The 47,419-nt window shown below is 46.6% G+C and carries 37 protein-coding genes and 1 pseudogene; 18 read left to right on the forward strand and 20 right to left on the reverse strand.

The genetic code is table 11. The annotated features are described in order from the left end of the window. Positions 1 to 242: 242 nt before the first annotated feature. Entirely contained in the window at positions 243 to 2,306 is a 2,064-nt protein-coding gene (locus RIM23_RS16005; protein WP_446368195.1) for an ABC1 kinase family protein, read from the reverse strand. A gap of 315 nt (positions 2,307 to 2,621) precedes the next feature. Here RIM23_RS16005 and recN point away from each other — a divergent pair, with 315 nt between their 5' ends. From recN to RIM23_RS16025, 4 genes are all read left to right on the forward strand, one after another. After that, entirely contained in the window at positions 2,622 to 4,391 is a 1,770-nt protein-coding gene (gene recN, locus RIM23_RS16010) for a DNA repair protein RecN (protein WP_446368196.1), read from the forward strand. A 323-nt stretch (positions 4,392 to 4,714) separates the two neighbouring features. Further along, positions 4,715 to 7,342, forward strand: a complete 2,628-nt coding sequence (locus RIM23_RS16015) for a GAF domain-containing protein (RefSeq protein ID WP_446368197.1) — start codon at positions 4,715 to 4,717, stop codon at positions 7,340 to 7,342. Between the two features lie 225 nt (positions 7,343 to 7,567). Beyond that, positions 7,568 to 10,003, forward strand: coding sequence for a CHASE2 domain-containing protein (locus RIM23_RS16020; RefSeq protein ID WP_446368198.1), 2,436 nt, complete (start codon positions 7,568 to 7,570; stop codon positions 10,001 to 10,003). Between the two features lie 454 nt (positions 10,004 to 10,457). Continuing rightward, positions 10,458 to 10,988 (forward strand): hypothetical protein, encoded by a 531-nt coding sequence (locus RIM23_RS16025; protein ID WP_446368199.1) that lies wholly within the window; start codon positions 10,458 to 10,460, stop codon positions 10,986 to 10,988. Between the two features lie 309 nt (positions 10,989 to 11,297). On the opposite strand, the gene glgP is transcribed toward RIM23_RS16025, so the two are convergent. Next, on the reverse strand, positions 11,298 to 13,862 hold the full coding sequence (glgP, locus tag RIM23_RS16030; RefSeq protein ID WP_446368200.1) for an alpha-glucan family phosphorylase: 2,565 nt from the start codon (positions 13,860 to 13,862) through the stop codon (positions 11,298 to 11,300). 399 nt (positions 13,863 to 14,261) lie between these two features. Here glgP and RIM23_RS16035 point away from each other — a divergent pair, with 399 nt between their 5' ends. Together RIM23_RS16035 and RIM23_RS16040 are read left to right on the forward strand one after the other, a co-directional pair. Continuing rightward, positions 14,262 to 14,378, forward strand: coding sequence for a photosystem II reaction center protein I (locus RIM23_RS16035; protein WP_006099131.1), 117 nt, complete (start codon positions 14,262 to 14,264; stop codon positions 14,376 to 14,378). 119 nt (positions 14,379 to 14,497) lie between these two features. Then, entirely contained in the window at positions 14,498 to 17,215 is a 2,718-nt protein-coding gene (locus RIM23_RS16040) for a DUF3769 domain-containing protein (RefSeq protein WP_446368201.1), read from the forward strand. Positions 17,216 to 17,238: 23 nt separating this feature from the next. Here the strand turns inward: RIM23_RS16040 and RIM23_RS16045 are convergent, their stop codons facing one another. Then, complete coding sequence (locus RIM23_RS16045) at positions 17,239 to 17,319, reverse strand: zinc ribbon domain-containing protein (RefSeq protein WP_446368225.1); 81 nt, start codon at positions 17,317 to 17,319, stop codon at positions 17,239 to 17,241. 344 nt (positions 17,320 to 17,663) lie between these two features. On the opposite strand from RIM23_RS16045, the gene RIM23_RS16050 reads away from it, so the two are divergent. From RIM23_RS16050 to RIM23_RS16060, 3 genes are all read left to right on the forward strand, one after another. Further along, positions 17,664 to 19,367 (forward strand): SpoIIE family protein phosphatase, encoded by a 1,704-nt coding sequence (locus tag RIM23_RS16050; RefSeq protein ID WP_446368202.1) that lies wholly within the window; start codon positions 17,664 to 17,666, stop codon positions 19,365 to 19,367. Between the two features lie 3 nt (positions 19,368 to 19,370). Beyond that, positions 19,371 to 19,796: an ATP-binding protein gene (locus RIM23_RS16055; protein WP_446368203.1), complete on the forward strand. Its 426-nt coding sequence runs from the start codon at positions 19,371 to 19,373 to the stop codon at positions 19,794 to 19,796. A 284-nt stretch (positions 19,797 to 20,080) separates the two neighbouring features. Further along, positions 20,081 to 20,512: a hypothetical protein gene (locus tag RIM23_RS16060; RefSeq protein WP_446368226.1), complete on the forward strand. Its 432-nt coding sequence runs from the start codon at positions 20,081 to 20,083 to the stop codon at positions 20,510 to 20,512. A 4-nt stretch (positions 20,513 to 20,516) separates the two neighbouring features. Here the strand turns inward: RIM23_RS16060 and RIM23_RS16065 are convergent, their stop codons facing one another. Continuing rightward, positions 20,517 to 20,912 (reverse strand): ketosteroid isomerase family protein, encoded by a 396-nt coding sequence (locus RIM23_RS16065; RefSeq protein WP_446368204.1) that lies wholly within the window; start codon positions 20,910 to 20,912, stop codon positions 20,517 to 20,519. Positions 20,913 to 20,981: 69 nt separating this feature from the next. On the opposite strand from RIM23_RS16065, the gene queG reads away from it, so the two are divergent. Together queG and RIM23_RS16075 are read left to right on the forward strand one after the other, a co-directional pair. Then, on the forward strand, positions 20,982 to 21,935 hold the full coding sequence (gene queG / locus RIM23_RS16070) for a tRNA epoxyqueuosine(34) reductase QueG (RefSeq protein ID WP_446368205.1): 954 nt from the start codon (positions 20,982 to 20,984) through the stop codon (positions 21,933 to 21,935). Positions 21,936 to 22,190: 255 nt separating this feature from the next. Further along, positions 22,191 to 23,339 carry a hypothetical protein gene (locus RIM23_RS16075; protein ID WP_446368206.1) on the forward strand — a complete coding sequence of 383 codons (1,149 nt, stop codon included), beginning with the start codon at positions 22,191 to 22,193 and terminating at the stop codon, positions 23,337 to 23,339. A gap of 57 nt (positions 23,340 to 23,396) precedes the next feature. Here RIM23_RS16075 and RIM23_RS16080 read toward each other — a convergent pair whose 3' ends face one another. The 12 genes from RIM23_RS16080 to RIM23_RS16135 all read right to left on the reverse strand — a co-directional run bounded on the left by RIM23_RS16080 (position 23,397) and on the right by RIM23_RS16135 (position 30,139). Beyond that, positions 23,397 to 23,735 (reverse strand): hypothetical protein, encoded by a 339-nt coding sequence (locus RIM23_RS16080; protein ID WP_446368207.1) that lies wholly within the window; start codon positions 23,733 to 23,735, stop codon positions 23,397 to 23,399. Positions 23,736 to 23,743: 8 nt separating this feature from the next. Then, a complete protein-coding gene (locus RIM23_RS16085; protein ID WP_446368208.1) occupies positions 23,744 to 23,998 on the reverse strand; it encodes a sensor histidine kinase in 255 nt (84 codons plus the stop codon). 35 nt (positions 23,999 to 24,033) lie between these two features. Then, a complete protein-coding gene (locus RIM23_RS16090) occupies positions 24,034 to 24,285 on the reverse strand; it encodes a GAF domain-containing protein (protein WP_446368209.1) in 252 nt (83 codons plus the stop codon). A gap of 786 nt (positions 24,286 to 25,071) precedes the next feature. Then, the gene (locus RIM23_RS16095) at positions 25,072 to 25,476 is read right to left on the reverse strand and encodes a NifB/NifX family molybdenum-iron cluster-binding protein (RefSeq protein ID WP_446368210.1); all 405 of its coding nucleotides are present in this window, start codon (positions 25,474 to 25,476) and stop codon (positions 25,072 to 25,074) included. A gap of 46 nt (positions 25,477 to 25,522) precedes the next feature. Further along, entirely contained in the window at positions 25,523 to 25,741 is a 219-nt protein-coding gene (locus tag RIM23_RS16100) for a YgaP-like transmembrane domain (protein WP_446357527.1), read from the reverse strand. A 10-nt stretch (positions 25,742 to 25,751) separates the two neighbouring features. Further along, a complete protein-coding gene (locus RIM23_RS16105; protein ID WP_446368211.1) occupies positions 25,752 to 25,880 on the reverse strand; it encodes a hypothetical protein in 129 nt (42 codons plus the stop codon). A gap of 475 nt (positions 25,881 to 26,355) precedes the next feature. Continuing rightward, entirely contained in the window at positions 26,356 to 27,222 is an 867-nt protein-coding gene (locus RIM23_RS16110) for a CoB--CoM heterodisulfide reductase iron-sulfur subunit B family protein (RefSeq protein ID WP_446368212.1), read from the reverse strand. Beyond that, complete coding sequence (locus RIM23_RS16115; protein ID WP_446368213.1) at positions 27,219 to 27,803, reverse strand: 4Fe-4S dicluster domain-containing protein; 585 nt, start codon at positions 27,801 to 27,803, stop codon at positions 27,219 to 27,221. The genes RIM23_RS16110 and RIM23_RS16115 overlap by 4 nt, the downstream gene beginning before the upstream one ends. A gap of 11 nt (positions 27,804 to 27,814) precedes the next feature. Beyond that, entirely contained in the window at positions 27,815 to 28,513 is a 699-nt protein-coding gene (locus RIM23_RS16120; RefSeq protein ID WP_446368214.1) for an FAD-dependent oxidoreductase, read from the reverse strand. A 278-nt stretch (positions 28,514 to 28,791) separates the two neighbouring features. Continuing rightward, positions 28,792 to 29,214 (reverse strand): heterodisulfide reductase-related iron-sulfur binding cluster, encoded by a 423-nt coding sequence (locus RIM23_RS16125; RefSeq protein ID WP_446368215.1) that lies wholly within the window; start codon positions 29,212 to 29,214, stop codon positions 28,792 to 28,794. After that, entirely contained in the window at positions 29,177 to 29,425 is a 249-nt protein-coding gene (locus tag RIM23_RS16130) for a hypothetical protein (protein WP_446368216.1), read from the reverse strand. Before RIM23_RS16130 ends, RIM23_RS16125 begins: the two co-directional genes overlap by 38 nt. A 15-nt stretch (positions 29,426 to 29,440) precedes the next feature. Continuing rightward, positions 29,441 to 30,139, reverse strand: a complete 699-nt coding sequence (locus RIM23_RS16135) for a 4Fe-4S dicluster domain-containing protein (RefSeq protein ID WP_446368217.1) — start codon at positions 30,137 to 30,139, stop codon at positions 29,441 to 29,443. Between the two features lie 58 nt (positions 30,140 to 30,197). On the opposite strand from RIM23_RS16135, the gene RIM23_RS16140 reads away from it, so the two are divergent. The 6 genes from RIM23_RS16140 (at position 30,198) to RIM23_RS16165 (ending at position 37,696) form a co-directional block, all read left to right on the forward strand. Next, complete coding sequence (locus tag RIM23_RS16140; protein WP_446368218.1) at positions 30,198 to 30,320, forward strand: hypothetical protein; 123 nt, start codon at positions 30,198 to 30,200, stop codon at positions 30,318 to 30,320. Positions 30,321 to 30,443: 123 nt separating this feature from the next. Next, a complete protein-coding gene (locus RIM23_RS16145) occupies positions 30,444 to 30,857 on the forward strand; it encodes an ArsR/SmtB family transcription factor (protein WP_446368219.1) in 414 nt (137 codons plus the stop codon). Between the two features lie 119 nt (positions 30,858 to 30,976). Further along, positions 30,977 to 33,982, forward strand: a complete 3,006-nt coding sequence (locus tag RIM23_RS16150) for a two-partner secretion domain-containing protein (protein ID WP_446368220.1) — start codon at positions 30,977 to 30,979, stop codon at positions 33,980 to 33,982. 286 nt (positions 33,983 to 34,268) lie between these two features. Further along, positions 34,269 to 34,592 carry a hypothetical protein gene (locus RIM23_RS16155; RefSeq protein WP_446357541.1) on the forward strand — a complete coding sequence of 108 codons (324 nt, stop codon included), beginning with the start codon at positions 34,269 to 34,271 and terminating at the stop codon, positions 34,590 to 34,592. Then, a complete protein-coding gene (locus RIM23_RS16160; protein WP_446357543.1) occupies positions 34,589 to 34,972 on the forward strand; it encodes an aspartyl protease in 384 nt (127 codons plus the stop codon). The genes RIM23_RS16155 and RIM23_RS16160 overlap by 4 nt, the downstream gene beginning before the upstream one ends. Positions 34,973 to 34,978: 6 nt before the next feature. Next, entirely contained in the window at positions 34,979 to 37,696 is a 2,718-nt protein-coding gene (locus RIM23_RS16165; protein WP_446368221.1) for a CHAT domain-containing protein, read from the forward strand. Positions 37,697 to 37,719: 23 nt separating this feature from the next. On the opposite strand, the gene RIM23_RS16170 is transcribed toward RIM23_RS16165, so the two are convergent. The 4 genes and pseudogenes from RIM23_RS16170 to RIM23_RS16185 form a co-directional block, all read right to left on the reverse strand. Next, on the reverse strand, positions 37,720 to 38,424 hold the full coding sequence (locus RIM23_RS16170; protein WP_446368222.1) for a zinc ribbon domain-containing protein: 705 nt from the start codon (positions 38,422 to 38,424) through the stop codon (positions 37,720 to 37,722). Next, positions 38,421 to 39,416, reverse strand: a complete 996-nt coding sequence (locus tag RIM23_RS16175; protein WP_446368227.1) for a diguanylate cyclase domain-containing protein — start codon at positions 39,414 to 39,416, stop codon at positions 38,421 to 38,423. The genes RIM23_RS16170 and RIM23_RS16175 overlap by 4 nt, the downstream gene beginning before the upstream one ends. Then, positions 39,416 to 45,445, reverse strand: a complete 6,030-nt coding sequence (locus RIM23_RS16180; protein ID WP_446368223.1) for a PAS domain S-box protein — start codon at positions 45,443 to 45,445, stop codon at positions 39,416 to 39,418. The genes RIM23_RS16175 and RIM23_RS16180 overlap by 1 nt, the downstream gene beginning before the upstream one ends. 804 nt (positions 45,446 to 46,249) lie before the next feature. After that, positions 46,250 to 46,801: pseudogene (locus RIM23_RS16185) on the reverse strand (IS200/IS605 family accessory protein TnpB-related protein); the annotation flags it as partial. A gap of 117 nt (positions 46,802 to 46,918) precedes the next feature. On the opposite strand from RIM23_RS16185, the gene RIM23_RS16190 reads away from it, so the two are divergent. Next, complete coding sequence (locus RIM23_RS16190) at positions 46,919 to 47,230, forward strand: acyl-CoA thioesterase (RefSeq protein ID WP_446368224.1); 312 nt, start codon at positions 46,919 to 46,921, stop codon at positions 47,228 to 47,230. Positions 47,231 to 47,419 lie beyond the last annotated feature (189 nt).

Genomic DNA, 47,419 nt, shown 5'->3' on the forward strand with positions numbered 1-47,419 from the left:
CCCAGCCCTGAATCGACAGGGTGTTAGGAGATAACACGATGCCCTAGATGGCGAATATCGTGTGCCTGGGAACCCGTTTACCGGGATATATGGAACGAAATTTCCATAGAATCTCCCTTCTTCTAGGAGGGAGAGCGTCAATCAATTGACTCAATTCTTGCGGCACAACTAGTGCATCGGGTAAGGATTAGTTATTAAACAAGAGCCGGGAAATTAATTTCCCGGCTCTAAGCTTAATGAACTTAGCGAATCGCCGCTGCTGGTGGCAAGACGAGCTTAGGCACAGGCTTGACGCTAGAACCATTAGAGGGCTTTGTACCTTGAGCTTGAGTCTCCTGCAGTAAAACTTCCCGAATTAACCGTGCCATCACCCGTTGAGCTAAACCGCCAGCAATTTTTTGTCCCATTTGCTGAGTTTCCTGCTTCATCAAGAGTTGGGGAACCAGGGGGGCAAGTTGGAAGGGATCGAAACCGGGCGTATCTTGCAAAATTTGCCAAATTCGTTTGATATGTTCTGCACTTTGCGGTAGTTCTACAACTTTGCTAGTAGATGTCGTTGTCTGCTGTAATCCCACTCGTTGGCGCAGAGACTCCGTAACATTATCAAAAGTTCGACGCCCAAACATATCCACAGCTTTGATAATCTCCTCGATCAACTGTTCCCGAATCAAAGAACCACGTTCTGAGAATAAAAATTCTAAGGTTTGATTCAAAACCTTATTCAAATCGTAGTCTTGGGAATTAGCTGCATTCCGCAATAAATTTTCCAGGCGATTCCAGCGGAAATTACCATCTTTGACGAGTAAGTCTTTTAGAGAAGCGCGTAATTGGGGGGAAGAGTCAGTTAACAAACGCTTCGCCACATAAGGATAGGCTTTACTGAGAACCTTGAAGTTCGGATCAACATTAATCGCAATCCCTTCTAAAGTGACCAAGGAACGAATAATCAGGGCGTAGTAGGCGGGAACTCGAAATGGATATTCATACATCACTTCCGAGAGTTGATCTGTGATGCTCTTGAAATTGAGTTCGGCAACACTAGCGCCTAAAGCATTGCTAAATACATTAGCCAGCGCTGGAATAATCGGGGTTAAATCTGTATCCGGCGTGAGAAACTCTAAATTTACATAGTCATGAGCCAAACCCGCGAAGTCCCGGTTAACTAAATGAACAACCGCCTCAATCAACCCATAGCGTTGATAGGGTTTGACTTCACTCATCATCCCAAAATCCAGATAAGCCAGTTTACCTTCCGGTGTAGCTAATAAATTTCCAGGATGGGGGTCAGCATGGAAAAATCCATGTTCCAACAACTGGCGTAGCGAACATTGTACGCCAACTTCAATCAAATACTTGGCGTCAATTCCTTGAGCTTTAATCGCTTCCAGATTAGTCAGTTTAGTACCACTGATCCACTCCATTGTCAAGACACGCCGTCCTGTATATTCCCAGTAAATTTTGGGTACATAAATATCCTGAAGGTGTCCGTAAAGATTGGCAAAGCGTTCTGCATTACACCCTTCTTGGGTATAATCCATTTCTTCAAAGATGCGGGTGCCAAACTCATCCATAATCGCAACCAAGTCACTCCGCACCCGCTTGATATTGCTTTGTACCCACTGAGCCAAGCGGCGTAAAATATAAACGTCTAGGGCAATGCGCCGTGCTAAGCCAGGTCGCTGCACTTTTACGGCGACGGTTTCTCCAGTTTTGAGTTTCCCTTTGTAAACCTGTCCTAAAGAGGCGGCGGCTACTGGTGATGGGGTAAGTTCGGCATAAATTTCTTCAGGGCGAGCGCCTAATTCTTCCTCAATGAATTGAAAAGCGACTTCATTGGCAAAGGGAGGGAGTTGATCTTGTAGCAACGCCAACTCTTCCAGGTAAATGGGTGGCACTAAGTCAGGTCGCGTCGAAAGTGCCTGCCCTACCTTAATATACGCAGGTCCTAGTTGGGTTAAGAGTTCCCGCAACTGAATCGCTCGTCGCCGTTCTTTGATCGGTCGGCGCCCCCACTTGCGATCCCACCATAGATTGATGGCAAAGGCGGCTGTCGGTAAAGTAATCCTGAGTAGCCGCCCTAGGACTTGTAGCGGCGCTCGTCCATATTGGGCTTCAATCGCCACTGGATCATAGCGCAGCGCTTCTGTTTTGTTTTCGGAGTACTCCTGTGGTAGCGCTGATGGAGAAGACGGCGTCTGTTCATACTCAACCACAATTGGCTCAGGGGGTAAGGGCACAACTGAGGGATTGAGTTCGGTGATTGAATCTCGGTGGGGAGTTGATGGGGGAATTGTTTTAAGATTCATATTGATTCAGGATTTTACCAGCAGGAGCGACTCTGTAAAGAATTGTAACAAAAAATGATTAAGATACCACGCCACTCAGTTTATCCTGATTAGGACGTAGGCTTAAGCAACAAGGTTGGCTGGCTCGACAAGGTAGTATTTTGTGAAAGGGTCACCATATCGGTGACGAGACGGGGTACGCTCGCAGCAGTTGGGTAGATCTACTACATCCCAGTATCTCTGTGGATTAGCTCTTGTCGCCTCTTCCTTCCCGGTGAATTTTTTTCCGGACGGGTGATTATGACTTATTACTTATGACTTATTACTTTAAATATTATGTTGCTATCATTACGGATTCAAAACTTTGCCTTAGTTGACCACTTGGAACTGGAATTTGCGGCGGGTCTGAATGTCTTGACAGGCGAAACGGGTGCTGGTAAGTCAATTATTCTGGATGCCATTGATGTGGCGTTGGGAGGAAAAGTCACCCATCGTCTGATTCGCACGGGGGAAAAACGGGCGCTGGTTGAGGCGACGTTTCGCATCGATGCGACGTTGATGGCTTGGTTGAGTGAACAGGAAATTGATTTGTTCGATGAAGCGGATTTGGTCTGTAGTCGAGAGATTACGGCAAAACAGAACTCGCTGCGATCGCGATCGCGAATTAATGGTATTTTGGTAAACCGTCGCTTAATGGAACAATTGCGCGATCGCTTGGTGGAAATTACCGCCCAAGGTCAAACGGTGCAGCTTTTCGCCTCAACCCGCCAGCGGCGACTTCTGGATCTGTACGGTGGTTTTCCCCTCAACAAACAACTTGATCTTGTCGCTACTGCTTATCTGGTGTCCCAGGAAACCTACCAAGCCCTGCAAAAACGGCGTCAGTCAGAACAGCAGCGCTTACAACGCCTTGACTGGCTAGATTATCAAATTCAAGAACTGAGCGCCGCTAATCTTACTGATTCTGAAGAACTCAGCGAACTCGAACAAGAATCTCAGCGGTTAACTCATGTCGTGGAACTCCAACAACACAGTTATCAGATCTATCAGTCACTTTACCAAAATGATAGCGGTGCATTTGCCTGTGCCGATTTACTAGGGGAAGCTGAAACCACGTTGAGTGATATGGCGCAATATGACACCCAGTTACAACCGATCCTGGAGTTAGTCAGTGGCGCCTTGGCGCAGGTGGTGCAAGCAAGTCACCAAATTAATGCCTATGGGGATGGACTCGAAACTGATCCCGAACGCCTAGAAGAAGTCGAAGAACGTATCCGCGCCCTTAAACAAATTTGCCGTAAATATGGACCGACTCTAGCTGATGCGATCGCGCACTACGAAAAACTTAACTCAGAATTGGCTGAACTCAGGGGTAACGGTCAATCCTTGGATGAATTGGAAAAAACTTACCGCCAATGTCAGGAAACCTTAACAGAAGCTTGTACTCAGCTAACCCAGTTGCGTCGAGTCGCGGCGGAGGAACTGGAACATCGCCTAGTGGAGCAACTGAAGCCCCTAGCCATGTCCAAGGTACAATTTCAGGTGGCAATCACGCCCATCGCGCCGACAGCGACGGGTGCGGATCAAGTCACCTTCTATTTATCTCCAAATCCGGGCGAACCCCTGCAACCGTTGGCAGCAACGGCATCGGGTGGGGAAATGAGCCGTTTTTTACTAGCGTTGAAAGCCTGTTTTTCCAGCAGTGGGGATCAAGGAGTCAGCTTAATTTTTGATGAAATTGACGCCGGGGTATCAGGGCGAGTAGCGAGTGCGATCGCAGAACGACTTCATCACCTGAGTCAGCAAAATCAAGTGTTGTGTGTAACGCACCAACCCATCATCGCCGCCATGGCAGATCGACATTTCCGCGTCGATAAACAGGTGATCGATCAAACCCCCTTAATCAAAAACAGCCAGACGAATACTCTAGCCGAAGAAGAAATGCCTGAAATTGACCTGCGTACAGTCATTCGCGTCAGTCTCCTGGATCATCATGCTCACCGCCAGGAAGAAATCGCCCAGCTAGCTGGTGGGCAATCCGGTCAGGAAGCCATGACTTTTGCCGATTCGCTCCTGACTCAAGCCCGTCATTGGCGTCAGAATTAGTTTTGAGGATTGAGTGTTGATCCTGCGTTTCGCGAGTAGAAACGGGTTTGTAGGGGCGGGTTTGACGATTATCGTTTTTTCCCCTCACCAGGGATGCGACTCGCGCCCGCCCCAAGCCAGTTTTAAATGCTCTCCCTCTGCTCCCCCCGCTCCCTCTGCTTCCGAGTCCCCAACTTGCTGAGAGAACGAATCAAACGTTAAGCTCAACAGCAGAGTAGTCTAAATCGTAGCTCACTGATTAAATTAACCTGAGTGGTAAAACTTTAACTGATAGAGTAATCTTATTCGTATGCCAGGAACGTTCTCTGACCCTAACAAGAGATATGACAGCTACATCGCCCACCGGGTCTGCGGCTAACAATGGAAACACCATTGAAGTACAGCCGATCTATACCGAAGACCAAGTCGTGCATGAACATCAACCCGCGTCTGATGGTGCCCTAGCGACCACCAATGGAACGTTTACGGCGTTTCTTGCTCCCCTAACCCAAGACAGTTTTAAAGAAGTTGTTACGGGGGTGGAAAAGAAGCTCGAAGTGGTTCATCAAACCCTGTCCATGCTCCTCGACAGCCAAGGGTTTGAGACAATTCTCCAGGAGATGCTCAATGCTATCACCCTGAAGACCGCAGAGCTTTTGGGTGCAGACCGGACAACGATATTTTTACTGGATGAAAACAAGAATGAATTATTTTCGATTGTCGCCGAGGGCGAGAATGGCAAAACCATAGAACTGCGGATTCCCGCTGATCAGGGAATCGCTGGGGAAGTGGCAACATTTAAAAAAGTGGTCAATAATCCCTACGATTTCTTCGATGATCCGCGTTCGGAAGGGTCGAAAAAGCTCTATAAAACAACCGGCTACCGAACTTATACGATGCTGACGCTCCCCTTACTCAATGACAAGGGAGACTTGGTGGCTGTGGTTCAGCTGTTGAATAAACTTAAGCCCTCTCATGATCCAGAGGATTCTTTACCCTTAGAAGAAAAAATCGATAAACAGGGTTTTAGCGAAACCGACCAGAAACTTTTTGAAGAATTTGCCCCCTCTATTCGCCTGATTCTGGAGTCGTCTAAATCATTTTACTTGGCAACTCAGCAACAGCGAGCAGCGAATGCTCTGATGAAGGCGACTGAATCCCTGAGTAAGAGCAGTTTAGACTTGGAAGAAACGCTCAAACGGGTGATGGAGGAAGCCAAGGAGCTGATGAATGCGGATCGCTCGACCTTGTGGTTGATTGATCACGAACGCGATGATTTATGGACGAAGATTCCTCAGGCTGGGGGAGCGATGAAAGAACTGCGGGTTCCCATCGGAGCGGGTTTTGCGGGTCGAGTCGGACTAACCGGTGAAATTCTCAATATCCCCTTTGACCTGTACAATCATCCCGATTCAGAGAAAGCTAGGGAAACCGATCGCAATACCGGGTATCGCACCTGTAGCTTACTGTGTATGCCAGTCTATAACGCCGATGGCGAGTTAATTGGCGTCACCCAATTGGTGAACAAGAAAAAGAAAGGAGATTTTCCCACTTACAATCCCGATCCCAATAAGGAAGAACAAGACGCACCCGAATGCTGGAAGGCGAGTTTCGATCAAAGCGATATCGCCTTTATGGAAGCATTTAATATCCAAGCGGGTGTGGCGCTGCAAAACGCCAAACTGTTTGCCACGGTGAAGCAGCAGGAGCAAATGCAGCGGGATATCCTTCGCAGTCTGACCAATGGTGTAATTTCGACAGACAAAGCTGGTAAAGTGATCGCGGCGAATGAAAGTGCCAAGAAACTGTTGGGGTTTAGTAAGGGAGATAGTATCGAAGGGCAATCGGTATCAGAGTTGGTCAAAATTAAAGAAAAAGAGGGCAGTTTTGCCAGCTTTGCCCAATTGCTACAGAATGCCTTAGACGCGAAAAATGAGAAAGACCGCAATCAGTACTACCCTGATCAGGTATTGTTGACGCCGAGCAATGAAGAACATAGCGTGCATCTTTCTATTAACTCCATTGCCGATACAAGTGATTTGACCAATGTGTATGGGGCACTGGTGGTCATGGACGACATCAGTGATGAAAAGCGGCTCAAGAGTACAATGTATCGGTACATGACTCAGGAGTTGGCAGAAGAACTGCTGAAACTGGGCGATGCTAAGATGGGAGGCGATCGCAAAGAAGTTTCGGTGCTGTTTTCCGATATTCGCAGCTACACCTCTTTGACCGAAAAACTCCAAGCCGAAGAAGTGGTGGGTATGCTTAATGACTATTTTGAATCGATGGTCGAGGCTATTTTTAAGCACAAAGGCACCCTCGACAAATATATCGGTGATGCGATTATGGCGGTGTTTGGTTCGCCTTTACCCCTACCGGATCATGCCTGGAAAGCGGTACAAACGGCAGTGGAAATGCGTCATCGGCTGGTAGATTTTAATGCCCGTCGTTTAGCACAGAAAAAAGAAGAAATCCGCATTGGGATTGGGATTAACTCTGACAGCGTGATTAGTGGCAATATTGGTTCGAGTAAGCGGATGGAGTTCACTGCTATTGGCGATGGTGTGAACTTAGGCTCTCGACTCGAAGGTGCCACCAAGCAATACGGCTGTGACATTATCATTAGCGAATATACCTTTGCTCCCTGCCAGGATAAGATTTGGTATCGGGAACTAGACTGCATTCGTGTCAAAGGTAAGAATAAGCCTGTGAGAATTTACGAATTGGTGGGACTGCGTTCTGATCCCATTTCCGCCGAAAAAGAGGAAATTATCGAACATTACCACAAAGGACGGGAGTATTATCTCAGTCGGAAGTTTACCCGGGCAATGGGTGAATTTGGCACTATTCTGGAAGAATTTGACAACAATGACAAAGCCGCTGCATTACACCTGAATCGGTGTCAACATTTTCTCCAAGACCCACCTCCTCCTGAGTGGGATGGGGCTTACACGATGACCGAAAAGTAAGTCAAACAGCTAGCACCTCAAGGATGAGGAGTAAAAACAAGTTGAACGTTTGGATAGGATGGGCAATGCCCATCCTATTAATTTATCGTTCTTCAGAGAATTATTGCTCAACCAAGCTTGAGTCATAATGGATACCAGCGTCTGCGTCAATTCTGTGTTGATGTCAGTTACAGTTCAGGGAAATTCTTGCTAGCGTTAAGGTGTTAGTTGTGAGTAATCAGATACGTGAAAGAGACTAGTGGGGAGTTAGCTCAAAACCATGCCCTTAAGCGAAGCGAAGGGTCAAAGCTCTCTGCCTTGTGGTCGCGCTGTAAGCGCATTGGTAGTTTTGCGTTGAAATATCCAGAATGGCTAGCCAGTTTAGCCATTACTGGTTTGTTTGTGGGGATTCAGCTAGGATCTCAGATAAATGTTGGCGTACTCAAGGATGTACTTAAGGTTCTACTCGATCAGTTGGAACAGGCGGAGCTAAGTGCCTATGATGGGTTGATGCAGTTGCGACCCTCATTACCGCCAGACCCACGTCTGTTGGTGGTCGAGGTGACTGAGAAAGATATTCAATCCCTAAAGCAGTGGCCCATGAGCGATGCAGTGATGACGCAGCTACTGCAAACCCTACAGCAGTATGAGCCTGCGGTGATTGGTCTGGATATTTATCGGGATATTGCCATACCCCCCGGTCATGCTGAGTTATCCCAGCTCCTGCAAACGAGTGAGAATATTATCCCCATCTGTCAAATTAGTGAAAGTGAGAATCGAGGCACTCTCCCACCCCCAGGCATTCCCGATTCACGGGTTGGCTTTGCCGATTTAGCCATTGATAAAGGCGGTGTCGTGCGCCGAGCGCTGTTGTTTCACACTCTAGACATTCCCGCAGGTTGTACAACCCAACTTTCCTTTAGCTTTCAGCTAGCCAAGCACTATCTGGAACAAAAAGGAATCGAACCAACTATTACGCCAGACGAGCAAGAGTACCTGAAATGGGGTGATGTGGTTTTCAAACCCCTAAAGCCAACATCAGGGGGTTATCAACAGGCTGATACTGGTGGCTATCAAATTTTATTGAATTATCGCTCTCCGGACAAGCTAGCCGATACCGTGACCTTAACTGAGGTTCTCGAAGGTCGCCTTGATCCCAGCTTGGTTCGAGACCGCATTGTCTTAATTGGAATCGCCGCCCCCAGTGAAAAAGATAGATTTTCTACTCCTTATAGTTCACAAGGGCTAATTATAGAGACAATGCCGGGAGTTGTCATACATGGTCAAATCATTAGTCAACTGCTCAGTACTGTTCTGAATGGACGCCAGCTTTTTTGGTTTTGGCCCAATTGGGTCGAAGTGATCTGGATTTGGGGTTGGTCCTTCACCGGTGCACTAGGAGTGCGAATCACCCGCAATATCTGGCAACTGCTCCTGGCTGAGACGCTAGCGGTGGGTCTTTTGGGCGGCGTATCCTTTATCGTTTTTCTGGAGGCGGGTTGGATACCCGTAATGACACCAGCCTTGGGATTGGTGATGGCATCTACGGCTGTCTTGGCTTACAACGCCTACCAAAATCAGCAAGAACGCGCCCATTTTGCCCGTCTACTCCAAGAACAAGAAAATAACCTCATCGCCCTTCAGGGTATGTTACAGGATAGTAGAACCAGCGCTCCTATAACCATTCAGGAAGATGAGGATAAGACTCTGATTGCACAACAGCAAGAGGTAACCCTCAGCGAAGAAACGGCTATTGCCCCATCGCAGCAGGAAGGGGATTCAACGGCAATTTGGACACCTGAGTCAGTTCCGAGCCAACCCGCGCCAACGGTTAAACCCTCAGACAATCCCAACCTCTTAGCCGGACGCTATAAGATTAATCGAGTTCTCGGTTCTGGAGGATTTGGTCTGACCTATTTAGCTGAAGATACCCAAAGACCAGGTAAACCCAAATGTGTGGTTAAGCATTTAAAACCAGCCCGTCGCGATGAACGATTTCTTGCGATTGCCAGACGCCTCTTTCATACAGAAGCAGAAATCTTAGAAAAGTTGGGCAGACATCCTCACATTCCCCAATTACTGGCATATTTTGAAGAAAGTCGGGAATTCTACCTTGTCGAAGAATACATTAAAGGAGAATCACTCAGCGACGAGCTACCTGTGGATAAGCGTATGCCAGAAGGGCAAGTCGTCGAGTTACTCAAAGGACTCTTAGAAATTCTGGTGTTTATCCATGAGCATCATGTTATTCACCGGGATATCAAACCCAGTAACATTATTCGTCGCCAAGCCGATGAACAATTGGTGCTAATTGATTTCGGGGCAGTCAAACAGATTCAACCCCAACAAAAGCTTGATCAGGAACACGATACACAAGAACATAATACGGTGGCGGTTGGTACTCGTGGCTATGCACCGTCAGAACAATACGCTGGACACCCCACTCTGAGTAGCGATATTTATGCTGTTGGGGTGATTGGGATTCAAGCGCTGACAGGCATTCCTCCTCACCAGTTAGTGCTGGATTCAGAGACAGGCGAAATTAGCTGGCGTCATTTGGCAAATGTGAGTGATGAACTAGCTGAGATATTAGAAAAGATGGTGCGCTACTACTTCATGGATAGATATCAGTCTGTGACAAAGGTGTTAGAGGATTTACGCACCTTGTCACCTCAATCTTAGAGTCCACATTCAGCACTTCATATTGGAGTCAGTCGGTTGGTGGAAATAAACTCAACTATGTTAAATTATGTAAATATTCTTCAAACCCTGACAAATGACAAATGACGGATGACAATCTTCACCGTTAACTTTAATGGACGAAATGAAGAAATACTGGCAAATTTTGACCAGGCAATCTCCCTCCAATATTAAAAATTAGGTTAGGTTCGTAGTTCATCGTCTTTTGTAGTAAAGGCTTTAGCCTTTTTAAATATTCTTTAACACCCCAAAAATACTTCAATAATATAATTTTTAATTATTTACCCAATCTCTCAAAAAAACATATAAAATTTTCACAAAAATCCATTAACTCCTCTGCGTACCTCTGCGTAAACCTCTGCGTCCTCTGCGTTAAAAAAATATAATTCCACTAACAGATATTATCGCCAAATGGCAACGGGACTTAGCCTATGCTTTGTGGATATCCCACGACTACGAAAGCGGTTTAGGTTATCTGCAAGAACAAGCCTTGAACATTGAAGAAAATACTCAGAACTATATCAAGCGAGTAGAAGCGATCGCACAACTTGACCCCACCAGTGATCTCGGCTTCCTGCAAGCATTTGGTGAGATGGCGACGGAGAAATTTCTCCGCCACATCCACAGCGATTACCAAACCCTGAAAGCCGGATTAAATCCCCTAGAAACCTGTATAAAAACCATTGCTGGAATCATCGAAATTGAGAAAACCAAGAACGAACGCACTCTCAACCAAACCGTCGCGATCGCGAGTGTGGGAATTAGCACTGCAGCGCTGGCTGCGTCTGCACTGACCGAACAAGCAGAAGGGATTGTCAATAGTATTTTACCAGTCCCTGCTAATCAACCTACACCCGCACTAAACCATTGGGCAAGTTTTAGTTTAATCTTTGGCTTGAGCGTATTGATTGGCATCGTCAGTGCTGTAATGACTTGGAGAGTTTTAGATATTGGCAGGAAAAGTTAATGCCCCTGTTTACTTTTAACCTGAAGTTCTCCTCGTACAGCAACAGAAGAGAGAACTTGCTAACTTTTTACGGTATCTGACGCCTCTGTAGGGGCGGGTTTAACTACTATCTTTTCGGTTGCACCCATAAGTGACTAAACCCGCCCCGACCATCCGTGTCAACTTAAGCCATAACCCTTACCCATTCTAATTTTCAGCTATTGGAGAAGGGCGGGTTTAGTCAAGTTATCAGTTGGGTGCTCTCATGTTATCTGTAAAACCCGCCCCTACATCCCTACACCTGTCAGCCGACTCCCCCCATCTCTAATACTAGGAAGCCCAGAGAACTAAGCCAGGTTCATAGAGACTAGAAAGGTTTTGGTGTTTGGGAAATACCCGGAGAGACAAACCCTGTAATCCACTGGCACTATAACTGATATCAGCCGTATAAATACTGACATTATGTGCGTCAGTTCCCTGGTAATCCATCACTACTGGTACGCCATTAACAATTTGCCCATTGGCATTGACTGAACCTTGATAGAGTTCTATCTGTACATCATCAGCCGTTAATCCAGCTAGGTTGATGCGGCTTTTCACAGCAACCGATTGATTGACCATGAGATCGCTGGGAGCAGCAATGTCAATGTCTTCAACTTTAATACTGTACCAGTGTTCAAATAAATGTTGCTTCCACTGAGCGAGTTCTTTCACCGGTTGATATCCCTCGCTAGTCATCGCCTTGTAGCGTTCGCTCGCTGGGAAATAACCACGCATCGCATAATCTCGGAGCATACGAGCGGTATTAAACACAGGACAGTTGAGCCGAATTGCATCTTTCATCTTGGCAATCCACCCACGGGGTAATCCTTCATTGTCGCGATTATAGAACAGGGGGACGATTTCCTGTTCTAGTAGGTCGTAAAGGGCGTTAGCTTCTACCTCATCTTCGTACTCAGGATTATCATATTCTTCCCCATGACCGATGGGCCAACCTGTTCGCACGTAATCTGCTTCGTCCCACCATCCATCAAGGATACTGACATTCATTAGACCATTCATCGAACCCTTCATCCCAGAGGTTCCAGACGCCTCACGGGGACGACGAGGGGTGTTTAACCAGATATCACACCCCGATACCATCAATCGGGCAATGTGGATGTCATAGTTGGGAACAAAAACGACCGAGTTCTCCAATCCCGCTTCGCGAATTGTATGGATAATGTCGCGGATTAAATCTTTCCCAGGCATATCTTTGGGGTGAGCTTTACCCGAAATGACAAACTGAATTTTGCGTTCTTTATTGCCTTGGATAATTTTTTTAATCCGATCGAGATCCCGCAGGAATAAGTTTGCCCGCTTGTATGTGGCAAACCGACGGGCAAAGCCAATGGTCAAAATGCTGGGATCTAAAACCTCACGCGCCCGATCAATTTCGGCAGGTGTAGCGCCGCGATCGCGCAAATGGTATTGTAAGCGTTCCCGTACAGACATGACCATTTCAGAACGACAGGCTTGGTGATTGCGCCACAACTCCTCATCCGGAATCGAAGCCACCCGATCCCATAAGGGATCTTCTGCTTTGCGGCTTGACCAGTTCGGACCTAAGTAGCGGTCATACAGTTCCTGATTTGCCTTTGCCACTACGCTGCGAGCATGAACCCCATTGGTAATCGAGGTGATGGGGACTTCATCAAGAGGCAGATTGGGCCACAGTCCATGGAACATCTGGCGTGACACATCCCCATGCAACCGACTAACGCCATTAATAAAGCTAGAGGTTTTAATTGCCAAAGCTGCCATACTGAAGGGGGATTCCAAATCCCCCGTATCTTCTCGTCCCAACCCCAGAAATTCTTCCCGCGATAAACCAAAGATATTCGCATAATGACCCACATAGTACATCGCCTTATCGGGAGGAAATAGGTCAAATCCCGCCGAGACAGGGGTATGGGTGGTGAACAGTTGGGTTGACTGAGCCAATTGTTTCGCTTCGGCAAAGCTTAACCCTTCTTCCTCAATATACCGACGGATGCGTTCCAGAATTAAGAAAGCGGAGTGACCTTCGTTGAGATGATAAACATTGACCTTGTATCCCAAGGCTTTTAAGGCTCTCATCCCACCAATCCCCAACATCATCTCTTGGTGAATCCGCATATCCAGATCACCCCCATAGAGTCTGTCGGTGATGTCATGATCGTAGGGATTATTTGGTTCAATGTTGGTATCAAGCAGGTACAGGGGAACCGTTCCCACTTGCACGCGCCAAACGCGAGCATAAACAGTACGACCTGGATACTCTACGGCAATCCGCACTTCTGAACCATCACCATTGCGCTCTAAGTGCACCGGCATATTGTAAAAGTCATTAATGGGATAGCGCTCTTGTTGCCAACCATCCGCATTCAGGTATTGGGCGCAGTATCCTTCTTGATAGAGTAAACCGACCGCCACTAAAGGCAAACCGAGGTCAGAGGCTGATTTGAGATGATCGCCAGCCAAGACACCCAAGCCCCCGGAATAAATGGGCAGGCAATCGACTAATCCATACTCGGCACAGAAGTAGGCATAGCATTCCTTTTCATCGCTGTTGCCACGATGTTTACGATACCAGGTTCGTTCCTTGAGGTAGTCGTCTAACTGTCGAGATGCCCGTTCCATTTGTGCCAGAAACCCATCATCTTCAGCCACTTCTTCCAGACGGGCTTGGCTAATCATCCCCAACATCAAAACAGGATTATGACGGGTGGATTCCCAAAGTTTACGGTCTAGGCGTCGGAACAAATCTTTTGTTTCTACATTCCAATCCCAATGCAGGTTGTATGCCAGATTACGTAATGGTTCCAAGGCTTCTGGCAAAGCGGGAGAAACGTTAAAAGTGCGAATAGGCTGCATAGAGCGACAAAATTTCAAGTCTTACACGGATAACATTGTGTACATACTTTTACACAAAGGATGAGACTTTTAATACTGTTTTAGTGACAGACTTCGGTTTATCGGTGTCAGCTTAAGGCTAAAATCCCATCAGCAAAAGGTTTAGGCTCATTTTTCGATGACGGCAAAAACGCTATAGGTAAGGGAACTCACTTGCTTACTAAACAAGTCTTGACTAAAAAAGTCTGATGTGTATTAGGACGTAGGATAAAACCCGGTTGGGTATCGTACCTTTATCCTGAGCGTGAGTAGACTTTGCCTATCAACAAGGAGACCACCATTGGGTATGATTAAAAAAGTTGTTGCAAAACGCAACACAACCGCCAATTCGATGATTCATACCTCTGGGAGATATTCAAGATGCTGACACTCAAGATTGTGGTCTATATCGTTGTTAGTATTTTCGTTGCTTTATTTGTGTTTGGCTTCCTGTCAAACGATCCGGCTCGTAACCCCAAGCGACGGGATCTGGAGTAAATTGTACTTGCTTCATCCCTGAATTTTTCAAAGGGGCGAGGCGTACCTCGCCCCGCTTTGATTAGGCGCGGTAAGGGGGTACGCTTCGGATTTGTTCCTTCGACCGTTATTGTTGAAAAATGCCCCAACCCGTTCAGCCGCCTGAAACACCTGCCATTATTCAATCGTTAACGACTGAGGACGCTGTTGTTCACCTTTCGTCCTCACCTGTGAGTTCAGTATCGACTCACCTTCCCCAGGAAATTCCCAAGGGATTGGCGACACCAACTTCACCAGAAACGTTAGCACCGGAGTTTTCTTATGATATAACCTCCTCACAGGCTGCCTTGCTCAGACCACCGATTTCTGTCCGTTATGCCCCCACACAGAGCCAGGGAGCCGAGGTGTCGGGGAGTACAGATGTCAGGAAGGGTTTAGCGGGTGAGGATTTGCCGCAGCATGTCACAAGTCTAAATGAACATGCCCAGTTTAGCCCTACTTCAACTACGCCAGCTCCGTCATTGACTATTAGTCAAACACCAAGGATAAATGACCAAACAAAGGCTTTAACGCGAGAACAGATGGCAAAAGGGATTGCTCCTGATACCTTGAGTCCTCTTGTTAGCGCGACTGATCAGGAACAAGGGTTTCAATCCTCCACTGAAGAAACTTCAGTCAGCTTAGCCTCAAAGACAACGAATGGAAACCCAATAGATTCTTCCGCCGTAACCCTGGAACTCTCAAACGTTGAACGTATCATCACTCAAGAGCGGGGAGGAGAGATGAGAGAGTTTGAATTTACTATCCCCCAACCCGATACTCCATCGATACCTAACCCAGAGCTAGTCCCTGTACCAGATGTCCATGAGCGACAGCCGCGATCGCTTCCCTCCGAGCCAACCCCCAATCCTTCCTCACAAACTCCTGAATCGGCGGCTCCAGGTCCAATCACGGGGGTGCTGGAACTGACTGCTGATCAACAAGAATATGATCAACAGCGACAGGTGATTACCGCTCAGGGAAATGTCATGTTGCAGTTTCGCGGTGCTTTGCTGGAAGCAGATCGCGTCCAGGTGAACCTACCGAATCGGATTTTGGTGGCTGAGGATAATGTAGCCTTGACGCGAGGGAATCAGGTTTTACGGGGTCAACGCTTTGAGTATTCCTTTGTTCAGGATAGCGGCGTGATTTTTGATGCCAGTGGTGAATTATACGTCCCGACATCAGGTACTGATTTAACTATCTTACCCTCCCCGGCTGATCCAAATGCTCCAGAAGAACAACGACCGATCAGCGATCGCATTATCAGCAATCAACCCCTTCAAGGCGTAACCAATCCAGGCTTTTATTCCTTCTTTATTGGAGGAGGTTTTGGCACAACAACTACCGGAAATCTCTCAAATGTAGTTTCGGGTGCGCCTCAGGCTACAGGGACAATCAACCGATTCCGCTATGAAGCTGATCGCATTGATTTTGAGGGTTCAGAAGCGATCGCCCAAAATGTACGGATCACCAATGATCCCTTTTCCCCACCTGAACTAGAATTACAAGCTCAAACGGCTCGATTTCGCCGGATTTCACCCTTAGTGGATGAAATCGTTGCCACTCGTCCACGGTTGGTATTTGATCAAGGTTTATCGGTACCAACATTTCGCGATCGCGTGATTATTGATCGTCGCGAACGGGAACCTGGTTTAATCCAGTTTGGCTTCGATGATGATGATCGCGGCGGTTTATTTATCGAGCGACCCTTTAATATTGTCAACACTCCAGGGGTACGATTTCAAGTCACCCCCCAATACTTTCTCCAGAGAGCCGTCTTGGGTGAAAATAACCCCAATACCCCAGGAAAAGATAATAGTGGTAGTCTTTTAGACCCCTCGTCTTTCGGTCTCAAAGCCCGACTGGATGCCACCTTTACCCCTCGGACAAGCCTACGGGCTTCAGCCGTCTTCACCAGTCTTGAACCCGATGAGTTTGAAGAAGAACTCAGAGCCAGTGTACGACTTCAACAGGTTATCGGTACAGGTTTACCCCATAACTTGAATCTGGAATATAGCTTTCGCGATCGCCTCTTTAACGGGTCTTTGGGCTTTCAAACCGTGCAACAGAGTCTGGGAGCGGTAGTCACCTCCCCAGTGATTCCCTTAGGCGACACGGGTATCAATCTCTTCTATCAAGCAGGTATTCAGGCTATCAACGCCGATACAGACCGACCAGACTTGCTACCCCCCCCTCCACGAGATAATAATCGGATCGACTTGACACGCTATCAAGCCAGTGCATCGTTAAGCCGAAGTTTTACCCTCTGGCGAGGTGAAGCGTTACCCTTAACCCCCACCGAAGGATTACGATATACACCAACACCTGTAGTTCCTTTCTTGGCACTACAGGGAGTGGCAACAGGGGTTGCTAGTGCCTATAGTAGTGGCGATACCCAGGAATCCCTCAGTGGTACGATTGGGCTTGTGGGTCAGCTAGGGCATTTTTCTCGACCCTATCTCGACTACACTCGATTTAACCTCAGCTACACTCAGGTCGCACGCGGTAACTTATCCCCATTTCCTTTTGACCGAGTTGCTGATCGAATTGTTCTTTCTGCTGGCATCACCCAACAAATCTATGGTCCGTTTCTTGCTGGTTTTCAGACATCTTACAATTTGGACACGGGTGAGGAAATCAGTACGGATTTATTTTTGGAATATAGCCGTCGTACTTACAGTATTCTCCTGCGCTACAACCCAGTTCAGGAGTTAGGGTCGATTAGCTTACGAATTAATGATTTTAATTGGGCAGGGAATCCGGGACTTTTTGATGGTTCTGCCATTCGCCCAGTCGTGCAGGGAGTAACTCGGTGACATCTCCTACACCATACCTGTACTCAGGTTGGTGTAGGCTTCACGTTAATTGCTGCATTATGGTCGCGGTCAAGACTACACCCGCAATGAGGGCACTCCTGCACTCCTGCACCCCTGCCTTAAACGAGAAAGTATAATCTGAGTAGCAACCACGTTGCCCCAGAAGAAGGTTAAGCTAGAGAAAAAAGGGTAATCTAGATAGCTGGCTTCGTGCAGACCGCCTGCTCTTGGAAAACAAACCGCTAATTAATTTCCGCCAAATATATATATGGTATGATTATAATTTTTGTCAGCATAAATAAATTAATAGATTGGGGAATTTATGACAAAGCGAAAGAAAAAAGGATAACTGAAAACTATCCTCAGCCAGTTTTGAGTTCAAAAGGTAATAACTTTTAATCCCCTTAACTTATTGTTTCTAACTAAAGCAGAAACCGGAGTAAACAGAATGAGTCAGGCAGATAAACTCAAATTATTGATAGTGGACGATGAGCCTGACAATTTAGATTTATTATATAGAACGTTTCGGCGAGAGTTCCGGGTTTATAAAGCCGATGGAGCAATGAGCGCTCTAAGCATTTTGGATGAACAGGGAGAAATGGCAATCATTATCTCTGATCAGCGGATGCCCCTGATGAATGGTACAGAATTCTTGGGGAAAACAGTTAATCGCTTCCCCGATACAATTCGTATTCTCTTAACGGGGTATACAGACGTTGAAGATTTAGTAGAAGCAATTAACTCGGGCAAAGTATTTAAGTATATTACCAAACCCTGGAATCCGGAAAGCCTAAAAGTCATCGTTCAACAGGCAGCGGATACCTACCGAGTCCTCAAACAAAGAACCAATGAACTGAGCCGCGCTTTACGTCGCGAAGAACTCTTTAATGTCGTGACAACAGCCATTCGCGAATCCCTAGACTATAGCAGTATGTTGCAAACTGTTGTCACCACGATTGGTCAAACGTTCGAGGCAACGAGTTGTATCCTGCAACCTGTCGATGGTAATCACCTGATTTCAGAATCATTCTCTTACCAAGCTGAGCCAACAAAAGACTCTAAATCTTTACCTGATGTTGAACCGATTGTTCAAAATGTTCTGGAGTTCCGGAAAACCCAGCTTGTTCAACAACTCAGTGATGGTAATCATTCGGTACATCTGGTTGTTCCTCTGATCTGGCAACAACAGCTATTGGGAGTGCTATCTCTTTATAAGCAACAGTGTGATCATCCCTGGATGTCAGAGGACATTCAACTCATTGAAGCTGTCGCTGAACAGGCAGCTTTAGCAATTTCTCAGGCAAAACTTTACCAACGCACCCAGTTACAAGCCGAACAGATGCGGGCTGAATTGGAGGTGGCTCGCCAGATTCAAAATAATTTGTTACGCCAAAGTTTACCCGATGTGGAAGGGGTTAGAGTACAAGCCCACTGCTACCCAGCAAGAGAAGTTGGCGGTGATTTTTTTGAAGTATACGTGCATCCCCAGGGAGATGTTTGGTTAGCCGTTGGTGATGTGTCGGGAAAGGGAGTCCCCGCTGCTTTATTTATGGCAAGTGCGATTTCTATTTTGCGCCGAGAATTGGCTCAAGAAATCTCTCCAGAACCTGAGGTGGTAATGGGAAACCTTAACAGCATTATGTCAGATGATCTATTCAGTACCAACTGTTTTATCACGATGGTTTTAGCACGATATACGCCAACCTCGCGGCAGCTTGTCTATGCTAACGCGGGTCACATTTATCCTTTGGTTTGGGCTCATCGTTTAGTTGCCCAACAGCAATCTGCACCGGAATCATCTGTAACAGTAGAACCGGATTACCTACAAGCTAGGGGGATTCCTTTGGGTATTCTACCTGAATGGCAGGCAAAAGCTGGAACTTTGACGTTACATACAGGTGATGTTTTGCTGCTGATCAGTGATGGTATTACAGAAGCAACGGTGAAGCAGGTTAAGCATTGCTCCGATTCTCAAAACCATAAATCTAGTAAATCCCTGACGAATTCAATGCTGGGAACATTAGGTCTTTGGCAACTTCTGCTTCAGGAGCCAGCTCCCTTTAATCTACCCCATTTATTAGTTCGCATCCGCGAGGAGACTAACAATGTTCAGGAAGATGATCAAACGATTCTCTCAATGGAGGTTTTATAGTTGATGAAAACGGAGCTGCATGTACCAAGTGACTTGAAGTTTTTGACCATTGTCGAAAGCTGGTTACTGGGAAGTTTGGAGGTAGCATTAGGAGATTCAGTGGATTGGCAACGTCAATCGAGTCGGTTAAGACTGGCGTTAGTGGAAGCCTATTCCAATGTTGTGCGTCATGCTCATCGCGATCAACCCAATTTACCCATCTTGATTCGCTTGGAACTCAAAGAGCGAGACATTGCTTTGGAAATTTGGGATCACGGCAAAGGGTATGACATCACTAACTATAATCAACCCTCTCCAGAAGCTAAACAAGAAAGCGGATATGGTTGGCTGATTATGCAAAAGCTTATGGATAGAGTCGAGTATCGCTTGCAGATCAACGGTCGCAACTGTCTCAAGATGGAAACGAGCTTGCCTAAAGCTGACGAATGATTGCTGATTGCCCCTATTTTTAAAAACATATAATTATAACACATTATCGAATGTGGGGCAGTAATTGTTACAAGATTTTATAAAAAAGCCGATATTTCTAATGAAATCTATAAGGTTTGTTAAATTTGCTTGATTTAGATATCTTAATCTATAGGATTTTAAATAGTTAAGTCTCAAGAGCGACTTGAGATATCTGTTTAAGGATGCCCCTTGTTCTCTTGCTGGTGAGCATTTTTAAACAAGAGTTAGCCGTTAAGTTTAGTGCAATCAAAAATTTTGTTCCTATGACACAGCCGTTTATCTTGTCTCCCCGCTACCGACTAGATGACGATTCCCCATGGTTGGAAGGAATTGATCCATCACGCCACTACTGGATTGCCATCAATGGTGATCCGGATATCCAGGTAGCGATTCCAGGATTAACGGTGTCATCACTTAAGGAATGGAAGCAAAGCATTCGGCGGTTCCGAAGTCTTCAACCGGGCGCTCGCATGGAAGTAGTGCGAATTGCCAATACCTTGACCATTGAGTGTATCAGCGCCAACTGCTACGCGATCGCGACTGAAATTGACGGCGCGGTGGTCTGGCATTTATTTGACCAAGAAGCATTAGAGAGTTTATTGATGACAGCTCATCCCGATTGGCTTTGTGCACCCAGAGATATTGAGTTGGGGCGTCAAAGGCTAGCTCGTTCCTGGGAGCAAGTGGCGGCTTAATTAGTCATTCGTCATTGGTTGAGCGTCTGAAGCTGAGGAGTTCTTGAGGTGACGCTAACAGCTTAATTCTGACGAAACTAATCGTTTGTTCGGGAGTGAGAATAAATATCCAGCCCACATTGACACTAAAGAGCGGTGTCTTTACTTTGCCCTTGACTTGAATTTGAGTATCCCCGCTTTCTTGGGGTTCCACAACTCCCGTTTTGGGCAACAGCTGCATATCAATGGCTTCAGCCTTTAGATAGGTTGCGATCGCGGCTTTTCCTTCAATGGGTTCCTCAAACGGCGGCTGCATCACACCGTTATCCGTAAACAAGGCGGCTGTTGCTTCATAATCGCCAGCATTCATCGTTTCAACGTAACGCAAAATCACGGACTGGGTAATGCCCTCTATAGTCATTTCTTTTCTGATTGTTGGTAGGAATGGCTTTCATTCATAATAGAAAAACTTGCAAAAGTATGCCCTGTGATGACCAAGGACAAAGGAAAAAGGACAAATGACCAAAGCAATCAAATTAAGCAAAAAGCGCGATCGCTAGGATTTCATCGCTGTGGTATTGCAGGGGTAGAGGGGAATGCTGACGAACAAGCCACTCAACACCTAAAAACCTGGTTGGCTCAGGGTTATCATGCTGACATGGACTGGATGCAGAATCCTCGCCGCTTGGATATCCATACCTGTATACCAGGGGTTAAATCAGTTATTTCAGTTGCCCTAAACTACTACACACCTCACCAACGTCCTCAGGGAAACGACTACGCGAAGATATCCCGTTACGCTTGGGGACGAGATTACCATAAGGTAATGCTCAAAAAACTCAAAGCATTGACCCACTGGCTACAAGCCCAAGGGGAAGGAATCCAAGCTCGTTACTATGTAGACACAGGTCCAGTACAAGATAAAGTGTGGGCAGAACGTGCCGGAATTGGTTGGATCGCTAAAAATGGTAATGTAATTACGCGAGAGTATGGCAGTTGGGTGTTTTTAGGAGAAGTTTTAACCAACTTATCTTTGACACCCGATACTCCCCATACCCAACATTGCGGAACCTGTACCCGTTGCTTGGAGGCTTGTCCGACCGGAGCAATTGTTAAACCCTTTGTCGTAGATGCCAATCGTTGTATCGCTTATCATACAATTGAAAATCGAGCGGAGGAACTCCCCCCATCCATCACCCCTCATTTAGAGGGTTGGGTAGCTGGGTGTGATATCTGTCAGGATGTTTGTCCTTGGAACCAACGCTTTGCTCAAGGGACGGATTTAGCCGACTTTGAACCCTATCCAGGGAATGTAGCGCCCAAGTTAGCGGAACTGGCGACACTTTCAGATCACCAATGGCATCAACGATTTCCGGCATCAGCCTTGCGACGCATCAAACCCCAGATGTGGCGACGTAACGCTAAAGCCAATCAACAGAAGTAGACCAACAATATCGCCATTGGACTTAAGATCGTACAGAATTTTGCTAAAAAGGTAAGCAACCCCGGTCTAAAGACACGGAGCTTTAGCCAAATAAGTTAAAGCTGTGCTTACCAGCCTAAGTGCTAAGCGCACTACGTTATCGGCAAGTATGAGAATTTTTTCTCAGATCGGTAATTTGATTGCTAATCTAAGCGATAGGAAATGCTTTAGAGCATCTTAATATAGAGAATTCTATAGCCACAAGGGCGAGCCATTATGTCTCACGACGTCAGTACTCACGAAAAGGCAAACAAGCCATCAACCACCTCCACTACTATCCCGGCTTGGTCAGCCGAAGCCGATGCGGATAAGTTAATGGATGATTTATTTGCAGATCTTGACCGTATCTTGGAAGGGAGTAGCAAATTACCGACGGAACCGACTAAGCCAGACTATGTATCTTTACAGTCGATTGTGATTCCCCCCATCACCGCGCCTCCCGCCGTGATACCTGCTCAAGACTTGGTGGAACAGCCATCTGGAGAGAAAAAGGAAACGTCCCAAACCCAGTCTGCACAGACGAAAGGGACAAAGAGTACCCGTTCCCATGGCAAAGGAGCAGGTTGGTCTATTGATAAATTTTTATTGGTAATGGCTCTGATTTCAGTGGGTCTAACCGCACTGTTGCTACTGATTACCCAGAAACAACGGTTTGCACCCTGGTTGCCCAACTTTATCACCTCACCGTCTACTGAAACCCAACTCCCCTCAGCAGCGGATTCCGAGTTTGGAGATTATGCTTTGGATGCGCTAAAAAAAATTGACAGTAAAGCTAAAGACAGACAACAAGCCGCGATCGCAGGTGGTGGAAATCCTCCAGTTTCGACCAACTTAGGTGCGAATCCACCGGGTACAATTTTGGAAAGAATCTACTATCCGGTTTATCCACCCCAAAATTCCTGGATACCGCCTGTACCCCCCGCCAACTCCTCGGTAGCCTCTCCGCCAGCCCCAGCCCCTTCACCTGCTGCCAATCCGCCATTACCCACCCCACCACCACCTCAAGTCACTATCCAAACACCGCCACTACCCCCTCCAACGGTTGCTCCATCAGCACCGCCAACAACCTCAGCACCGCCAACAGCCTCAGCACCGCCAACAGCCTCAGCACCGCCAACGCCACCAGCACCGCCAACGCCACCAGCACCGCCACCGCCGCCTCCGGTCAAACATACTCTAGTGGGAGTGCTAGAGTTAGGCGAACGTTCTGCTGCCTTATTTGAAATTGATGGGATCACTCAGCGAATTAACATGGGTGAAGCCATTGGCACAAGTGGCTGGATGTTAGTGGATATCAACAACGGAGAAGCCATTATTCGACGTAATGGAGAAGTTCGCTCGGTTTACACTGGGCAGACGTTCTAAATTAGAGGTGATTACGAGGCGATCGCATCACACACTCGGCAAAAAAAGTGCCAACGTTCAAATGCCAAACCCTAAGCGAGTACCAACATGGCAGCTTATACAGTTGCCTAGAAAATGATGCCACAAAAACACGATCGCGGCTGTTCCGGTACAGTGATTTGCCCCTAATACCTGAACCTGATAGTTCGCCAAGGTTTCCACCGTTGCGTGAGCGCGATCGCGACTCGCCCGGTTCAGGTGCATTCCCCCAATTACGGCGTAAAACTTATCAGTTCCGGTGATTTGGGCAATATAATTGAGGGTATTAATCACACCTGAATGAGCGCAGCCTAAAATCACCACCATTCCTGCGGGTGTATCCAGAAACAAGGCTTGATCATCGACAATCAAATCCACTTTCTAAATTATGATTTTTTATGCGATCGCGGAAGTTTCACGACAAACTCAGTGCCTTTTCCGGGTTGTGAACGATAGTCGAGAGTGCCGCGATGTTTCTCCACAATTTTATAACTAATTGATAATCCTAATCCCGTTCCCTTGCCAACAGGTTTGGTGGTGAAAAACGGTTCAAACACTCGTGACTTGAGTTTGGCTGGTATTCCCACTCCATTATCCTGAACGCGAATCGCTACAGTTTCATCGTCTACTGTTTGAGTCAAAATATCAATCCTTGGCTGCTTCACACAAGCGGATTCTAAAGCATCAATCGCATTAATTTGGCTTTCTGGGCTTCTGATTCAGCAATTGAGCGAGTTTGGGCGTAGAGTTCAGCTTGCGTAAGCGCGATCGCCAGTTTATCGGCTACCCGTTCTAACAAGTCTACTTCGCTATCACTCCAATGTCGCGTTTTCCCACTATGACTGCAACAGATAGCGCCAATTTTTTTTTTAGCTACGGGATTAAAATCGGTATAACGGTAATGTCCTTGTTCATCGATATCGATCACGAAAATGGGATGATCGACCTTTTCGTAGATACTGCGTAAGCCGAAGCAACTCTGTTGAGTGGAGAGAATAGACCTGGCTGCAAGTTCTAGAACGATTTGAGCGAGCCAACTCTAAGTAATTAATTAGATTGGCTCTTGGTCTATTCTACCACTGTTTAAAATTCCTCTCCCGTGGCTACTGGACTGACACAGCTAAAATTGTGGGATAGGTTGTAGGTTGGGTTGACGACAGGAAACCCAACAAAAGATAGGGCTCGCATCCCTTACTACAAGCCGAATCTAATTCATCAAATAAGGTGTGCCACGCCACGACTGGACTGACACAGCTAAAATTGTGGATTAGATGTGACCATTGAATCGGGCGCACGTCTATGCGCCCCTACGGTTTCCGGGCTAATGCTTAATTCATCAAATAAGGTGTGCCACGCCACTACAGCGGTTGCATACTCGATGTAATACACCCAAAGAAGAGTAAAATAGGACTTTTTTCTGACTACTGTAATACACCATTTTAACAATACTGTGCAGATCAGTCGATGGGCATCAATTTGCTTTCCCAGCGGGAAATCGGCAGTTTTTTCGTTAACTCCAGCCGCTGGTTCTTGCCATAACTGCTGCTAGCAGGGGCAACAGAGTAAATCCGATTAATTCACCTTTGATTAGCCAGGATAATCGATTTATTTGACCAATGTCTAAACACTGATTAATGATGGTGGGCGTTGCCCACCCTACGGTATATTAATGGTTTCGGCGATCGCCAAAAACAAATTTTCAGTGCCATTGGTTCTAAGTCTCACTTACAGTCTCACATCCGTGACGGTGTTGATGACGGTGTTGATGCTCATGTTCATGATCATGACATTCACTATCTTCTGTCACCAAAGAACCATTAAGATAGGCGTCAACCGCTTTATCTAGATCCGTTTCTTTCGTAATCACCGGTTCAATTCCCTTCTGTTCCAGACGGTGTACCAAATTTTTTCCCATTCCCCCAGCAATCAAAACCTGCACATCATCTAACGGATGAGAGTCATTGGGTTTGCTATTGTGAAATGACTGTTCGGGGGACAATTCCAAAATAGTTTTAGCGATGATTTCATTGTCTTTAATGTCGTAAATCCAAAACTTATGGCAATGTCCAGCATGTTCGGTTATGCTTGTTTTATTTTGACTGGCGACAGCAATTTTCATGATTTCTCCTACTTTTAATGAATGGTTGCTCGAACGGGCATGAAGGTTACGCGGGTGGATGCTCGTGAGGCTGGCGAGTGTTGATGCCCAGTAAGCGATAAATGCCGCAAAAGCCAATCGCCGCACTGAAAGCAAGCACAGCGGCGGCGATATCCAATCCAACCACTAAGCCCGTATCTTGATAAACACTCAACCCTGCATAAAGCAAAAGCTCTGCTAATAGTAAGCGAACAATCTGATCTAAGCGTCCGACATTGTTGAACATGATACTTAATCTAAACTAACAGTAGATTTTTCGGCGTTCTGACACTCTGCACCGATTGCCCAATGGTTACGGCAATCCTAGGTTCAATGGCACTGAAATAAGCTGTTTGAGTTCGCTTGATATATCGTAGGGTGGGCATTGCCCACCAGCATACCAGTCAGTACCATTCATCCTAGGTTATTGGCTGAGAGTGTTTCCCGCCTTGCCTGGGAAACTTGTAGTTATTTAATTAAAAATATCACTAGATAGTTAATTAAGCAACTACAAGGATGCAAGGTAGTAGAGACATTGCCGATAATACCTCTACAGAGGCGCTGGGAAAGTCTGCTTAATATCAAGTTGTGGTTCATAGTGGTGTGACACGCCTAAATTGATGGTAATAATTGGGTTTATAGGAAGATCTGCGAGCCTAATATTTTGTTGGGTTTCCTGTCGTCAACCCAACCTACTTGTATAGCAGACCTAATCTAATGGATTAGAACTGTAGGGGCGCACAGACGTGCGCCCTTTTACCACACAGACGTGCGCCCACAAACTTTGCCCCCAGAAAACCCGTAAAATATATTCCACGATTTTCACTGTGTCACACCAGGAATTGTGGTATATTTATCAGCTCATAATCCCAATTTATCCAAAACAGGTTTAGGTGAAACAACGTGCTTGTTAATCCCCAGTTTCCCCGGTTTAATCCCTAACGCCAAGCCAATAATTTCCGTGATATAAAGAATGGGCAACTTATAGGAAACATTGTACGCCTTCTCGATATCCGGCTGTCTCAGTTCTAAATTATTGGCACACAACGGACAAGCCAAAACCATACAATCTGCCCCCAAGGATTTTGCCTCATCTAAAAGGCGCTTAGTCAGTTCAAACGCCACCTTTTCCTGGGGGACAAGAATCGGTCCACCACAACACTTTGTCTTTGACCGAAAATCAACCACCTCCGCCCCACAAATCTTAGCTAATTTATCCATCGACATAGGGAGCACTGGAGAATCCCATCCCGTTAAATCCTGGGGTCGAGTTAAGAGACATCCATAATAACAGGCAACCTTTAAACCCCGCAACGGCTTTTTGATCCCGCTGGAGATATCCACATCATTCGCCAAGACATCGACGACATTTCTCACCTTGATCTTAGAGTCAGAAACCGATATCCCCATCTGCGACAGAATCGGCGTAATCTTATTGCGTTCCCTCTCGTTTTCTAATGCCTTAGCCGCCTTGGCTGACTTGTTATAACACCCCGAACAGGATGCCAAAAGATCGCGATTTTTTTGTTGCGCCAGCACCACATTTCTCGCCGCTAACGCCATCCCCACCTCATGAGAAACCCCAGCCGCGATAGAACCGCCACAACAAGACCAATCTTCAATTTCCTCCAATTCAATTCCCAGTTTTTGCATCACCACCCGGGTCGAGATATCAAACTCCTTGGCTGAGGAATGGAGGCTGCATCCTGGATAGTAAGAATATGTCATTTTTTACTCGCTTTTTCTAATGCTTGATTAAATGTTTTCGGGTCTTTCACTTTAGCCGGAAAGGGCGACAACTTACCCCGAAGCGCTAATTTAATGCCCAAATCTGCTTGTTCCACCATGGCTTCAATCCCGCCATATTGATGCATAAGTTCTGGTTCAAAGACAATCCCGCGTTTCTTGACTAACTCCACAAAGATCTGATTAAATCGGGTTGAGTCATTCTGAATTCCTTCGCGGATGGCAAGGGCTTTAACCGCCTCAATTACATCGGCTGGTCGTACTCCACGGGGACATCGGGATGTACAGGTGTAACAGGAGGTACATAACCAGAGGGTGTTACTTTTGAGAATAGTTTCCCATTCACCCCGTTGCAGCAACAGAATCAGCTTTCTGGGGGAAATATCCATGCGCTCAAAGTTGGTACATCCTCCACTACAAGTACCACACTGCATACAACTCGCGATCGCGGCATTCTCACCCCCCTCAGAGATCACCTTATCCATCACTTTTTGACTGATTTTATCACCATCAACCTGGCGATCTTTTCTAATACCAAAGAAGCATTTATTTTTGGCGATCATTGATTTAATCCTCACTGATGTACAACCTGCTTTTTACTGACAAAATGCCCATTAGTCGCTGATTCAAATTGGGAGATAGAACCAACCTTAGTGGCGAGAAAACCCGCAATTTCCGCCGCCGCCGAGTAAATTTCACAATCAGGTATCTGTTCTTTAACTTCAATTGCTACCTTAACCGCATTGGTACAACAAACTCGCGAACAGTAATTATTATTTACTTTTTCATCGCGAGAACCGACACAATGAACCATGGCTATTTTCCGTGGCGCCCTTCCCGATGCCGTTTTCACTGTTTGCTGTTTTAGCATGGCATCTAGTTCAACCGAGGTGATAGAATTATCGTAGATATCGTATCCATACTCCTCTTTAAACGAAGCATCAAAATGGTTAAATCCCGTCGCAACCAGAATCGAAGCCGCCTCAATTTTTTCCCCGGTTGAAGTGGTTACGGTAAAGTTCGGGGCTGAACCCTCAATCCGATTCACCGTACAATTGTTTAACACCCGGGTTCCATGGAGTCCGGCTTTGAGTTCAGCGATGATTTCTGAAGCATCGGTAAAATCAGGAAAAACTTTATACCATTTCTTTAAATGTCCCCCCAATTCGGCGTCTTTCTCAATTAACGTAACCTCTTGTCCTAACTCGCTGAGTTTCCCAGCCGCAGCCATTCCCGCTGGACCACCACCAATTACGACTACATTTTTGCCCATTGTTTTCATCCTTGCGATATTTACCAATTTTGCTGTTTGTCAAGCGAAACTATACTGAAAGAGTCGTTTAAGGAGGTTGATGGAAATAAACCGAACTTGGTTAACTTCTGTCAATCTTCCTCAAGCCCTTACAAATGACAAATGACAAATGACGATTTTAATTGTCCCCACCGACTTAAAACGAATGCCACTGACTGGTATGCTGGTGGGCAATGCCCACCCTACGCTATATCAAAGGTTGGGGTGATTTCCTAATGCTTATTTCAGTGTTATTAGACTTAAAACGGTCGTCTCCGTTCTTCAGCCGTCTTAGATTTGTCATAAGGAATACCGATTTTATCCAGCAACGGTTCGACAGGAACCGCCTTGGCATTTAGTCCACAATCCTTAAAAGGGTCATAGCCTAAAAGCAACCCAGTCAGTTGGGCGTAGTCGAGAATGGATACGTTAAATTCTTCTTCCAAGACTTCCTTAATAGTTCCTTGTTCGGCATCCAGGAACACGGTACAACCCGGACAGTTGGTTAAGATTAAATTACAGTCTGGGTGTGCTTCTTTCAGGCTGGCTAATTTCTTATAAACACTCCCGGCGGTGTAATCCCGATTTTCAGGAAACGCACATTGGCGGAAGCCCATCCCACAACAATGTCGGCGTTCGGGATAATCAATAATTTCCGCACCAAAGGCTTCTAAGATATCCAATTGCCCCACAGGAGGTATGACCAGGGGCTTCCCGCAGTTCGATGCCCAGATCATTTTTTAATATCTTATAGGCGATGCCTTCGGTATAAGGGGCGGCACTTTGGAGAAAACAACTGCGGAAGCATCCCCATAAGTTTCCACCTGGGTCATCGACGCTGGGGACTTGTTTTTGGTGTCTTTCCCAGGCTTGATTTTTTCCGGCTAATTTCATGATTTTTATCCTGATTTATTTGATTTCGTAGTTGTGGCTATCCCCAGTTTCTAACCAGGTTTGCCAGTATTTTTCCACTTCCGCTTTGCTGCCGAGTTTCTTTTCCATGCCTTTTTCCACGGCATCCATTAAGGAGACAGCACCGGTTTTTTGGTAAATTGCCCGCACTTCTTCCATGTCTTTTTCGGGAATCATCCGGTGCGAACCGGGGCTATTTTCCAAGTCCATTGGTACACCCCACCATTCACGCATTTCTTTCATATGGTCGTAATAGTATTCCCAGTTCTCACCCAGTTCAGGAAAATGGGATGGGGAGATGTTTTTTGCCAGTAAGGTATAGCCGCGTTTGAGCATGTTTTCCCCAAATACCCGCTTGGCAATTAATTGCTGTCGTCCTCTTTCCGACTCGGCGAAGTAACCGTAACGAATAGCAAGTCGGCGCAAGGCAAGAATAACTGAAGCGGGACTGTTGCCTCGGGGACACCGGGTTTTGCAGGAGAAACATTGTCCGCAATACCAAATTTTGTCTGATTTGAGCAAGTCTTCAATCAGTTCGTCATCTTCGGATTGGACAATGTTCATCACCTCTCTGGGAGAGTAATCGTTAAACTCGGCTGCCGGACAAACGGCAGTACATACACCGCAATTGAGGCAGGCATTCATGCCGTGCTGATACAAAATGTCTTGTTTTAGCTCATTAAATAGTTTGCCCATCGGAAAACCCCTTTGACTGGCGCGACTGAGTGACGCCTATCGTTGATGAACTCATTATATGAGCAAGTGGTTATATAAAGTCAAGGGGTTAGCCAAAAAAAATTTTCCGGTGACAATTTTGCCCTCTGCTCACCTGCTTCCCCAAGGGCGGGTTTGGTCAAGGTATCAGTTTGTGGCATAAGCTATCTGTAAAACCCGCCCCTGCAGTCGGTTTTCTCGCTATGACAGCGAAGACAACAGATGTATGGTATGTAATAATATGACTAATCAGTAAATAACCCTGAACCGCGCAGTTTTACCCCTTATGCCGAATCGCACCGTTACCAAAACCAAGACCAACAAAGCCAATTCAGTATCCGATTGTGGAATCTCCCAACTCTCTCCTGTGGCGTTGACCTTGATGGCAGATTTTTTCAAGGTACTCTCGGAAGTCAGTCGGCTACAGATTGTCTGCTGCTTGAAAGCGGGTGCAAAGAACGTCACAGAGATTATTGAAGAAACCGGACTGGGACAAGCTAACGTATCGAAGCACCTCAAAATACTCAACCAGGCGGGAATTGTTTCCCGTGAACAGCAAGGGGTTTGTGTCTACTATAAAATAGCAAACCCGTTTTTGTTTGAATTGTGCGATTTGGTCTGTGATACTCTCTCGATGCAAGTGGAGCAGCAAAGCCAGCAATTACAGGAGTTAGCCGTATTGCGTCAAGGTCGTGGATAAACCGACGCCCGCGAGGGGTTTGGTAACCAAACCCCTACTACCATCTTCCCAAAGAAAGATGCTATTGTAGCCAAATACAGCGATAAGTTGTTTGGTGTTACTTTGAATGTAATGTAGCGGTGGCACGAAACTTGAATCAGAAAAGCCGCGATCGCAATAGCTTCCCGATAATGGCATGGACAGCGACAAGCCTATTGGGATGCTGGATTGGCGTTGTTTTAAATCAGCCTGCGATCGCGCAAATTACTCCTGATGCTACTTTGGGTGATGAAACGTCGGTATTGACACCGGGCGATAACCCAATAGACATTCGGATTCAAGGCGGCGCTCAACGGGATTCTCACCTATTCCACAGTTTTGAGAAGTTCAATGTGGGAGATGGACAACGAGTTGATTTCGCTAATCCTGGAGGGATTGAAACCATTTTCACTCGCGTCACCGGTGAAAACAGTCCGACAAATATTCTGGGAACCTTAGGCGTCGATGGAGCCGCGAACCTGATTCTGCTGAATCCCAATGGTATCTTTTTTGGCGAAAATGCTCGATTAGATGTGTCCGGTGCATTTCGAGCCACGACAGCAGATAGCATTATTTTTGAGAATGGATTGGAGTTCAGCGCCACAAATCCTCAAACCCCGTCCCCTTTGCTCACCATTAATGTTCCCATCGGCTTGCAAATTGGACCCAATCCCGGCACTATTGTCAATCAATCCGTTGCCCAAAGTGGGGATGAAGTCGTGGGACTGGCTGTGCAAACTGGTCAAACCTTATCCTTAATCGGTGGGAATGTCAGGTTAGCAGGGGGTCATCTTACCGCACCCGCCGGAAAAATTGAACTCGGTTCAGTTATTAATGGAGAGTGGAACCTAAATTCTCCCCAATCCTCATTCCCCAATGCTACAAGTGCAACATCAACATTAGGCACGATTCAACTAATAGAACAAGCTACTGTTAAAGCGAGTGGTGAAGGCGGGGGTGAGATTCTGGTACAAGGGCGACAAGTGTCCGTCCAGGATGGGTCACAAATTCTGTCAATTACCCAAGGATCTCAACCTGGAGGTAATTTAACCATAAACGCTTCTGAGTTAGTCGAAGTCGTCGGCGCATCCGCCAATGGTTTGTCCATCAGTAGCATCAAGGCAAATACAGAAGGTGCTGGGTCCGGGGGAGATTTAACCATAAACACAGGACAATTACGGGTGCAGGGTAGAGGCTTAGTCTCTGCATCAACCTTTGGAGATGGGACAGGGGGAGATCTGACAATTCGGGCTTCAGATTCCGTAGAACTGAGTGGTTCTGGATTTGAGAATTTGCAACAAAACATTATCTTAAGGGCATTAGCGACACCAGAACTATTACAGGCGTTAGGTTTACCCCCGGACTTACCCCCCCTACAAGTTGCTGATATAGAATTTGTCGGCGGCGGACTTTTGGCGGGTACTCAAGGAAGCAGTTCCGCAGCCGGTCGTTTAACCATTAATACTACTCGGTTAGTAATGGAGAATGGCGCGATCGCACTTACGCCAACGGGAGGTGCGGGGAGAGGGGGAGATGTTTCAGTCAACGCTTCTGAATCCGTGGAAATATCCGGTTCAGCATTTGTTACCGGGGCGTTTCAAGGAACCACAGGCGATGCGGGAAATATCAGGTTGAATACGCAACGCTTAACCCTAAAAAATGGGGGACTCCTGCAAACGATTACTTTTGCTCAAGGCGATGGTGGAAGTTTGCAAGTGAACGCCTCTGAGTCTGTACAAATGGATAGTACACCCATTGGTGCCCTGGCTCCCACAGGAATTTTTGCCAACAGTATCTTTGGTACAGGGACAGGCGGCGACATCACCGTGAATACACGCCGGATGACTATGGGCGAAGGGGCGCAAGTGGGAAATCAGACGGGTGCATTGACAGGATTGGGGTTAATCCCGGTGGGGGGTCCAGCCGGAGATGTTGTCATAAATGCGACTGATTTTATTGAAATTGACGGTGTATCCCCGGATGCTCGATTTATTAGTGGTCCGGGAACCACCAGTTTTAGTGGGGCACCTGCAGGAGATACAAAAGTGTCCACCCGCAATATGATCATCCGGGGTGGGGCAAATATCTCAACCACGACGCTGAGTGCGGGAGATGGAGGAACATTAACGGTTAATGTCTCCGATACCCTAGAACTCATCGGTACGGGAATTTCTACAGGGGGAGGAGTTCCCGTAGAAATTCCCAGTAGTTTAGTCTCTTCCTCAGGACGGGCTGACTTTCCTGCATTGCAAGCCACTGGAAATGCGGGTGTTTTAACAGTAAATGCAGGTCAACTTATTATCCGAGATGGAGCAGAAGTTGCCGTGAATAGTCTGGGTTCTGGGGATGCGGGTACCTTAGAAATTGTCGCCGATTTGATTCAATTAGACAATCAGGGAACCATTAATGCGGCGACGGATTCGGGTCAAGGCGGTAACTTATCCCTAAAAACCCAAAACTTAGTCATGAACCGAGAAAGTCAAATTACCACAAATGCCGGAAATACAGATGGGGGTAATATTACCATCATCACCGATACCCTAGTCGCTCAAGAAAATAGCGATATCACTGCGAATGCTCAACAAGGTCGAGGTGGGCGGGTTAGTGTTACGGCTCAAGGTATTTTTGGTACGGAGTTTCGGGAACAACTAACGCCCGAAAGTGATATTACCGCCACCTCTGAATTGGGACCTGAGTTCAGTGGTATTGTAGATATCGTTATCCAAGGGATTGACCCCTCTCAAGGATTAGTTGATTTCCCCGAAAATTTCACAGATACTAGCACGCTTATTGCCATTGGCTGTGCCGCCGATGAAGGAAATTACTTTTCCCTAACTGGACGTGGTGGCTTACCTGCTAACCCGACTCAACCCCTTGCCAGTGAGACAGTGTGGTCAGATGTACGCAATTTATCGGTGGCATCTTCACCATCGTCTGTGGCTAAAACAGAAAACAATTTTCAATTTTCCCGACCGAATCCTCAACCTCAAATTATTGAAGCGCAAGGCTGGATTGTCAATGAAAAAGGTCAAGTTGAATTGGTAGCTAATTTACCGGAAGCTTCTCCCCAAAGTCCTCGATATAAACCACAAACTTGTTCACCTTAAGTAGATGGAAAAATTAAAAACGACGGGGAGCTTCGTTTGTCATTTGTCATAGGCTATTTTAATGAATTTAGGGGATAGTGTAGTCTATCTAGACAAGTGTAGTCTATCTAGACAATTCGATAACTCCCGATAGTGTCAAACTCAACTCTAAATAAAATGTTTGAAGAAGATCCAAATGAACAAAATCAAGCCGCTTGGCGTGTATTACGTGTATTAACATTTGGCGACCTGAAATCTGCTGTATAATCAATCTAATCAGGTCTAATGAGGAGGTTAGTATATCACGATGACTGAGCTGTATAATAAGCCGAAACCGCGACGGGGGAGACTATTTCCTGAATACACTATTCCCCCAGAAGAATTAGCAAGACGCAAAGCAAACAGAATTGAACTAGGGCAACGTTGTCGAGTTATTTTTGAACGAGTTCGCTGGGAACTAATTGAAAAGTATTACAATTGGTTTATTGCTATCGAACCCGATAGTGGAGATTATTTGATTGACCCTAAATTAGAAAGATTAATTGAAAAAGGACAGGAACGATATGCAAGTCATGATATCAAGTTAACAATCTTTAGGCTTAATGAAACGGGAACCTGTGGTAAGATATGATTGCGGGTCAGTTTAGTGATAATGGAGAGTTAGTTTTTGAAATTGAATTGATTGCGGCTAACGGTGAGGGCTTTACAGTTGAAGCTGTTTTAGATACAGGTTTTACAACAGGTTGGTTGGCGATTAATTCTCAGGATATTGACGTACTAGATTGGTCTATAATTACCTATGAGATTGAGATGCAGACGGCACGGGGACATGAGTTTTTTGACCTCTATGAGGGGAAAGTGACTATTGATAGCCAAGAGTTTACCGTTCCCGTTCATGTAGGAGATGAATTGCCTGATGTTTTAATGGGGTGTCAGTGGCTAGAACTCTTTGAATTAATCGTGAATAAAAAGAAGGAAATTTTGACCCTGAAGATTATGGCAAGTGAATAAACTATTATGAAGTGGTTTCGTATTTTTTTTAGGTTACGGGTTGGGTCGAGTTTTAGAAGATATGCTTTCCTTTTGATTCTGTTTGGGCTAACTCTGTTTCTCGTTACCACTACGGCAGAAGACTTTTTGGCTATTGCCCAAACCGATAACATCCTATCCCTTGAGAATACCGCCAACCGCTTAAACAGCCAACTCCCCAACGTCACACCTACTAATCCCACAACCCCACTAGAACAAGGGATTACCGCCTTTGAAGCAGGACGTTTTGCTGATGCAGCACAACTGTGGCGACAAGCCGCCCAAGAGTATGAACAAAAGCGCGATCGCCTCAATCTTGCCTTAAGTTTAAGTTATCTCTCGCTAGCGTATCAAAACTTGGGACAAGTCCAGGAAGCAGAACAGGCGATTAGCCAAAGTCTTGATCTGTTGCAACACCAAGACAATTGGGAATCAGGGGGTTTGGCGATTCTGGGTCAAGCCTTGAATACTCAAGGACGCCTGCAACTAACCAAAGGACAAGCTGAAGCCGCCTTGGAAACCTGGAAACAAGCCACCGACGCTTACACCCGCGCCGGGGATGAAACCGGAAAACTGGGAAGCCAAATTAACCAAGCCCAAGCCTTGCAAACCTTGGGACTCTATCGACGGGCGCAAACGCTCCTTAAACAGGCAAATCAACAACTCCAAGCCCAACCTGACTCCCGTGTCAAAGTTCAAGGATTGCAGAGTTTAGGAATAGCCCTACAAGAGTTGGGTGATCCCAAAACGTCCCAAACCCTTTTAACCCAAAGTTTAACGATCGCCCAAAAACTAAACCCAACTCCCGATACGAGTGCGATTCTGTTGAGCTTAGGGAATGTGGCGAGAGACTTACAAGAAGATGACAAAGCATTAGATTATTACCACAAAGCCGCCAAAAATGCAACCGATTCGCTGATCCAAATCAAAGCTCAATTGAACCAACTGAGTCTGTTGATCAATACGGAACAAGAGGAAGCCGCGATCGCACTATTACCGAAAATCCAAGTTAGTCTCGCCACCCTATCCCCCAGTCGGGCGGCGGTTTATGCTCAGGTGAATCTTGCCGACAGTCTGATCAGGATGGCAAGGGATGTAGAGACGTGCCATGGCACGTCTGGATGTCAAGTTGTAGGGGCGGGTTTGACCGATAACGTTACCCCAGAAACCGGAAGCGCAGCATCGCTGACTACGAACGGCGCGATCGCACAATTATTAGCCAAAGCGATTCAACAAGCCAGACAGATTCAAGACGCTAAAGCTGAATCCTACGCTATTGGACAATTAGGCAAACTTTACGAACAAAAGCAGCAGTTAGCCGAGGCGCAAAAGCTAACACAACAGGCGCTGAGTCTGGTTCAAGGAATTAATGCTGGCGATATTGCCTATTTATGGGAGTGGCAACTGGGTCGGATTCTGCAAAAGCAGGGAAATACCCAGGATGCAGTCGCCGCTTATACCGTAGCCGTTGAAACCTTGCGATCGCTCCGCAGTGATTTGATTGCCCTGCCAAATTTACAATTTTACTTTCGAGAGCGGGTTGAACCCGTCTATCGTCAACTGGTGGGATTACTTCTAAAATCTGATCCGTCTCAGAAAAACCTGCAAAAAGCCCGCGAGGTGATTGAATCCCTCCAACTTGCTGAACTAGATAACTTTTTTCGCAACACCTGTATCCAGGCGCAACCCCAGCAAATTGATCAGGTTGATCCCACGGCGGCGGTAATTTATCCAATTATTCTGCCAGACCGTTTAGCCGTGATCCTATCATTGCCGGGACAACCCCTGGGCCATTATGAAACCCAATTACCAGAAACAGAGGTCAACAACGCCTTTATCGAACTCCGCAAATTCCTTAATCCTGTTCTGTCAAACAAACAACGATTACGCTATTCCCAAGACATTTATGACTGGCTGATTCGACCCATAGAAGCCGAGTTAGCTGACAGTGGGATTAAAACCCTCGTCTTTATCCTGGATGGGGCGTTGCGAAATCTGCCCATGGCAGCCCTTCACGATGGAGAACAGTATCTGATCGAAAAATACAGTATCGCGGTGAGTCCCGGATTGCAACTATTAGAACCGCGTGCGCTAAATCGAGAACGGCTTCAGGCATTAATTGGTGGACTCAGCGAGGAACGTGGGGGGTTTTCTGCCTTACCTGGAGTCAAGTTAGAACTGAGTAAAATTGCGGCTCAAGTACCGTCTGAGATGCTTTTCAATCAAGAATTTACCACAACCACACTTAAGCAGGAAATTGGTGCCGTTTCTTTCCCAGTCGTTCACCTTGCTACCCATGGTCAGTTTAGTTCCGAGGTAGAAGATACATTTATCTTGACGTGGGAAGGGCAAGTCAATGTCAATGATTTGGATCAATTACTGCAAGTTCGACAACGAGAGGATAGCCAACCAATTGAATTACTGGTTCTCAGTGCTTGCCAAACCGCAACCGGGGATCAACGAGCCGCCTTGGGATTAGCGGGTGTTGCGGTACGTTCAGGCGCCCGCAGTACTCTGGCAACCCTGTGGTCAGTTCGCGACCAATCAACGGCTCAACTCATGGCTGAGTTTTACCAATCCCTGACTCAAGCTGAGAATAACAAAGCGGAATCTCTGCGTCAGGCTCAGCTTTCTATCTTGAAAAACCCTGAGTATGAGCATCCTTATTACTGGGCACCGTTTGTTTTGGTGGGCAATTGGTTATAGAGCGTCGGATGAACTACCCGCCCCTACTTCGTTGAGGGGCGGGTTTCTACATCCTGCCCCGTAGGTTCCGTAGCGGATTTTTGACGCTTCATTTGCCCCAGTTGCTTCATCGAAGCAGCTTGCTTGCGCTCACGAGTCTTTGAAGTAGAGCGTGGTGCATCTGCGTCTGCGAGGCTCGTTCCAAACCCCGGTAGTTTGTCTTGTGCCCAAAGCAACATAACCAGGGCTGCGGCTAAGTCTCGAGCCATCGTGAAACCACACACTTTGCACTGGTGAACTCTTTCATCCAGTGTTTTTTTGTGCTGATGCCCACAGCCGGGACAGGTTTGTGACGGCTTAACTGACTTGGTAGGGACTTCGATGAATACGCCACAAGCTTCAAGAACTTTGTCTTCGATAGCTTGCCGTAACATCCCCATTCCCACGTCTAAAATGGACTTATTTAGACCAGCTTTTTGCTTTTTCCTCTTACCCTTTTTAGCTTTACGGGTCATTTGGGCAACTTCCAGTTTTTCTGTAGCGATGAAGCTATTACTGCTAACGATATCTACCGCTACCTTGTGAACCCAATCCAGTTGAGGGTGGGGACAGCCGCGCTCACGTTCTACAGCGCGATGGCGTGTAAGTGAGGTACGCAGATCCCCGACAACTCCTACGAAGTCGGGGATCTTGCTGGGATAGTATGATAAGTGACAAATGACAAATGACGAATGACGAATGACAATCAAACCTCAACCAAATTCCCCACCACGCGATCGCGCCCTTGCACCTTAGCCTTATAAAGGGCTTGATCTGCCTCAGCTATCAGCCGATCTGGTGTAGTTCTTGGCGGCGGAACCACGCCAGCTACCCCAAAACTCAAGGTGACAAACTTACTCACCAAAGATCCCTCATGGACAATCGCCCGAGCCTTTACTTTCAACCGAATCGATTCTGCCACCTGCATTGCACCTCTGAGGGACGTATTCGGTAAAATAATCACAAATTCCTCACCCCCATACCGAGCCACCACATCCGCTGGACGCTTCACCGCTTTACGCAAAATATCCGCCACCTGTTTCAAGCACTCATCTCCCGCTTGATGCCCATAAGTATCGTTGTATGGCTTAAAAAAATCAATATCACACAAAATTAACGCCAGGGGCGCTTGCTCCCGCGCCAATCGTTTCCACTCCTGCTGCAACGCCTCATCAAACGCCCGACGATTGGCAATCTGGGTCAACCCATCCAAATCAACCAACCGCTGCAACTCCTGATTCATTTCCTCTAACTTCGCCTTCAACACCCGTTCCTGCTCAATTTTGCGACGTAACTCTGCCATAATCCAACGGGTTTGCAGTAATCGACGCACCCGTTGCCGCAGCACCGCCCAATGAATCGGTTTTGTGATATAATCCGTAGCGCCTGCCTCAAAAGCTCGGTCTACCGATTCCTGATTATTGAGTCCAGTAATCATCAGGATAGGGGGACAGTCCTGACCAAACATTTCCTGTAACTTAGCGCAACAGGTAAATCCATCCATCACCGGCATCATCGCATCTAACAAAACAATATCAGGTAACTGTTCGGTGCAAAGCGCTAGACATTGATGCCCATCCCCCACTTCCAACACCCGATAGCCCTCCTGCTCCATCGCCCGACGTAGCACCAGACGTAGGGTTTTTTCATCATCCACAATCAAAATCAAGGGTGAGTCATGCTGAAAGTCAGGCTCATTCATCATCGTTTCCTCGGATGCTCTTGTTGCAACGCGGCGACAACTCGCTCATACTCTGCATCAAACTGGGAAAGCAGGATTAAAACACAATCTAGGTTTCCCGTGCGACCCCGCGCTTCTAAATCCGCACACAGTTGTGCCAAACCCGTTGCACCAATCGTCAGACTTGATGATTTCAACGCATGGGCGGATTGGTGCAGAGCATTAGCATCATCATGAGCGATCGCACTATGAATCGCTTGTACCCTAGGTGGGGAGTCTTCCAGATAAGAGTCAATCACTTCCGCGATTAACCCCTCAAAATCGTCTCCGGCTATTTCTCTTAAATCTTGCAGCACTTGACGATCCAAAGCGGGGGTAGCACTAGAGTCTGAGGTTATTTCTGGCACAGATACGTCCTCTGAATAATCCGTTATGCTATCTCTGCCTGCTTGAGCCAGCACCTGGGAATAGTTATTCAACGCTTGAACCAGGGCTTCCGGTCGAATCGGTTTACTGATATAGTCATTCATGCCCACTTGCAGACATTGTTCTCGGTCTCCCTGCATGGCATGAGCCGTCATGGCAATAATCCAAGGTTGGCAAGCTGACGCCCCTTGAGCCCGGATGCGGGCAGTTGCCTCCAATCCGTCCATTTCAGGCATTTGCACATCCATGAACACCACCTGATAGGACTTACGACCCAGGGATTCCAGCGCCTCTTGTCCATTGTTCGCCACATCCGCGCGATATCCCAATCGCTGCAACATCTGGCGAGCCACCTTTTGATTGACCGCCACATCTTCGACGAGCAGAATGCGTAACGGTAGCTTCTGGGCAAACTGAGCCTCAAGCAGTCCCGATAAGCGCTCGCCCGGACGCACCGAGATTCGCTTACGTCCTAAAATTGCCACAAACACATTATAAAGCTGGGATTGCTTAATCGGCTTGGTTAGAAACGCCGCAAAGTTAGGCAGATCATCGGTTTGGGAGGGGGTTTGCCGACCCACAGAACTGAGCATAACCAAGGGAAGTGGTTCACTCTTCGGTAACGCCTCAATGCGTAACGCTAAGGTAAAACCATCCATCTGGGGCATTTGCCAATCCAAAACCGCCAGATCAAAAGGTTCTCTTGCGGCTAACCAATTCAACGCTTGCTCTCCCGATTCCGCCGTTATCACCTCCATCCCCCACGACTGCGCCTGTAGGGTGATAATTTGGCGATTCGTAGCATTATCATCCACCACCAGTAACCGTTTTCCCCTTAACTCCGGTTGAGGTGTATCCAACTCAGCCGTGACCGAATGGGGGTCTGATTTCACTACAATCGTGAAATAAAACGTCGAACCTTTATCCACCTGACTCTCCGCCCACAAGCGCCCACCCATCCGTTCACTTAAACGCTTACTAATCGCTAAACCCAGTCCCGTTCCGCCATAATTGCGGGTCATAGACGCATCCACCTGAGAGAACGGTTTAAACAAGCGATTCATGCGATCGCGCGGAATGCCAATTCCCGTATCTCTAACCGTAAATTGCAGTTCGTAGGTTTCTTCGACTTCCAGAGGTTCCACCGGAACGTCTCCCCCAGCTCCCTCTGCTCCCCCTGCTCCCCCAGCTCCCTCTGCTCCCCCAGCTCCCTCTGCTCCCTCTGCTCCCCCTGCTCCCCCAGCTCCCTCTGCTCCCCCAGACACCGCCCGACTCACCACTGACACCACCACTTCTCCCTGTTGAGTAAACTTCACCGCATTACTCAGCAAATTCACCAGAATCTGTCGCAGGCGGGTAATATCACCCACCACATTGCTTGGAGTTTGGGGTTCAATTAAATAAGCCAGTTCCAATCCTTTCGCCGCCGCTTGGGACGCCACTAAATCTAACGCTTCCTCAATACAAACATGCACATTAAACGGGTGTTCCTCTAATTCCAATTTGCCGGATTCGATTTTCGAGAAATCCAGAATATCATTAATAATAGTTAGCAACGCTTCACCACTACTACTAATCGTATTCGCAAAGTCTTGTTGCTGAGGCGTCAGTTTAGTATCCAACAACAACCCAGCCATACCAATCACCGCATTCATCGGCGTGCGGATTTCATGGCTCATCATTGCCAGAAACTCACTTTTGGCTCGATTGGCGACTTCGGCTTCCCGTTTGGCTTTATGGAGGGCGAGGTTCTTCAGCGTCAGTTCTTCCCGCCGTTGTTTTTCCTGTTCTAAGAGTTGAGCTTGAGCTAAAGCAATCCCAACTTGCGCCGCTACCGCTTCTAACAGTTCAATCTCATCGGCATTCCATTCCCGGAAGCGATCGCATTGATGTAAACAAATAATACCATTGGTCTGCTCCTGATAGGAAGTACGCACCGAAAGCATGGATTTAAGACCAATCTGACGACAAAGAAAATCCGCCCCCTCTAGTCGTGGATCAGTATAAACATTCTCGCAACTCACGGCTTGATCTTGCGCCAGCACCGCTTGGGCGTGAGGATTACCCAAAACTGGAATCATTTGCTCTCGGGTAGACTCATAACCCGGTTCTAAATATTCCGCCACCAATGGAATTTGGGGACAAGGCTTTGCCAAATAGGTATGAATCAAGCAACGATTCACGCCAAACACCTGACCCACTTGCGTCGCCGCTGTCTGAAAAATATGGTCACTATTTAAGCTTTGGCGAATTTCTTGGGTAATGTGTTTAAGCAGCAACGTGCGTTGTAATTGCCGCTCTAATACAGTTTTAGCTTGTTGACGTTCGATCTCATTACCTACCCACTGTGCCATGAGTTTGAGCAGTTGATGGGACGCCGAAGGATTTTTGGCGGTGAGGGTGGCGGGACGTTCCTGAACACTGAAAAAGCACAGCGCCCCATAAATGTTTCCGGCTACCTTGACACTCGTACCCAGATAAGATTTCATCCCAAACCTTAGACAGGCTGGATGATTTGCCCACTCTGTATCTTGAGCCAACTCAAACGCGATCGGTTCTTTGGCTTGGGTTGTTTGGCGACAAATCGTCTGTTCTAATTCAAAGCTATCCCCCGCCTGCACTTGTCTGGACCCATTGGGGGGAACTTGAGCGGCGATAACCAGACAGCGCCCTTTCTCAATCCGAGACACAATACCGACATCGTGACCAAAATGACGCCGCCCCAGGGCTAAGAGTCCTTGCAGGCGTTCCTCAAACGTGAGTTTGGGTGCAGCCGCGACTCGATATAAACCCCGAATTGCGGCTTCGGCTTGGCGCTGTTGTTGCTCAATCTGTTTGCGCTCGGTAATGTTACGGATAATGCCAATAATCTGATTATCCAAAAATGGCACGAGTCTGGCTTCATAGTTTTGCTCTCCTTTTGCTAAGGATAGGGAATACTCCAGACTCACCGGGGATAGGCTTTGAATCACCCGCGCGATCGCCTGATGCATTTTATCACTCACATCAGCAGGTAGGACATTGTATACAGGCTGTCCCAGAAACTGTTCTGGCTCCACATATAATTCACCCCGATTGGTGGCTTTATAGTCGAGAATGGTGCCATCTTGACTCAATCTAAAATACAAATCTGGAAGGGCATTAAAAATCGCTTGCAGTTCTGAGTTTTTCTGATGTAAGGCTTCCTCAGCTTGTTTGCGATGAGTGATATCACCAAAGGTAACGGCAAACCCATCCCCTAATTTGACGGCGGCGATTTGAAACCAAGCCTGAATCCCGTCGTGGTGGTAATGAAATTCTCGCTCAATGGGGATACCTATTTCTGTTACTTGAACATAGAAATCAAAGAGTCCTTCTTGGCGATTTCCCGGCATTTCCACGAGCAACTGCTTACCGATGAGTTCCTCACTCGTCCGCCCCACCATGCGTTCGGCGGCGGGATTGATCAACAACCATTTAAAATCAGTAATAGTCCCTTGGCGATCGCGAACGGCTGCAAATGCCATTACCCCATCCAGGGAACTATTTAATACCCCAGATAGCAGGGATTGGGAATATTCCAGAGCGGCTTGACTTTCTTTTACATCGGTGATGTCGATGCAAGAACCGATATAACCCAAGAAACTGCTATCGTCACCAAACCGAGGAATACCTGTATCTAAGAGCCAACGGTATTCGCCATCAGCGCGTCGCAGTCGGTATTCCATGCGAAAGGATTGGCGACGGTTAAAGGCATAACTATAGGTTTGTCGGCAATTAGGCTTATCCTCTGGATGTACCGCCTCTACCCAACCCTCGCCGAGTTCATCTTCTAAACGGCGTCCGGTAAATTCTAACCAGGGGCGGTTAAAAAACGTACAATTCCCATCGGTTCCAGCCACCCAAAGCAGTACAGGCGCACTATCTGCCATGGTACGGAAGCGGGCTTCACTCTCTCGTAAGGCGGCTTCGGCTTGCTTGCGTTCAGTTACGTCATGAGCAACACAATAAATTAACCCTTCTTCAACTAAGGCTTTGGAATTCCACAACAGCCAGCGATAGGAACCATCTGAACAGCGATAGCGATTTTCAAAGGCGATGGCGTCTTTCCCGGTTGTGAGATTTTCGGCTTGGGCTATCGTGGCGGCGCGATCATCGGGATGAACCAATTCTAGATAAGGTTGGGCTAACAGTTCAGCTTCACTCCAACCTAAGGTTTTTTCCCAGGCGGGATTCAGACGTCTAAAATAGCCATCAAACCCCGCAATACAAAGCATATCAACGGACAGGTCAAAGATGCGATCGCGCTCTTGTTCGGCTTGACGACGTTCACTAATATCCGTTTGAATGCCAATATAGTGGGTGAGTTTGCCATTGCGATCGCGGATGGGAGAAACGGACAGTTCATTCCAGAAGCGTGTACCATCTTTGCGAGAGTTTTGCAGGATGACGTGAGAGTCTTGTTCGTTTTCTAACGCCGCTTTCAGCTTATCTAATCCAGGTTGTTGATGATTATCCCCTTGTAAGAAGCGACAATTTTTTCCCAAAACCTCTGGCGCTGAATAACCCGTAATTTTCTCAAAGCCGGGATTGACGAAAATAATCGGGTTATCGGGTAAATTTGGATCAGTAATCAGGATACCATTACTACTCGCCGCGATCGCCCGTTCCAACAGTTGTAAGCGCACCTCAGCCTGCTTGGATTCGGTAATGTCGCGGGTGACTTTGGCAAATCCCCGTAGGTATCCGGTTTCATCGCGCAGTGCTGTAATAATGGTTGTACACCAAAACTGCGAACCATCCCGCCGCATACGCCACCCTTCATCCTCAAATCGACCCTTTTGGGCGGCAATTTGCAAAGATTGTTCAGGTTTGCCGTTTTCTTGGTCTTCTTTTAGGAAAAAACACTGATAATTTTGACCAATGATCTCTGAAGCTGAATACCCTTTCAGACGTTGAGCACCTGCATTCCAGCTAACAATTTTACCCTCAGTATCGATTAGGTAAATCCCATAGTCGTTAATCCCGTCAATCAGCAGGTTTAAGCGTTCATCACTGGCTTGCAGGGCGAGTTCAGTATGCTGGCGATCGCTAATATCATGAATCAGCCAGAGAATTCCGACAACCTTTTCTTCCCTATCTTTAATGACGCTATTGAGGGTTTCACCGATAAAATTGTCCCCATTTTGGCGTCGATATTTAATGGGTTTAGACTGATTAAAATCCACAGAATCAGGATTCAAACTCTGTCGCTCAAACTCCTGGGGATTAGTATACAACTGTTGCCAGGGTTGTCCCACTACGGCTTCTTGCTGGTAACCAAATAGCTGACTAAAGGCTGAGTTTACCTTCAGGATAAAACCCTCTGTATTGGTAACAATGACCGCTTGGGGAATCGCTTGAAACAGGGTGGCGTAATCAACTGCTATAGTTTCAGTCAAGGTTTTGGGGGAATTGGGTTGAGCGGTAGGGTTTCCTTGTCTTTGAGTTTGTCTTAAGCCGGCTAAACCTGTAGCCAATAACCCAATTATGGCGAAAACACCGCCACATATTAACACTAGATGAATTGGGCTGGAACCGGATAGCCAGTCATTACAGTAATGAATCAACCCATCGATTAACAGTCGATTGAAAAAGGAAAACATATAAACTCTACCGATCACAGAAACTTGGGCTTATTTGGCGCCAGTGATAAAAAGACTGAACTTCAGGTTAAGGGTATGACTTTAGAAACATCCCTGTTGCAAAAACGGGTCGGTTATATCTGCCATGCATAGAGTTGAACAATTAACTCGTGTATCTATCCACAACTAGACTGCAAAGATCCGCGCGAGTTTTACGGATTTTTTATATTAAACGGTAAAGAGTTAAAGAAAATTTACGTTTTTATCAGTAAATTAATCACCAATACAGATAGCATTAAATGACGAAAAAGTCAAACCAATATTTTGTAGTTTCCCCTGAGAAATTCACCATTCAATGAAGCAACAAATATTGAGAGTGGCAAGCCGTCTCTTGATTGTGCCTAATCTGGCTAGAAGCGATTATCAATGTTCTAGACATTTAGATATTTTGCCGCTACCCACTTCAGCATTCGTTTGTTAATGATTTCTACGGGTTAATGGCAACATAAAAAATCGAACAGCTCAATTTCTATAATAAACGATCAAACACATTGTTGAAATACTCGGTGGTGCTAGCCGGGGCAAATAGAGACAGTCATAGACGTACCCATCCCAGAGTTGTCGGTATGCTACCTTAGCTGGGGACTCGCAAAAGCGTGTATCATCAACCCTGAGAATCCCAACCACAGTGAAGCCAATGCAAATCTATACCAGGCAATTGCGGGTGCGGCATTACGAAATCGATGTCCTCGGACATTTGACTTCTCCCCCGGCTAAAGCTCGGGGGATTCTAAGCGGATACTACAGGACGGGCTAGAAGCCACGTCATGAAAGTTTTATCTTCTTAGAGTTCCAGAGAAAAACCCTGGATGGCGCAGTCAAAAACGCCCTACTGACCTTGGCTAGCTCAAGACCTAGCTGTATCTCTACTTTGCGGAGAATATTAGCAGCGCCATTGCAATCGGCGTTGATAAATTCTCCTTTTTTTGTGCGATACATTCCACGCTTGGTTCGTTTTCCACCCTTGCTCCACCCTTCCAGCTTGTTGCCGAATACAGGCAGAAGATCGTTGTCAAGAAAACTAGCTTTAGATGTGTAGCTTTCTTCAGTTTCTACAAACTGAATTCCATATTGTTCACACAATTTTCGGATTCTTTCTTTAAGACGAGAGGTAGGAACTTGAACAAATTCTTGATTGTTCTTTTTTCCCAACTTAATTCCATCTTTATGGCGCTGGTTCCATCCGAAGACGATTGTTCCAATTCGGTGTCGAAGACAGCGATTGATAACAATTCTCGCTGCTTTATTCACTGCATCCCTGATTTGACGATTGCGTTTTTCAGTTAAGGATGCTAAGTTTTCGTTCCAAAATCCTTGATTTGCCTCAGAACAGATGTATTCAAGTATTGCCGACAAATCGGTATTTGGAGTCAATAGTACCTGTTGACATCCGTACAAATTCATCACCTCCTTGTTTGTAGTTATAGTGTATCATTGAACAAGAAATTCGTGCGGGATTTATCCCGCTATCTGTACGATTTGCTCAGTTTCATCCCCCGCTTGAAAGACGGGGACTTTCACTATCGCTTGTCTGTAAACAATGCTGTTTACCAGAATTATCTCGAACAAGCCGCCGTGGAACACGCCCAAATCCTAGGCTATTCTTTGGCACAATGCCGAAAACTGGGAGGTGTGTTTGTCATGCGTCGGATTGAAATCGACTATTTGCGTCCAGCTACAGCGGATGATACCCTAGGAATCACCACTTGGCTACAGCAGGTCAGGAACCTCAGCCTAAAGGCATGAGGCTTGAAAGAGAAATCTAACAAGCCATTCTGACCAGCTTAAGTCTTAACTGACTACGTTATCGGCAAGTGTTCAAGAGATGGTGCGTAGATGCTCCCGCTAGTCTACTGCTCTAGAACCGAAAAGTTAAACAGTTTTAAGGTCACTGAAACAGTGCTTTTTGGATAGTTACCGACCGATAACATTGGC

Source organism: Coleofasciculus sp. G3-WIS-01 (assembly GCF_040223135.1).
Lineage (GTDB): Bacteria > Cyanobacteriota > Cyanobacteriia > Cyanobacteriales > Coleofasciculaceae > Coleofasciculus.

Coding starts and splice junctions, on each gene's coding strand:
- RIM23_RS16040 (WP_446368201.1), top strand. CDS start 14,498: ATGCCCCAACCCGTTCAGCCGCCTGAAACACCTGCCATTATTCAATCG.
- RIM23_RS16075 (WP_446368206.1), top strand. CDS start 22,191: ATGTCTCACGACGTCAGTACTCACGAAAAGGCAAACAAGCCATCAACC.
- RIM23_RS16130 (WP_446368216.1), bottom strand. CDS start 29,425: ATGAAATTAGCCGGAAAAAATCAAGCCTGGGAAAGACACCAAAAACAA.
- RIM23_RS16165 (WP_446368221.1), top strand. CDS start 34,979: ATGAAGTGGTTTCGTATTTTTTTTAGGTTACGGGTTGGGTCGAGTTTT.
- RIM23_RS16175 (WP_446368227.1), bottom strand. CDS start 39,416: ATGAATGAGCCTGACTTTCAGCATGACTCACCCTTGATTTTGATTGTG.
- RIM23_RS16180 (WP_446368223.1), bottom strand. CDS start 45,445: ATGTTTTCCTTTTTCAATCGACTGTTAATCGATGGGTTGATTCATTAC.
- RIM23_RS16095 (WP_446368210.1), bottom strand. CDS start 25,476: ATGAAAATTGCTGTCGCCAGTCAAAATAAAACAAGCATAACCGAACAT.
- RIM23_RS16145 (WP_446368219.1), top strand. CDS start 30,444: ATGCCGAATCGCACCGTTACCAAAACCAAGACCAACAAAGCCAATTCA.
- RIM23_RS16055 (WP_446368203.1), top strand. CDS start 19,371: ATGAAAACGGAGCTGCATGTACCAAGTGACTTGAAGTTTTTGACCATT.
- recN (WP_446368196.1), top strand. CDS start 2,622: ATGTTGCTATCATTACGGATTCAAAACTTTGCCTTAGTTGACCACTTG.
- RIM23_RS16035 (WP_006099131.1), top strand. CDS start 14,262: ATGCTGACACTCAAGATTGTGGTCTATATCGTTGTTAGTATTTTCGTT.
- RIM23_RS16155 (WP_446357541.1), top strand. CDS start 34,269: ATGACTGAGCTGTATAATAAGCCGAAACCGCGACGGGGGAGACTATTT.
- RIM23_RS16015 (WP_446368197.1), top strand. CDS start 4,715: ATGACAGCTACATCGCCCACCGGGTCTGCGGCTAACAATGGAAACACC.
- RIM23_RS16110 (WP_446368212.1), bottom strand. CDS start 27,222: ATGACATATTCTTACTATCCAGGATGCAGCCTCCATTCCTCAGCCAAG.
- RIM23_RS16050 (WP_446368202.1), top strand. CDS start 17,664: ATGAGTCAGGCAGATAAACTCAAATTATTGATAGTGGACGATGAGCCT.
- glgP (WP_446368200.1), bottom strand. CDS start 13,862: ATGCAGCCTATTCGCACTTTTAACGTTTCTCCCGCTTTGCCAGAAGCC.
- queG (WP_446368205.1), top strand. CDS start 20,982: ATGACCAAGGACAAAGGAAAAAGGACAAATGACCAAAGCAATCAAATT.
- RIM23_RS16105 (WP_446368211.1), bottom strand. CDS start 25,880: ATGCCCACCCTACGATATATCAAGCGAACTCAAACAGCTTATTTCAGT.
- RIM23_RS16140 (WP_446368218.1), top strand. CDS start 30,198: ATGAGCAAGTGGTTATATAAAGTCAAGGGGTTAGCCAAAAAAAATTTT.
- RIM23_RS16115 (WP_446368213.1), bottom strand. CDS start 27,803: ATGATCGCCAAAAATAAATGCTTCTTTGGTATTAGAAAAGATCGCCAG.
- RIM23_RS16160 (WP_446357543.1), top strand. CDS start 34,589: ATGATTGCGGGTCAGTTTAGTGATAATGGAGAGTTAGTTTTTGAAATT.
- RIM23_RS16005 (WP_446368195.1), bottom strand. CDS start 2,306: ATGAATCTTAAAACAATTCCCCCATCAACTCCCCACCGAGATTCAATC.
- RIM23_RS16120 (WP_446368214.1), bottom strand. CDS start 28,513: ATGGGCAAAAATGTAGTCGTAATTGGTGGTGGTCCAGCGGGAATGGCT.
- RIM23_RS16100 (WP_446357527.1), bottom strand. CDS start 25,741: ATGTTCAACAATGTCGGACGCTTAGATCAGATTGTTCGCTTACTATTA.
- RIM23_RS16065 (WP_446368204.1), bottom strand. CDS start 20,912: ATGACTATAGAGGGCATTACCCAGTCCGTGATTTTGCGTTACGTTGAA.
- RIM23_RS16135 (WP_446368217.1), bottom strand. CDS start 30,139: ATGGGCAAACTATTTAATGAGCTAAAACAAGACATTTTGTATCAGCAC.
- RIM23_RS16060 (WP_446368226.1), top strand. CDS start 20,081: ATGACACAGCCGTTTATCTTGTCTCCCCGCTACCGACTAGATGACGAT.